Below are 57,671 nucleotides of genomic sequence, written 5' to 3'. Positions count from 1 at the left end.
TTAGCGGCCAGATCCTTGGTGCCGGCAACGTGTCGATCACCGGCCAGAGCCTGTCGGCCCAGACCCTCATCGCTGGTATCGATTTCGACGCTACCAATGCCGCTAGTGGCAATATCGTGCTTGGCCAAACCGGCGACCTGACCATTTCGGTCAGCGGCGACGCCGCGGCGTCGACCATTCAGGCCGCCGGGGCCATCGACATCACTGCAACGTCCTTTGTCGCGGATGCTGTCACTGGCCGCAAAGACGTCACGCTTGCGGGCGCGACCGGCACGACCGCAAGTGGTCGCGTAGACATCAGCGGCCAAGTCCTCGGTGGCGGCAACATCGACATCTCCGGTTCCAGTATCACGGCCAGCGCGCTCGTCTCCGGCGTCGATTTCGCCGCAACGGCGGCCGCCGGCGGCAACATCGTGCTCGCCAGCAGCGGTGATCTGACGCTGGCCTCGACCGGCAATATCGATGCCGGCACCTTGCTGTCGGCCGGTGATCTCAGCGCGGCCGGCACCACCGTCACCGCGGATTCCGTCACGGCCCATGGCGACATGACGCTTGGCGGTGCCATCGTCGTCAACGGCCAGATCTTGGGCGCCGGCAATGTGCTGATCACCGGCCCGAGCCTGTCGGCGCAGACCCTTGTCGCCGGTATCGACTTTGATGCCACCAATGCTGTCGGCGGTGATATCGTGCTTGGCCAGACCGGCGATCTGACGGTTGCGGTCAGTGGCAGTGCCGCGGCCTCGACCATGGAGGCCGCCGGCACGACCGATGTCAGCGCGGCCACTGTCACCGCCGACGCAATCACCGCCCATAAGGACATTACACTTTCCGGCGCGACCAATATTAATGGTCAGGTCCTCGGCGGCGGCGATATCACCATCTCCGGTTCCAGCATCACCGCCGGCGCCGTTGTCTCCGGTGCCGATTTCGCAAGCACCGCGGCTGCCAGCGGCAATATCGTTCAGACATCCGTCGGTGACGTCTCACTAACCTCGACGGGCGATCTTGCCATCGGCACGCTGTTGTCGGCCGGTGATCTCACAGCACAAGCGCTCGACCTGACGGCGGGGAGCATCACCGGTCATGGTGCCGTCGATCTGAAGGCCAGCGGCACGACGACCGGAACCGGTCGCGTCGATGTCAGCGGCCAAGTGCTGTCGGCCGGCAATCTCACCATCGACGGCAGCAGCCTCAGTGTCGGTCTTCTGGTGTCCGGCGTCGATTTTGCCGCGACCGATGCGGCCGGCGGCAATATCGTGCTCGGATCATCGGGCGCTATGAACCTCACAGCCTCCGGCAATGCCACGGCCGGCACCATCCTCTCCGCCGGCGACTTCACGGCGACGGCTGCCGATCTTCAGGCCGGCAGTGTTACCAGCCATGGTAAGGTCGGGATCAACGGCGATGTCGATGTCACCAGCCAGATCCTGGCAGCCGGTGATCTCACCATCAACGGCGGCAGCATCAGCGCGCCGGTGCTGATCTCCGGCATCGACTTTGCCGCCACCACCGCGGCCGGCGGGAATATCGTGCTCGGATCATCGGGTGCCATGAACCTCACCGCGACAGGCGATATCGTCTCGCAAACCATGTTGTCGGCCGGCGACTTTACGGCACAGGCGGCCAATCTTCAGGCCGACAGCATTACCAGCCACGGTAAGGTCGGTATTCTCGGCAATGTCGATGTCGGCAACCAGGTGCTTGCCGCCGGCAACCTCACCATCAATGGCGGCAGCATCAGCGCCCCCACCCTGATCTCCGGCATCGATTTTGCCGCGACCAATGCCGCCGGCGGAAGTATCGTGCTGGCATCGTCCGGCGCCATGGATCTTGACGCCTCCGCCGGTATCGCAACCTCGACCATGCTGTCGGCCGGCGATATCGACGCCAGTGCCGCCACCATCACCGCCGGCGCTGTCACCGCCCATGGCGATGTCACCCTTGCCGGCAGCAGCAGTGTCATTGTCACCGGCCAGCTTCTGAGCGCTGATGATATCTCGCTCTCCGGCCAGACCGTCCAGGTCAGTCAGGCCGTCACCGGCGTCGATTTTGCCGCGACCGCGCAATCGTCAAACGGCGCCATCGCTCTCGGATCGGGCGGTGCTCTCGATATCGTTGCGACAAGCGTCACGGCCGGCACGTTGATCGTTGCCGGCAGTCTCGATGTGGCGGCCAGCGCCTTTACCGGCGGCAACATTACCAGCCACGGCACGGTGGCGATCGGTGCGTCCACCAGTCCCGGCGCGGTTGCCATCAACGGCCAGCTTCTCGGCGCCAGCGACGTGTCGATCACCGGATCTGCTATCAGCGGCAATGTCATCGTCGCCGGCGTCGATTTTACCGCCACCAGCCAATCGGCCAGCGGCAATATTGTTCTCGGCAATGCGGGTGATCTGACGCTCAAGGCGACGTCCGGCGACATTGCCGTCAACAGCCTGATGGCCGCTGGCAGCATCACCACCAATGCGGCGGGCAATGTCAGCACCAATGCCGTTGCCCATGGCGACCTGACGGTAAATGCCGGCAACGCCATCACGCTTAGCGGCCAGTCGCTGGCCGCGCGCAACGCCAATCTTGCTGCCCGCTCGATGACGATCAACAGCCTGGTGTCCGGCGTCGACTTTGCCGCCACCAGTGCGGCCTCAGGCGGCAGCCTGATGCTGCAGCACACCGGCGCGATGACACTTGCCGCCTCCAGCGGTAGCATCAACGCCAACGTACTGCTCTCCGGCGGCAGTCTTGCCGCAACCGCAACGCAGAACATCGGCTATGCCAGCCTGCAGAGCCTCGGCAATGCCACGCTTACCGCACCCGGTTCGATCAGCTATACCAGCACCACCCGCGTCGGCGGCAATCTCACGCTCAACACCGGCGCCCTCGATCTCTCCGGCAGCCGCGGCAGCGCCATTGCCGGCGCCGGCACGCTGATCGTCAACGCCTCTTCCGCCAACCTCTCCGGCAGCAATCTCGTCTTCGGCGGCCTGACACTCAATCTTTCCGGCAATGCCGACCTCTCCAACGCCGACGTCAGCGCCGTCACCAACGGTGGAGGCTCAGGCGACATCACCGTTTCCGCCGCAGGCCTTACCACGACGGCCGGCACCTCGCTGCTTGCCGCGCACGACCTGACGCTCAATCTGCCGTCGCTCGGTAATGCCGGTCAGCTCGCCGCCGCCAACGATCTCACCTTCAACATATCAGGGGATTTCTACAACAGCCCCTCCGGCCTCGTCTTTGCTGGCAACAACGCCAACTTCTTTGTCGGCGGTGTGCTGACCAACGACCAGGGGGCTCTGCTGTCCGGTAATGGTCTTGCCATTGCAGGGCCAGGCGGTGGTCGCAATGGCGCCGTCGTCAACTCCGCCGGCCTCATTCAGTCCGGCGGCAGCATGTCGATCCTGACCAACGGTCTGACCAACACCACGACCTCCGGACCGGTGATCCAGCGCAATGTCCAGATCTCCAACACCATCCTCAGCGCTTATGATCTGATCACCGAGACCTACAAGTGCGAGACGCGGTGCGGCACCGGCTCGGGACAGCATGAGCCGACCTATGCCTGGACGGAGACCGTCGACCATCTGGTGAGCCAGATCGTCTCGCAGGATCAACTGATCTCCGGCGCCGGCGCTTCGGCCAAGATCCGTGCCGGTGGTCCCCTGACCATCAATGCGATCAATCTGACCAACGCCTATAGCTCGATCGAGTCCGACAGCAACATGCTGCTGACCGTCGCCGGCACGCTGACCAACGACGGCACGACGCTGAACCGCACCACCACGACCACCTGCGACAGCTCCACCCCCTGCCAATATTATCCCGATGTCATCAAATCCGACACGACGCAGGGCGGTCCGGATTGCAGCGGCCCCAACAATCCCTGCATCGGCAGCAACGATCCGTCGCTCACCTATTCAAATAATCCCAACGGTCATCGTGACGCTTCCAAGGACCTTGCCGCCGGCTCCACGGTGAGCCTACAGGCGATCGGCGCGATCTCGGGCGTCATCGAGGCGCGGGGCGCGCTCGTCATCAATGGCGGCGGCACGGTCAACAACGTCGCCGCCAATGGCTCGATCAACGGCGGGGTGGCTATCGATGCTGCGGCGACGGCGAGCAATCCGCTCGGCGCCTTGAACAGCATGACGGCCGGCGGCGCCCTGTTCAACGTCAACGCTTCGCTCGCCAGCGTCGCCGCCAATGGGGGTGCCAGCCTCAGTAGCGGCCCGTCGCTTGCAAGCACTAGCACAACGATTGCCAGCGGTCCGACGGTCAATGGCAGCAGCCTGACTGCAGGCAGTACCTCGATCAGTAGCGGTAGCCTGACGGCGAATGGCAGCGCCTCAGTGGACGGGAACAGCGTGGCTGTCGCTAACGGCGTTTCGATTAGCGGCGGCAGCCTGACAGCGAATGGTAGCGCCTCGCTGAGCGGCAACGGCGTGACCGCCGCCGGCGGACCTTCGATCAATTCGACTGCCTTGACCACCGGTGGCGCCTCGGTCAATCCCAACAGCTTGATGGGCAAGCTCACCGCCGCCATCGGCAACAGCGGCAATCTTGCCCAGATGCTGCAGGTGAATGGCGCTCAGCTCGCTTCGCTTGCCAAGCCGCAGTCCGGCGGCGTCGGCGGCACGGTGCCGGGCCAGGTCTTCCTGTTCGAAACGCGGGCAGCCTTCCTCGATGTATCGAAGTTCTACGGTTCGGCCTATTTTATCGACCGGATCGGCTATACGCCGGAGACGCAGGTTCCCTTCCTCGGCGACGCCTATTTCGACAACCAGCTCGTCGACGAGCAGATGCGGCAACTGGTCGGCGATGGCCTCGGCGCCGGCTCCTTCATCCCCGGCAACAATGCCACCGACCAGATGAAGACGCTGCTCGACAATGGTGTCGCCTATGCCGAGGCCAACGGCCTTGCCCTCGGCCAGGAGCTGACGCCCGAGCAGGCGGCCTCGCTCAGCCAGTCGATCGTGATCTACCAGGCCGAGATCGTCGACGGGGCACAGGTGCTGGTGCCGGTCGTCTACCTCTCGGCCGCCGACCGCGCCAAGGTCAACAACAGCGCCGCCGTCATCGCCGGCAACACGGTCAGCATCGATGCCGGCTCCGTCGACAATTCCGGCGCCATTGCTGCCGCCGACGGCATGACCATCAATGCCACCGACATCAAGGCCAATGGCGGCGTCTTCCTCGCCGGCGGCAACATGAACCTCAATGCCAGCAACGGCATTACGCTCGCCGCCCAGACGATGAACATTGGCGGCCAGACCGTCGTCGCATCCAATGGCGGGGTGACCGCCGGTGGCAATCTGAAGATGGATGCCGGCTCCGGCAGCCTGACGCTCACCGGCACCAAAGTCGCCGCCGGCGGCTCGGCCGAGCTTTCCGGCAAGACCGTGACGCTTGGCGCCGTCAAGCAGGACAATGGCGGCACGCAGGCGCTCATCGGCACCACCGTGACGACCGGCGGCAACCTTTCCATCGCCGGCACGAACAGCGTCAACATCATCGCAAGTTCCGCCAAGGTCGGCGGCGACCTCTCCGTTCTCTCCTCGAACGGTTCGGTCAACGTCATCTCCGCCGGTGTGGAGAACACCGTCCTCACCAAGGACCGCCTAAGCCTTGCCCAAGGCGGCACCATCACCACGACCACCAGCCAGATCCAGCAGGGCTCGTCGCTAATCGCCGGCGGCGCCATGACCGTGTCCGGCAATCAGGGCGTCTTGATCGCCGGCTCGACGCTCGATGCCAAGGGCAATCTCGGCATCGTCTCGACGAACGGCAATATCGCGATCACGGCCACGCAAGATCAGACCACAAGCCAGTCGAAGACGATCGCCGGTGTAGCCACCGGCTACAAGGGCGGCAGCGCGTCCTCGACTTCGGTCACCAGCAATGGCTCCTCGATCACTTCAGGCAACGGCAGTGCGACGGTTCAAGCCGACAACGGGGCGATCAGCGTCATCGGCTCCGATATCGCCGCCAAGGGCGGTACGGCCAATCTCACCGCCAAGGGTGACATCACCATTGGCGAAGCAACCGATAGTGCTTCTTCCTCCAGCAAGTCCGGAAACACCAAGAGCAGCGAGACGACGACCACGGCTGAGGGCTCGTCGATCTCCGGTCAGACCGGCGTCACCATCGCTTCCACCGGCGGCAACGTCACCATCTCGGCCTCCGACGTCACCGCAGGCGATGCCACCCATACGGCGAATGCCGATATCAAGGCCGCCGGCAACATCGTCATCGCCTCCGGCAAGGATACCGACGAGACCACCTCCGACAGCAAGTCCAGCGGTTTCTTGTCGTCGTCGAAGACCCACACCCACACCTATGACGAGGACACTGTCGGCTCGTCGATCTCGGCATCCGGCAACGTCAACGTCGCCGCTGGCGGCGAGGCCGTCATCTCCGGATCGAGCGTCACCGCCGGCAATGATCTCAGCCTCTCCGGCTCGACCGTCACCGTCATGGCGGCAGAGGAAGAGCACGAGAGCGACAAGCAGACGAAGAAGTCCGGCATCGGCGTCGGTTCCGGTGGCGGATTTATCTCGATCTATGGCAGCCACGATAAGACGATCAGCGAAAGCTCGACGGATAACGTCGGGTCGACGCTGACTGCCGCCAATGGCAACATCACCCTCAATGCCACCAAGGGTGATTTGAACATTATCGGCTCCTCGATCGCGGCAACCAACGGTGATGTCACGGGCACTGCGGCCGGCGACATCAACATCCTGCCCGGGCATGAAAGCGACGACACGTCGAAGAGCGACAAGCGCTCTGGCTTCGGCATCCAGGTCTCGACCAGCGGTGGCGGCGCCTCGATCGGCATCGGCGTCGGCCGCTTCACCGACCAGGTCAACCAAAGCGCCGACACCAATGCGGTGTCGACGATCAACGCGGGTGGCGACATCACGCTTAAGGCGGGCGATACCTTCAACGACCAGGCCGGCCAGATTACCGCCGGCGGCGGCGTCAACATCACCGGCGCGAATGGCGTCAACATCCTCTCGGGCAACGACGTCACCAATTTCGACGAAGTGGCCACCAGCTTCTTTGCCGGCGTCAGCGTCGGTGTCTCCTCGAGCTTCGTCGGCGCCGGCCAGAGCATAGAGAACCTTGCCTCCAAGCTCGGCAACGTCACCGACGGCTATTCGGCGGCCAACGTCGCTTTTGCCGGCATGAAGGCCTATGAGGCGCTCTCCAATCTCCAGGACAGCGTCGCGGCCGGTAATCTCGCCTCCGTCTCATTGACGGCCGGCTTTACCTATTCGAAGAACGAGACATCGGTCTCGAGCTCGACGCCGGTGCTGCCGACGATCTCGGGCAGCTCGGTCGACATTTCGACCAACGGCGATTTTGTGAGCCGCGGCCTGCAAATCTCGGCGCAAGCAAACCCCGATCGATCCGACGACATGAACGGCAGCTTGCTGATCTCGGCCAACAATATCGACATGGCCGGTGCGCAGGCGACGACCGACGCCTCCTCACGCAGCGAGTCCGCCGGCGCCAGCATCGGCGTCTCCGTCGGCGTCGGCATCGGCGGCGCGACCGGCATCACGCCGACGGCCAGTGTCTCGGCCGGCCAATCGAAATCGTCCAGCTCGTCGACGACGCAGGTGATCTCCACCGTCAGTGCCTCGAACAACATCAAATTCGTCTCGAAGGGCGACACGACGCTTAACAACACCGTCTTCTCCGCCGACGCGATCGACGGCGAGGTCGGCGGCAATCTTTCGATCGTCTCGATGCCGAATACCGGCACCCAGTCGAACAGCTCGACTTCTCTCGGCTTTTCCTTCACCGGAGGCACAATCGGCAAGACGGATGGGCAGGACCTGCTGACGGCAAGCAATGTCGGCACGGCGCTTGGCGGTCTCACCCTCGGCGGCGTGCAACCGGGCTTCGGCTCCGGCAAGGGCTCCACCAACTGGATCGACACGCCGGCCGGGCTCTATTCCACCGGCGACCAGAACATCACCGTCGGCAAAAATACCAACCTGGCGGCCGCCGGCCTGATCTCCACCGATGGCCAGGTGAATCTCGATACTGGCACGTTGACCTGGTCCGACTTCGTCGGTTCGCAAAAATACCAGGGCTATCAGGTCGACGCCAATATCGACCTGTATGGCGGCGCCGATGCAAACGGCAAGACGCAAAACAACAGTAGCGCCGAGGGCAAGTACCAGCTCGATGATGTCGAGCAGTCGGTCAAGGCAACGATCAGCGGTAGCGGTGGTGCAGGTAACATCACCATCCGCAATCCCGATCAGCAGGCCGCGCTGGAACAGAGTGGGCAGACGGGAGCGGTCGACCAGATCAATACCGATCCTACCCAGCAGAATGTCGTCACCAAGGACAAGCATATCGATCTGGAGCCGTATGTCTCGGTGCAGAGTGTTACCGCGGCGATCGATGCGGGCAAGACGATCATGCAGGCGCTAGGTGACGCACTCGATAAGATGTCGGCCGACGGGAAACTGTCGCCTCAAGACAATCAAACTATTCATGCGATTGCCCAAAATCCAAGTAGGGAGAACTTGAAGGCTATCGGCGAGTGCGCGAAGCAACGTTCGGGAAGCAGTTGTTCAGTTAACTATACGACCGTAACGGGCAGCGTGGAAACCGCCACGATGACAGCTGATGGCGCCCAAACATTCGTCGATGGATTCGTAAACAGCGTTAAGGCTGGTCTCAAGGAGACGGCGGGTAACGTTGCGTGGGCAATTAACCCCACCAGTGGTCCTCTTGGGATGGGGCCCGGAGGCGGATTGGGCTGGCTCCCTGCTCTTGGAGCGCTCGGAGTGCCGGAGGGAGTTGTTGCCCAGGATTTGGAGTATTTGGCGGAAGCTGGCGAAGCAGCAACTGCGCTGGAAGGACCAGCTGCAGGGACCCAAGCCGCCTGGAGTGGCGCAATCACGGCCGGCACGGTTCCCGAAGGCGGAATGGTGGCTTACCGTATATGGGGTGGGGGAAGTAGCCAGCTGGGTGGATGGCTTTCGCCGATTTTGCCGGAATCGTCGGCAGCGGCCAGAAGCTTATTAGCATTGCCACCAGCTAATTCAGCACAGTTTGTCTCTAAGGTCTTCATTCCCGCAGGAACTCAAATCCAGTATGGTGTAGCGGCGAGCGCTTTTGGGCAAACTGGTGGTGGGATCCAAATCCTACTCTTGGACCGAATTCCAATGTCGAACTTTGGTCCAGGCCTTCCCTATTAGGGATGGTTCGCTTTGGAATTATGCCTTGTCGCTGAAGAAAGGAATAACTGTGGCGATAGACCCAGAACATTTGCGCGTTTCTGCCAGAGACTTTGATGGCTCACGGATAAAACACGCGTCTCCACTAGAAAATGGAGAACGTTGCATCATTCTTCTTGATCCAGACTCGAATCGTGATTCAATTTTTCGAAATCTCATATGTATAGACCAAAATCGCTCAGTTATCTGGAAAGCACAATTGCCGTCCAGTCCAGATGTTTTTTTAGACTTCCAATTGACACGAGAGGGCGTTCTTGCCAGGACATGGAGTGGATTTAACCTGCTATTGGATCAAGAAAATGGGCGGGAACTGAGTCGGATCTTCGCTAAGTAGAAACTATACTGTGTGTCTAATGTTTGCGGCTAGCGATGGCGAAGACGTGACTTGCGTCGATCATCTCGGCCGATCGTGATTTCCTCAGCCGGGGCCTGCTCATCTCGGCCAACAATATCGATATGGCCGGTGCGCAGGCGACGACCGACGCCTTCTCACGCAGCGAGTCCGCCGGCGCCAGCATCGGCGGCGCGACCGGCATCACGCCGACAGCCAGTGTGTCGGCCGGTCAATCGAAATCGTCCAGCGCCTCGACGACGCAGGTGATCTCGGCCGTCAGTGCCTCGAACAACATCAAATTCGTCTCGAAGGGCGACACAACACTCAACAACACCGTCTTCTCGGCCGACGCGATCGACGGCGATGTCGGCGGCAATCTTTCGATCATCTCGACGCCGAATACCGGCACGCAGTCGAACAGTTCGTCCTCGCTTGGCTTCTCCTTCACCGGAGGCACGATTGGCAAGACGGATGGTCAGGACCTGCTGACGGCAAGCAATGTCGGCACGGCGCTTGGCGGCCTCACCCTCGGCGGCGTGCAGCCAGCTTTCGGCTCCGGCAAGGGCTCTACCAACTGGATCGACACGCCGGCCGGGCTTTATTCCACCGGCGACCAGAACATCACCGTCGGCAAGAACACCAACCTGACGGCGGCAGGCATGATCTCCACCGATGGCCAGGTGAACCTCGACACCGGCACCTTGACCTGGTCTGACTTTGTCGGCTCGCAAAAATACCAGGGTTATCAAGTCAATGCCGATATCGACCTCTATGGCGGCAAGGACGCCAACGGCATAACGCAAAACAACTCCAGCGCCGAGGGCAAATACCAACTCGACGATGTCGAGCAATCGGTTAAGGCGACGATCAGCGGCAGCGGTGGTGCCGGCAACATCACCATCCGCAATCCCGATCAGCAGGCCGCGCTCGAGCAGAGCGGGCAGACGGGCACTCCCGCTCAGATCAACACCGATCCCACCCAGCAGAACGTGGTCACTAAAGAAAAGCATATCGATCTAGAGCCGTATGTCTCAGTTCAGAGCCTGCAGGCTGCTGTAAATGCCGGCCAGACGCTCATCGAGGCGATTGGCAGTGCGTTCGACAAGATGCTCGCCGATGGCAAAATATCTCCCGAGGAGAACACATCAGCGCACAAGATCCTTCTGAATCTGAAGGATCCCAATGTTCGCGAAGCGATCGCCAACTGTGCAAAGCAGGCCAGCGGTACTGCTTGCTCGGGCACCGGTGGTCTCACCTCAGACATGGCGCAAGACATCCTTGGCACGACGCGTAATGCCGGCAAGGTCACCGTCGTCACCTCGGAGGATCAGGTGACCATCACCGAATTGACGGGCATGGAAGAAGAGAGGGACTTTCCGGAAACCCCTGAGGAAAGGAAAGCGGAAAATGAGCTGGAAAATGGCCCAAGGCTAGATCCCGAAATAACATCTCCCAGCCAGGTCAGACTGCCGCAAGGCCTTAACTGGCTGGATAAAACTGCCGGCACTACAATGGACGCCTCCGGCAATCTGCTTCGTAGTGCAGGCACGATCACGACTGAAAATGGCTATGAACCGGTTTATGAGGCCCTTGGCTCCAGTGGCCAACCGACCGGAAGCTACGTAACGCTCGACAGCGGCGGAAATTCCATGGCAGTGGGCGGGAATACATTGATCGACCTGTTCTCGACGCCCGGTGCTGACACCGATCTTCCAGAATTGAACGTACCGTTTGCTTTTTCAATCGATGACAATCAAATAGGTCGTAAGCTCGCCAAGCATGTTTCAGATTTCGGCGGTAACCCGGCCAACCCAGATGATAGAAGCATGGTGCTAACGATCATCCAATCAATCGTGGATGCGCCGGACGCCGAGGTGAGTGGTACATTTATGGGGCAAGGACCAGACGGCAGCCGCGGAGCTGTAAAGTTCTTCATTAAGGGCAATGACGTTGTAGTAACAAAGCCGAACGGCGAATTTGTCACCGTCTTGAAAGATGGCGTCAATAACACGTCCGTTAAGAACGCAATAGCAAACGGGATCAAATAGATGCTGAGTCAGTATTCCTCAATTGCTTTGTCTGCCGTAGATCAAACGATCGACGCGGTGTTGGCAGCAGTCCATAGTCGTGGTCGTTTGCAAAATCTTGTATCACCTCTGTCTCTATCATTTGCATTTCGAAACCAAGAACATATTCGAATTTCTTGCAGCTCTGATGGCGAAACCATACGGATTGATGAGGAAGTATTAAATGAGTTTACATTAGGTGAGTATGGAACTATTGAAGCAATAGATATATCTACTGCCCCTGAATTTTCAAAAATTGTTGGAAATACTATAAACGATATCAATTTTTTGATATCAGAGATTGGCGATCGATTTGTAGGGTTGTCGATTATATTCTCAAATGGGACTGCCGTTTTTATTGCCAATATTGGCGATGATCTTAGGTATTTCGACGCTCCCCCGGAAACTTTCATGGAGGAGGAGAAAATCAGAAGCGTTAGCGTTAAAAACTTTGATCTTCTCTGACGGGCGGTTCGGTGGCTCTGTTGCAAAGAATCCGTTCATGCTGAAAAGAGGGCTGTTGATTTTCAGTGAGATTTTTGATGAGCGATTTCAAGTGGCGGCATTTTCAGGGCGAAGTGATCTTGTGGGCGGTCCGCTGGTATTGTCGTTATGGGGTAAGTTATCGCGATCTCGAACAGATGATGGGCGAACGGGGTGTTGCGGTTGACCATTCCACGATCTATCGCTGGGTTCAGCAATATGCGCCAGAGATTGAAAAGCGGCTGCGCTGGCATTGGCGTCGCCCGCAATCGACGAGCTGGCGGGTCGATGAGACCTATGTGAAGGTTCGCGGCAAGTGGACATATCTGTACCGGGCCGTCGACAAGTTCGGCAACACGATCGATTTCTATCTGTCACCGACGCGCAATGCCAAAGCAGCCAGGCGATTTCTCGGCAAGGCCCTGAATGGCCTGAAGGATTGGGAGAAGCCAACCGTCATCAACACCGACAAGGCACCGACCTACGGTATCGCGATCTCAGAGCTGAAAGCCGAAGGCAAATGCCCAAAGGAACTGATGCACCGGCAGGTCAAATACCTGAACAATGTCGTTGAGGCCGATCACGGCAAGCTGAAACAGCTGATCAAGCCGGTCAGAGGGTTCAAGACGTTGAAGACAGCCTACGCAACGATCAAGGGTTTCGAGGTGATGCGGGCTCTACGCAAGGGCCAGGCCGCGATCTTCAACTTGACCTGCGACGTCCGTGGCGAAGCTCGCATCGTTGAACGGGCTTTTAGCATCGGACCGAGCGCGCTGACGGAGGCTGTAGCACTGCTCGCTCAGAGTCTAGAAAATCGTGAAGCTGCCAGGTAACCGACGTCCCGACCAACGGTCATTTTTGGCCAAAACCGAATAAACCTGGTCGGCGACCACGACCTTGATGCTTTGGGGGATCATAGCTTCTATTCGCCCTGGCTCGCTACGACGGGACGGCAACATCTTCCACGGCTCGTCGGCATGTTTGTCATCGACCGACATCCGGACGCCCAAGACCCGCCCCGCCAGTTCAGCTTCGTCAGCGATCCTGAAGACTTTGTCTGCCGATAGCCTGTTTAATGACGACAGGTACGCCCACTGGTCATCGTAGGGTCGCAAATCGCCATCGACAAAAACGCTGTTGCCATTTTCACGGGCTTTCCTTTGCAGGGGAAGCGCGATCAGATTGCCGAAGCCGCCAAGTGGCATCGTGTCCTGGTTGGGAAAGAAACGGTCGTAAGACGTGAAGCCGATCTCGGGACGGTTCTCCATCGTCTCTGTTATCAGCGCGGCACCAAGTTGTCGGGCGATCTTGGCGGGAACGGGTTCGGAGAAGAATATCCAGACATGGCCTCCGTTTCCCGACCTCGACCGTTCGAGGGCTGCGGCAATTCCTTTTGCACGACAAGTTGCCATCAAAGCTCTGGTATCATCCGCCCAGCTTTCCTTGTCGAAGTCAGCAGCAAGGAACCAGCATGTTTCGTCTTGCAGCAATGGATATACGCCGGCAACAAAGTCGCTTGAACGGGCATCACCGCCACGAAGGTGCTTTTCGATGATATCCTCGGAATATGGGATGAAAGCCTGGTGCGGGCAGTCCCCGCATTTCACCTTCGGCTTGCCGCAGATTCCTTTCGCCCATTCATTGGAACAGGCCGGCGAATAGCCGGAGCGTCCATCCTTTCTATTTTCCCATCGAACCGGAAACATATCGGGACGCCCGGCAAACAGACGCCGGAACAATTCGACTTTCTCCATCGACGGCGAGTTGTTGCTAACAGGGGCATCGCCGAAGGCTGGCTTCTCCACGTCGGCCTGGCCATCGGAAATTAGCTGTTGCTCAAACGCTTCCAGTTCACGCTCGAGCGCCATCCGCTCATCGTTCAGATCGGCTAACCGCCGTCGAATGCGCGCCATGTTGTCCCAAGAACCACACTTTTCCGCCAACGTTGTCGCTTTCGCCTAAATGATCATGCGGATCAGCATAGGCCAAAGACGCTCGCATTTTAAGATGGACGGTATCCATCTCAGCAGTCCGAAGGCTCCGAGACTATGCGGGTAGAATCTACCGCAAAGGCCGGCAAACCCCGACTTCAGCGACCATCACTCCGCATAATCACGTTCTCGGCATGATCCGCGTTCGCAACAGCTTTCTAGCGCGTCCGGCGAGGATCACATGCCCGCCGATCTCCACGATCATCCACAGCGAGGATGACGGCCGCCAACGTCGCCTTTGCCGGCATGAAGGCCTATCAAGCGCTCTCCAATCTCAAGGACAGCATCGCCGCCGGCAATCTCGCCTCTGTCTCACTGACGGCCGGCTTTACCTATTCGAAGAACGAGACCTCGGTTTCGAGCTCGACGCCGGTACTGCCGACAATCTCGGGCAATTCGGTCGACATCTCGACCAACGGCGATTTTGTCAGCCGTGGCCTGCAGATCTCGGCGCAAGCAAGCCCGGATCACGCCGCCGACCCGATGAACGGCAGCGTGTTGATCTCGGCCAACAATATCGACATGGCCGGTGCGCGCAAGCGACAAGCGATGATTTCGGAGCATCCCGCCACAGACCTCACCCCCCATCCGCTACAGCCGCACTTCCGCCAAATGCACTGGCCAGCTTCGCAGTCAGCCGTCGCGCAGGCGAGGCCGATGGCTTAGACACCGCGCTGGCAACCGAAACACTCGCTGGTCTATTGGGAGCGAACGTCGTTTGAGCGCCTATTCTGAACTGCGATAGCAGTTGGAAGAGAGCCTCGGCTTCGGATGCCAGGCTGTGAGCCGCGGCTGTGGCCTGTTCGACCATGGCGGCGTTCTGCTGCGTGCCTTGGTCCATCGTGTTCACCGAGGTGTTGATTTCCTTGAGGCCCGTTGCCTGCTCCTTTGAAGCTTCAACGATAGCCCCGACGTTGCCGTCGACCTGTTGGACTTGAGCGACGATCTCTTCCAGGGCTTTGCCGGTTTCGCCGACCAAGGATACGCCGCTTCTGACATGGTTGTTGGAGGTATTGATCAGATCCTTGATCTCTTTTGCGGCCTTCGCAGACCGCTGCGCTAGCTCACGCACTTCCTGGGCGACGACGGCGAAGCCTTTTCCGGCCTCGCCGGCGCGTGCGGCTTCAACCCCTGCATTCAATGCGAGGAGATTGGTCTGAAAGGCGATCTCGTCGATGACGCCGATGATATTGCCGATTTCGGTCGCAGAAGCTTCGATCTTGTCCATGGCTTCGACGGCATTGCGCACGACACGGCCTGAGTGCTCGGCACTCTCCTTTGTCTTGCGAACCAGGTGACCTGCTTCCTGCGCGCGGTTGCTGGAGCCTGACACGGTTATGGTGATCTCTTCCAGCGCTGCGGCGGTTTCTTCGACAGAGGCCGCCTGCTGTTCAGTCCTCTTGGCGAGATCGTCGGAGGCAGATCGAATTTCCTGTGCGCCCGATGCAATGGCGCTCGCATTCTCGGCGACCTTCTGCATCGCCAGCCGCAGTTTCTCCACTGCTTGGTTGAAATCGACCCGCAATTGGTCGAGCGAGGGAATGAACGGGCCGGCGATCTGGCGCGTAAGGTCGCCGTTCGCCAATCCCTGAAGGGCGTCCGCGAGCTGGTTCACCGCTGTATTGGTTTGTTCGGCAAGAGCTTCGCGTTCCGCCGCTTCCCTTTCCAGCCGTTTGCGCTCTTCGCCAGCACGCTTTGCATCCGCATCCGCGTCGCGTTCCGCTTTTGCCGAGATTGCGTCCCGGAGGGCCGCGACCGCGCGGGCCAGCATGCCGATCTCATCGCCGCGTTTTTCGAGCTTGCGATCGCCTTCCATATTGCCTTGTGCCATCGATACAAGCGAGGTCTGGAGCTTCGCCAGCGGTCCGACGATGGAGCGGGCGGTAAAGGCTGCCGCCACGCTTGCGAGCAAAATAGCAATCGCAAGTGCCGTGAGCGCGAGTGAGTTAAACCCTCCGGCGGCGCTTCGAACTTCGTTGCCGGTCGATTTGTTCAGGGCTTCCTGATAATCGATGAATTTGTTGATCGCCTTCAGCCAGGCAACGAACTGAGGCCTTGCCTGTTCCAGAAGGATCTTGCGGGCCGCTTCGCCATCGCCTTTTTCCTGACGGGCTATAATCTCGGCAACGAGCGGATTGGTCTTGGCCTGAACCGCCGCAATTTCATCGAGGATGGCTTTCTCCTCAGCCGTCGCACCGGCCGGTGAGGCAATCATATCCGCCATCTTCTTTTCATTGTCTGCATAGGTGGAGGCAAGTGTCTCGATAAGCTTGACCGCGACTTGCCGTTCTTCCGCGGAAGTCACGAGGGTCACGTCCCTGATTGCAATTGCTCGGTCATGAACACTGCCTCGGTAATTGATGGCAAAGCGCTGTTTCACGCTGTTGATGTCGTTGATGACGCCAAGATTGCGGTCGATCGTTTTGACCTGTCCGATCGAGTAGAGCGTCAAACCGATCATCAGAATGAGCAGGAAGCCAAATCCCACTGCTAGACGCGCGACAATGCCGAATGTTTTCCAATTTACCATATGCAGGTCCCCACCCCAGATTTGGAATGCTGCTGCCAGCGCTAAGCATCCGCGGCCGGCAGGAGCGAGGGAAGGTTGCGTCGGTTAGGATCTGCTATCGATCCCTCATCCCGAAAGTTTTTCTGGGCGCCGGATCATTCGCCCGCACTACGATTCCCATCTAGGGTTATTTTTTATGCGGCAACATAGTTGATATTGTGTAAATCAGTTCAATAGAATTTCGCGGGGCGCGAATACAACTCCAAGCGATGAGCATTTGACCTGAATTTGCTTGGAAATTTACTTCCAGAAAGTAGAGGTATACAGCTCAATCGGCACCTTATGCCGATGTTTTAATTTCACTTATTTCGAAACGGTATGAGGTTGCTTTTTGGTGTGAATTCCGGTCCGGCAAGCTGTGACCGGGATAGCTTCAAGCGACCTGTCAGCGGGATTTTTACAGGAGCTGTCTCACAGCTATTGGGTCTTTGGCTACTCAAGCCTACGGCGGAACAGCCACGAGGCGGCGCTGAGGGTTACCGCTGCGATCACTAGGAGCGGCCATGTCTGATTGAGGACCTCGCTGGGCGGAATATTCTTGAGGAAGACGCCTTTGACGATGACTAGGAAATAGCGCAGCGGATTGATCACGGTCAGCGGCTGCAGCCAGTCGGGCATGTTCTCGATCGGCGTGGCGAAGCCTGAAAGCAGCATGGCGGGAACGAGAAAGAGGAAAGCGCCGAGAATTGCTTGCTGCTGGGTCGCCGAAAGCGCCGAAATGAAGAGGCCGAGACCAGCGACGGAAGCGAGATAGAAGAGGGAACTGCCGTAGAGCAGGAGCAGCGAGCCTCGCAACGGCACGCCGAAGATGAAGATCGCCGCAAGGATGTAGACCGTCATGTGAAAGAGGCCGATCATCATCGGCGGGATGAACTTGCCGATCAGGATTTCATGGGTGCGCAAGGGCGACACCATGAGCTGGTCGAACGTACCGAGTTCGCGCTCGCGTGCAATGGAAAGAGCAGTGACGATGAGGCCGATGAGCATTGCAATGCTGGCAATCAGGTTCGGCACCATGAACCATTGAAAGATCAGGTTGGGATTGAACCAGTTGCGCGGCACGACGGCTACGGATCGCGCCGACGCGCGTGTTCCCGCCGGCGTTTCGGCGGAAAGGCTTGCAACGATCTGGTTGAGATAGCCGGCGACGATCTGCGAGGCGTTCGAACGTCGACCGTCGAGAATAATCTGCAGGTCGGCTGGCCTGCCAGCCTCGATATTCCGCGAGAAATCCGGGCCGACGACGAGGGCGGCGGTGACGCGCTGTCGGTCGACCGCATCGCGCATTTCGGCGAGGTCTTGGACCGATGAGATGCTGCGGAAAGTCGGTGAGCCTTCGATGCGCTGGACAAGTTCCTGGCCCCAGTGGCCGCTGTCGTGGTTCAGCAGCGCAATGTCGACGTTGCGTACCTCCAGGGTCGCCGCATAGGAAAAGACCAGAAGCTGTACGATCGGCGGCCCGATCAAGATCAAGCGGCTCTTTGGATCGCGCAGGACCGCCAGCAGCTCTTTGACGATGAGGGCCTTCAGCCTTGACCACCACATCTTAGGCGATCCTCTTTTTTGTGCTGCGCGCAGCAAGCAGGAAGAAGACGCAGCCGATGCCAAACATAACGGCGATCGCCCGTAGGAACATCGGCCAGATGTCGCCGGCGAGAAAGACCGTCTGCAGGCTGGGAATGAGGTAACGGGCCGGCACGATGAAGGTGATCCACTGGATGACGGTCGGCATTGAGTTGATCTCGAAAAGAAAACCGGAAAGCAGGAAGGCCGGCAGGAATGCGGAGATCAACGCAAGCTGCGAGGCGAGAAACTGGTTCTTGGTCGCAGCCGAGATCAACAGGCCCTGGCCCAGCGCCGGCATCAGGAAAACCGCCGACAAGGAATAAAGTGCCAGGACGGAGCCGCGGAACGGCACGCCGAAGAGGAAGACGGCGAGCAGGACGCAGATCGTCATCGAGGTCAGGCCAAGCACGAAATAGGGCAATAGCTTGCCGGCGAGCAGCTCAGTAGCCGTCACCGGTGTCGCCATCATCGCTTCCATCGTGCCGCGTTCCCATTCGCGCGCGACCACCAGCGATGTCAGCAATGTCCCCACCAGCGTCATGACGATCGCAATGGAACCCGGCACGAGAAAGGAACGGCTGGTAAGCTCGGGGTTGAACCAGAAGCGTTGTTCGACGGTGATGGCTGGGTTGCCTCCAACCGTTTGCGCCTGCCGTTGAAGCTGCCAGTTGGCGACGGCGCCCTGGGCATAGTTCTGCACGAAATTGGCGGTGTTGGGATCGGAGCCATCGACGATGACCTGAATTTGCGGGCGATTGCCCGCCATGTAGGTCGCCGTGAAGTCCGCTGGTACGACGATGATGCCGCGGATGCGTGAAAGGACCAGGTCTTCCTCGAACTGTCGGCGGTCATGACCGCTGACCACCGAAAAATATCGGGATGCCCGGAAGCTTGCGGCGAGATCGCCGGTAAGCGGCGTCGTCTCCTCCGTGACCACGCCGACCCGCGTCAACTTGGTATCAAGCGAAACGCCATAGCCGAATAGGAAGAGCAGGATTATCGGAAGCACGAAAGCGATCAGGATACTGCTTGGATCGCGCATGACCTGGAAGCTCTCCTTGCGCACCAACGCAGCGAAGCGGCGGACGCGATCGCGCCGTGAGGAAGCCGTTGCTGTTGGGGAAGGGGACGTCATGCCGCCATCTTCTCCTCTGAAGCCTGGACGAGGGCGATGAAGGCATCTTCCATGGTCGGATCGGGGTTTTCTGAATTGGCAACCCCGGCCTTCAATTCGTCAGGCGAGCCTAGCGCGATGGAGCGTCCGCGGTAGATTAGCGAAATGCGATCGCAATATTCGGCCTCGTCCATGAAGTGCGTCGTAACGAGGACTGTGACACCCTTTTCGACGAGCGCGTTGATATGGGTCCAGAATTCCCGCCGTGTGATGGGATCGACGCCGGAGGTGGGCTCGTCGAGGAACAGCACCTCGGGTTCGTGCATAACCGCGCAGGCAAGCGCTAGCCTCTGCTTCAGTCCAAGCGGCAGGTCCTTGGCCGACATGGATAGCCGCGAGCGAAAATCGAAGATCGATGTCATGAGGTCGACCCGCTCGCGCTTGTGCGTGCCACGCAGCCCATAGACCCCGGCGAAGAATTGCAGGTTCTGCGAAACGCTGAGATCGCCGTAGAGCGAGAATTTCTGCGCCATGTAACCGAGACGATTGCGTGCCTCCGCGGTGTCGCGGCGCAAGTCGAAACCCGCAATCCGGCCTTCGCCGTTCGTCGGCTTCAACAGGCCACAGAGCATCTTGAACGTTGTGGATTTGCCGGCGCCGTTCGGGCCGAGCAGTCCGAAGATCTGACCGCGCGGGATGTCGAAGGTGATGTTGTCGGCCGCGGTGAAATCGCCGAAACGCTTGGTCAAGGCATGCGCCTCGATCACCGGTTTGTCGCCTTCAACGGTAAAGCTGCGCTGCGTCTCGGCCAGTTGCGAGCGTCCACCCGGTCCGCCGCCAAGCATGTCGATGAATGCGTCCTCGAAACGCGGCTCTGCAGGCACGATTTCGGCATCGCCGGCCGCCGAAAATCGGCTTTGTCTGTCCTTGACCGTAACAAGCCTTATTGCCTCTCCTTGAATGACGCCGTCGACCACGCCGTCTTCGTCAAGGAGTTTCGTCAGCATCTGGCGACGCCTGCCCGCAATGCCGCTGATGCGAAAAACGCGGCCGGCGACCCGTGCGGTCAGTTCCTTCGGCTCGCCGGCAAAAAGCAACTTGCCTTCGCTGAGCAGGAACACGCGATCGCAGGCCTCGGCTTCGTCGAGATAGGCGGTCGACCAGACGACGCCGACACCTTCTTCCGTCAGGTTTTCGACCATCTTCCAGAGATCGCGCCGCGAAATGGGATCGACGCCGACGCCGGGCTCGTCAAGCAGCAGCAGCTTTGGTTTCTTAAGAAGCGCGCAGGCAAGGCCGAGCTTCTGCTTCATGCCGCCGGAAAGCTTGCCGGCGAGGCGCCCGGTAAAGCGTTTGAGGTCGGTAAAGGTAAGCAGCTCGTCGAAAGTTGCAGTTCTTTCCTGCCTCGGAAGCCCGCGCAGATCGGCATAGAGATCGAGATTTTCCTGAACTGACAGGTCCTCATAGAGGCCGAAGCGCTGCGGCATATAGCCGATCCCTGCCTGGATCGCAGCGGCATCCTTGCGCGTGTCGAAGCCAAGAACCTGCACTGTGCCACTTTCCGGCAGCATAAGCCCCGTCATCAGGCGGATGAGCGTCGTCTTGCCGGCGCCATCCGGGCCGACGAGGCCGGTTATCTCGCCGCCGCGGACCGCGCCGGTAATGGCATCCAGCGCCGGTTTTGCCGCGTCAAACCGTTTTGTGACCTCATCGAGCCGGACAAGGTCGCCGCTACCGCCGCTGTCGACCGCCTCGCTCATTTTTCCGCCGTTTGCAATGTCGGGAAGTGAAGGGTTACCGGCATGCCCTGGCGCAGGTCGGGTCCGGGCTTGTCGATGGTGACACGCAGCCGATAGACGAGATCCGTGCGCAATTCGGGCGTCTCTACGGATTTCGGCGTAAATTCGGCAACAGGCGAAATGAATCCGATGGTGCCATCATAAGCTTCGTCCGGCTTCGTGTCGGAGGTCACTTTGACTTTCATGCCGGGGTGAATCCGGCCGAGATCCGGCTCGGCGACATAGCCGCGGACCCAGACAGGCTCGGTCAGCGATAGCACGAAGACTGGATCGGTCGGCGCGACGATCGCCCCTGGCTCCTGCACACGCGAGAGGATCACACCGTCATTCGGTGCACGCAACTCGGTATCGCCGAGCGATGTGCGTGCCGTCGCGAGCGTAGCTTCTGCTGCTTTTAGCTGCGCATCCGCGGCGGCGATATCTTCGGCGCGGCTTCCCTCTTCCAGTAACTTCAGCGCCTGATTGGCCGAATCCACCCGTGCTGCCGCCATCGCCCGCGCTGCCGTCGCTTGATCCAGGGTGGCTTCGGATATGTTTCCCGAGGGCCGCAACTGCTTGGCGCGATCATAGGCCAGATTGGCGTTTTCCAAATCGGCAAGCTGTTCTTGATAAGAGGCACGCGCCTGCGCGATTTCAGTCGGCCGCGCCCCGGCCTTGAGCTTGTCGAGCGTGGCGCGCAATGCTGCAGCATTGGCCTCCGCCGAGCGGACGGCATAGTCATAGGGCTCCGCGTCGAGCCGGGCGAGCACCGTGCCGCGTTTTACGACGTCGCCCTCATCGACAAGAGCCTCACTCAGCTTGCCATTGACGCGAAATGCAAGCGAGACCTGGCGAATGTCGACATTGCCATAGAGTACGAACTCCTTTTGCTCCTGCCATTTCCAGCCGAGTTTTGCCGGCGCGTCCGACCACCAGGCGGCTGCGCCCGCGGCTATGACGACAACGATGGCAATCGGAATGATCCTGTTCACGATATTTCTCCTTTCGCCGGCCCGAGGGCGGCGACAAGCCTGCGCGCATGCTGCTGCAATCTGACGATCTCCTTCTCACCGATCGCATCCCATTCCATCTGAGCGAGCACGGCCGCATTGGCCATTCTGAAAACCATGAGACTGCCAACGAAAGATAGGCAACGTAGGCGCACATTTTCCGACGCGGGATCATCGGCGATGACCGCCCCGATCAGTCGTCGCCCAAGGGCAATCATTGGTCCCATGATGCCGGAATAGACCCGTTCGAATGCCGCAGTCGGCTCCATCTGCTCGCGAATGATGAAACGCGCCCAGGCTTCGGATTTCTTGCTGACGAACAGGACGACCATCGTCTCGACGATCTCATTCAGAAAGAGCCGCGCTTGCGCTTCGCCGAGCGGCATACCCGTTCTGTCGAGTGCTGCGATTTGCTCGGCAATTCGTTGCCGCATGCCGCCGACATGCTGACTGATCATGTCGGCGAGATATTCCGCAGTGGCGATATACAGCCCTTCCTTACTCCCGAAATAATAGGGGATCGCCTGAAGGTTCACGCCAGCCGCGTTGGTGATCTTGCGCGTCGAGGCACCGTCGAAGCCGTATCGACCGAAGACATCGAGGGCATTTTCAAGCAGTTTCTCACGCGTGATGTCGCTGCGCGCAGCCTCGGATCTTGTATCTTTCCTTTGTCTCATATTCCCATAATGAACCAATTTTGAAATAAGTCAATCGATTGACTGAATTTGCAGCAAGCTTCTTGGCTCGGCTGCTTTCGGTTCGCAGCATCAGCAGTCTCCATGTTGAGTCGGATCGTTGCTACGCAGTGGGTCTGTCGGCAGACCCGTTGCGCATGCCCATGAGTCCAAAGGCAGAAATATTGGATTAGCAATTGCAGAAATGGACGCTGCGGCAAATTTCGGGATGCGTGGCTAACGACACGTCCCGGTTAATCTTTTAGAAAATAAGCATAATCGCAGTGCAGTTAAGACAGAAATGCAGGACAAATCTACAACTAGTCAACCTTCAGGGGGACGTCTCATGGAACCTAACCGACCCACAACAATACAGATCAGCGCCCCTCAACATGCCGCGAATAATCCATATCGCGTCATTGAGCGCGAAGAGGTGCTTGCCGAAGCATTCCGCGAATTCGTGCTGACGGCAGTCGCTGCAGGTTGGAAGGAATCGGAGGTCGCTTTGACCTTGGCCGATATCGCAGATGACTACGTTATGGCGCTCGCTCGAAGAGTTGCAGCAAATTAGTATTGAGTTCCATCTGCGTTCGTCCGTGGTATCCGCAAGATGGCTGCTAACAACTCTTCATCCAGCCGGCCGGCAAGTCGATTAAGATGAGATGGCTTGCCGGCCGTGCACATGGCGCAGTAAAAATCGGATTCCGTCGCGTCATCATCCATCGAGTTCGCAGGAAAAGCCCTGCGCACTTGCCGATAGGGTAAACTCCACCGAGCGCGAAAATCGACATTTCCGTAGTGACGGTCGCCCTTACCTGCTAACCTTTGCTCATGGCCATCAAAGGTGATTTATCCCGCTCTCCGATTGCGATCCCTGAGAGTTTTTGGCATGTCGCCCACAATGCCGATCACTACCCGGGCGCTCCTGGGATGATGGGTGTGGACGGTGGGGCGAACTGCCAACGATATGCCTACTCGATCCTCAGGCATTTCGGGTTCAGCATCCCAGATTTTCGATCAAGTGACCTGTGGGCCGATCAAACATTCACACGCGTTTCGCCTGTGATGGTGCCTCTCGGGCTGATACTTGTTCACAGCAAGCCATCAAGCTTTGGAGCGCATGTCGGCCTTTGCCTCGGGGGAGGGCTGATCCTTCATCTTTCTCGCCGCATCGGTGTGCCCGCCATCGAAAGACTGGCAGAGCTTCGGGATCGGGACGAATACCGCCATCTGATCGGAATTAAGGTTCTGTTTGATCGACGGCAGGGAGCCTGATTTCCTGGGCTGAAGCGAAGAACTATGCGGATGAAGCTATTGTACGAACCTCGATTTGATCAAATTGTCGAACGTCTTCCGGTTGATTTCGAGGTCTTGCGCCGTGACGCCGCTTCCGAAGGCCGGCGATTTATTGAACGACTGCATGATGAATGGCAAAGCGGCGAGCAGCGCTTCAATCAGGCACACGAGGTTCTACTGGCCGTCAGGGTAGACCGCGACTTGGCGGGAGTTGGAGGCATGACGGTCGATCCTGATTTGCCATCCGCCATGCGCATGCGGCGCTTCTTCATACGTCCGGCTTATCGTCGTTGTGGCCTGGGACGCCAACTGGCAGCGGCGATCCTGAACCGGACAATCCCGAAGGGCACTATTGTTACGGTGAATACGGACAATGCCGACGCGGCAGCGTTTTGGGAGGCTCTGGGTTTTCGACGCGACCCCAAGCTTGGCCACTCCCATTGGCTCCCCGGAGAGCGTGGCTCTCATGTGCTCCTGACCTGAGCTAAGTCAGCAAAGCTTGGATTATGATCGCCACAAAGAACGCGAGGATAACGGCTGCAGCCATCATGGTGACTTGGCGATTGGCTCGTTGAAGGACGCGTGATTGTCGCCCCTGTTTCATGCGAAGGCGACGCCCTCGGACAGGGGCCGTATTCGAACGGATTTGCTCTTTTTTCCCGGACATATCTGCCTCCCTGCAGATGCGAGCTGTTTGAATATAGCAGCCGACATTGAGGGGGACAAAGTTTCGCGCACTCAGCCGGAAGAACGGTGCCAGCTTATCGCGCCCCGGCCGAGGAGGGGTATTTTTCCATCTACTTGTGTTTGCCGCCACCGTGTCCTTTGGCGGAGGAGGCGCTAGATCGATTGCCTGTGATGGTTGCGTCCGCCGGTGCAGAATTGTCCTCTATCAATGAGTTCGCTTGATACCCCTGCACATTCGCTTTCTGGAGGCCAGGATTACCTTCGACAGCGGCGCAGCTATAGGAGGTGGAAACGCCGTGCCTGATGAGAGTGTCGCTGCCGGCGCCGTTGTGGACGAAGACCATGTCGTGTCCGACGAGTCGCGCCGTCTTCTTGGTGAGTTTCTCCTTTTTCATTTGAAAGAAAGTGCCGTCGACTTCAATGATTTGCTTCTGCCACATCACGCGAACGTGGGGGTTTCCATTGCACTCCTGAAAGGCGTAGGCAGTGTCGCAGGCGAGGCCGGTAATAACAAACAAAGTTGCTACGAGGCGCACTTTCGGTCCCTCCGTATTTTTTACTTCAAGGACAATAAATTATGCTTGACGTTTATTAAATTATGAAGCTAACGCGCGGTAAAGTAACCTACGGTGATTAGTCCAAAGAGGCTCCATAAGGACTGCTGCTCAAGGGCTAAGACGTTGTGTTTCAGACGCTCCGCTTGCGGGAAGTTATCGACGAATTCAAAGCGAAACTGGGCGCTATCGACCCTCCTCGCAGGATTTGTCTAATACGAAGAAATTTGGCGGGAAGGGCAGGGGATGCGCCGGCTTGCAGTGGGCAGTGACCCGTTATTCGGGTCGACCCAACCGGTTCTCATCATCGATCAGGGTCAGCCGCGCCGAAGCACTCGCGCCCCAAGTCCAAAGGACGAGGTTCATGTCGTCCGCCGTTGCACCGGGGGCAAAGCTCCTGATGAGCAGACCTTGATAGCCAGCGGCGGCTAGCCGCCGGGCAAAGCGCTGAGTTCTCGCCTCGCCGGTCGCCTTCATCTGGTCGCGCCACGTTGGGTCGGCAATTGCATCTGCATCCATCAATTCCGCCTGCAGGGCATCTTCGTCGCGACTATTGAAGACCTTCTCTAACGCGGCGTCGTATGAGACGAGTGTCGTCGGTTGCAAATTGCCGACCTGATTGGCTTCGCGTAGCGCCGTCAGGACCGACAGCGATGTATAGAGCGCAGGCATCCCTTTCGGATTGAACCGACCGCCATAGAGTTCAGCTCCGCGGCCCGAGAGCGGTTGGCGCGCATAGATCGGGTTCAGCGCCCGGTAGAGCTTTCCTTCATAGCGCATCGAGCGGGATTATGCGTGAACGCCGGCGTCGACTGCGTCGATATAGTCGAGCACTTCGTCGCCACGTCCGTCGCGCACCAACTGCATGGCCGTCTGGCCAGAAAATCCGGGCAGTGGCTCGGAGCGATACCAGGCATAGGCCATCAGGGCCGAGCCGAAACGCGGTTCGACCTTGTTGACGACCTCGATCATTTCGCGCAAGCGCCGCTGCGTCTTATCAGAGCGGATCCGGTCCTTGCGCTGGATCGCATCCTTGCCGAGGCCGGCTGTACGAGCGATTTCCTCGCTGGTCGTGCGGAAGGCCTCCGCGATCTTCCGTGGTGCGAACAACCCGTCATCCGCATATTGGGCGAGACCCATTTCTCTCACCTCCAATTCGAAATGCCAATTATTATGACGTTATATAGCGTCATAATTGCCGGCATTCAAGCCGATGGAGTGACGCGGCGCATATTCAGGCGAGTTTTGCCTCGCATGACACTCGGGCGCGGCTGGAGCTCAGCCGCGCCCGAGTGGCTTTCTGTCCGGATCAGGCGATATCGAAACGATCCGCGTCCATCACCTTCGTCCAGGCCGCCACGAAGTCGCGCACGAACTTCTCTTGCGTGTCGCTCTGGCCATAGACCTCTGCAAGTGCCCGAAGCTGGGAGTTCGAACCGAATACGAGGTCGACGCGGGTGCCGGTCCACTTGATATCGTCCGTTCCGCGGTCGCGTCCCTCGAAGACATATTTCGAGTCCGCCGAAGCCTTCCATACCGTGCTCATGTCGAGCAGGTTGACGAAGAAATCGTTGGTGAGCGTTTCAGGACGCTTGGTGAAAACACCGTGCTGGGATTGTCCAGCATTGGCGTTCAACACGCGCAGGCCACCGACCAGGACGGTCATCTCCGGCGCGGTCAGCGTCAGAAGCTGCGCCTTGTCGATCAGCAACTCCTCGGGCGAAATGGAGTATTCGCCCTTCTGATAGTTGCGGAATCCGTCGGCGATCGGTTCCAGAACGGCAAAGGAGCTTACATCGGTCTGCTCCTGCGTCGCGTCGGTGCGGCCCGGCGTGAAGGCAACTTCGATGTCATGACCGGCATTCTTGGCGGCCTTTTCGACGGCGGCTGCGCCACCAAGGACGATCAGGTCCGCGAGCGATACCTTCTTGCCACCCGACTGGCCGTCGTTAAACGCCTTCTGAATGCCTTCGAGCGTATCGAGGACGGTCGCGAGCTGGGCCGGCTGGTTAACCTCCCAATCCTTCTGCGGCGAAAGACGAATGCGCGCGCCATTCGCTCCACCGCGCTTGTCGGAGCCGCGGAAGGTTGCGGCCGAAGCCCAGGCGGTCGTAACCAGTTGCGAGATGGAAAGGCCCGATGCGAGGATCTTGTCTTTGAGGCCGGCGATGTCCTTCGCGTCGATCAGGGGATGATCGACGGCAGGAATGGGATCTTGCCAGATCAGCTCCTCGGCCGGAACTTCCGGACCGAGATAACGCACACGAGGGCCCATGTCCCGGTGGGTCAGCTTGAACCACGCGCGGGCAAAGGCATCCGCGAACTGATCCGGATTTTCAAAGAAGCGGCGCGAGATCTTTTCGTAGGCCGGGTCGAAGCGCAAGGCGAGGTCAGTGGTCAGCATGGCGGGTGCATGACGCTTGGACTTATCGTGCGCGTCCGGGATGGTACCGGCACCAGCACCGTGCTTCGGGGTCCACTGGTGTGCACCAGCCGGACTCTTCGTCAGTTCCCATTCATAGCCGAACAGGTTCCAGAAGAAGTTGTTGCTCCATTTCGTCGGTGTCGTGGTCCAGGTAACTTCCAGGCCGCTGCTGATCGTATGACCGCCCTTGCCCGTTTCGAAGCTGCTCTTCCAGCCGAAGCCCTGTTCTTCGATGCCGGCACCTTCCGGCTCTGCACCGACGTGAGCGGCATCGCCGGCGCCGTGGGTCTTGCCGAAGGTATGTCCGCCTGCAATGAGGGCGACCGTCTCTTCGTCGTTCATGGCCATGCGCGCGAAAGTCTCACGGATGTCCTTGGCAGCGGCAAGCGGATCGGGATTGCCGTTCGGGCCTTCCGGATTAACGTAGATCAGGCCCATCTGCACGGCGGCAAGCGGGGTTTCGAGGTCGCGTTCACCGGAGTAGCGCTTGTCGGCAAGCCATGTGTCCTCGGCGCCCCAGTAGACGTCTTCCTCGGGCTCCCAGACGTCCGGACGACCGCCGGCAAATCCGAATGTTTTGAAGCCCATCGATTCCAGGGCAACGTTGCCGGTGAGGATCATCAGGTCGGCCCAGGAGATGCTGTTGCCGTATTTCTGCTTGATCGGCCAAAGCAGCCGGCGCGCCTTGTCGAGGTTGACGTTATCGGGCCAACTGTTGAGCGGCGCGAAACGCTGCTGACCGGCTCCCGCGCCGCCGCGGCCGTCGCCGGTGCGGTAAGTGCCGGCACTGTGCCAGGCCATGCGGATGAAAAGCGGACCGTAATGACCAAAGTCGGCGGGCCACCAATCCTGCGAATCCGTCATCAGGGCATGGAGGTCCTGTTTGACGGCGTTAAGGTCGAGCTTCTTGAATTCCTCGGCATAATTAAATGCCAGGCCCAGAGGATTCGACAGCGCAGAGTTCTGGTGGAGAATCTTCAGGTTCAACTGGTTCGGCCACCAGTCCCGGTTTGATCTGCCGCCATGGGCCGTGTGGGTGTGCACCACCGGACATTTGCCGGCTGTATCGGCTTTCGTATCCATATTTCTCTCCCTCGTGATTACTTGAATTGAGCCATCCAGAAGAGTTCATCGCGAATCCTCTGAAAAGCGGTCCGGTTTCATGGTCGGCACGGTGACGAAGTACCAGACGCATGAAATGTCCTTGTTTGTTTGCAAGCAGACCGTCGCGACAACGAGCTTGGGAGGCACCGGTGTTTCCGGACAGTCTGGACGTCAACGAGCTGCACATCGTCCGTGGCCATTTTATGAGCCAGGCGTGATAATGGCTACACCTCATCGGCGCTTTACGAACTATAGCCAAGCAGTTCCATTAATTTAAGTTGGATTTACTGATTGCGGCGATAAGGTAGGGTTATGACGAATTTGACACTCAAACAGCTTCGCTATTTCGAGGCGCTGGCACGACAAGGTCACTTCGGGCGCGCGGCAGATGTCTGCGCGATCTCCCAGCCTGCCTTGTCGATGCAGATCAAGGAACTGGAAGAATCGCTGGGCACAGAGCTCTTCGAAAGAGGCGCACGCCAGGTTCGGTTGACCAGTTTCGGGGAAGCGTTTGTACTTCGCGTCCGCGATATCCTTCGCTCTGTCGATGAGCTCGCAGATATGGCGCGTGCCTCGCAGAACCGGCTCGTTGGGCGGTTGCGCCTGGGGATCATTCCGACGATCGCACCCTATCTGCTGCCGGCCATCATCGGCAATCTAACACGCATGCACGACGGGCTCGACATTCACGTCCGCGAGACGCAGACCTCGAAGCTGGTGCAGGAGCTTGCGGAGGGCCGGCTTGATGCGGCAATCGTTGCGTTGCCCGTATCCGAACCCTCGTTGACCGAGATCACGCTGTTTTCGGAAAATTTCGTGTTGGTTCGGCCGAGCGAGGATGAAGGCAAGCCGGTACCCAATCGCGAAGCGCTGCGCGAGATGAGGCTGCTTCTGCTGGAAGAGGGCCATTGTTTTCGCGATCAGGCCTTATCGTTCTGTAATCTGTCTTCGGCAGTGCCGCGGGAGCTGATGGATGGCAGCTCTCTGTCCACGCTGGTCCAAATGGTCAGCGCCGGCATTGGTGTCACCCTGATCCCGGAAATGGCAGTAGCGGTGGAGACGCGTTCGGCGCCCGTGTCCATCGCCCATTTTCATAATGTTGAACCATCGCGAACGATCGGCATGATCTGGCGAAAGACCAGCCCCCTGACCAAACAGTTCCTCGAGATATCCGAAGTCGTTCGCCAATCAGCCGAGGCGATGCGCGAGCGGCACAAGTCGCTTTCGCGGCCGCACGATCCAGGATTGAGCACTCGCATGCCGGCCGTTGACAGCCGTACAGCCAATGACGCATCGCCAATCGGTTCATCCCGGTGATGACTGAGCGCATGAAGCTTTGCTTTGGCTCATATCAAACTTGAATTGTGATGTTCAGGGATCATCGCTACGCGTCGACATTGCGATGAAGCACGCGACGGTATCAGCAGCGTGCCGATGAGCCGAGCGGGGTCTGCGCAGCGGCCATGCCGCCAGAAAAAATTGACGCCGGTAAAAGCATTCGAGAACGATATTGCCGAACGCTCTCTATTGTTTGCAACAAATGCGTGTGAAAATTTATGGTAGTATTTACAAAGCCTTGGCAGTTGAAGACAACCCTAAATCCATGTAGAATTTAATGTCTTAAAAATAGAGAAAGCGGTCCAATGAGCGGCCGATTTGTCAAATTCGCGGAAGTCCTCGGTATTTCTGCAGGATTATCTGTAACCTTTTCAGATCTGGCCTCGGCTGGCTGTTGGTCAGCTTTGAAAAGCCCGGAATGGCAGCAAGTCAGTTCAATAATTGCGAGTGCGAAGCTATGCGAGCAGATGCCTTCGGGACCAAATCGCACCCGGAGGCTTGAGGTAACGGCCGTTGATTTCTGTACAGCTCCAAGTGGTGTTTCTGTCACCGCAAACGTGTCTCTCACTTGCGGATCGAGTTCAGATTCCTTTCTCCAGTTATCACCACTGGACGGCAAGGTTGTGGCGACGGTGACACTGGATATTGGTGCATGCAAAGTAACGGATTCGACCATAAATATTAGTGGTCAAGCTGGCGAAATCTTATCCAAACTGCCTCAGACGCAGGAATTCCTGCGCACGTGGGCGCAAATACGCCTTTCGAACTTGTGCGGAATGCAATGATCCGCCCCGTCCTATTCGCTCTGGCGGAAGTTGCGGATACGGTCGAATAAGACAGCAAGCACGATCGAGCCGCCGATGAAGGTGCCCTGCCAGAAGGCATTGATGCCAAGCAGGCCGAGACTATTGCGGATCACTTCGATCAAGGCCGCACCGATCAGTGCGCCGAACGCCGTGCCGACGCCTCCGGCAAGATTGGCGCCGCCGATAACAGTTGCGGCAATGACCTGCAGTTCCATCCCTGCGCCTATATTCGTGGTGACGGCACCGAGCCAGCCGGTTTGAATAATGCCAGCGACGCCGGCAGACAGAGCCGAAAGGATATAGACCGCAACCTTGATCTTTCGCACCGGAACGCCGGTCAGCGTTGCGGCATGCTCGTTGCCGCCGATGGCAAAGACGTAGCGGCCAAATCTGGTCCATCGCAACACAAAGCCGGTCAGAAGCGCTAGCGCGATCATGTAAAGCACCGGATTTGCAATGCCGAACAGCCAGGCGCCACCGCCAAGTGCAAGGAGCTTGTCGTGATCCGGTCCGAATTGAAAGACGACTGTGTTATTGGACGCGACCATCGCCAGGCTGCGGGCGATCGACAACATACCGAGCGTGACGACGAACGGTGGAAAACCGAGATAGGCGATCAGGACTCCGTTGAAGGCGCCCACGATGAGGGCTGTGCCGATCGAAGCGGCAATGCCCGTGCCGATCCCGTAACCGGCATGCATGACGACTGCGAGCACCATGCTGCAAAGGCAAAGCACGGAGCCGACGGATAAGTCGATACCACCGGTGATGATGACGAGCGTCATTCCAAGCGCGATGATCGCCACGAAGGTGACATTGCGGGTGATATTGTAGAGGTTGGTGGATGTTGCGAACGAACTCGTGGCGAATGAGAGGAAAATACAGGCAAGGATGACGGCAATCAGCACCCAGAATGTCTGGCTGCCGAATATTGCAGCGAGCCAACTCCGCTGCTTGCGTGCGATCGTTTGATCAAGAGTAATTGCCATGCGACCTCGCTTGCTTTCGATACCGGCACGGCCTTCGATTATACTTGTTCGATCGCGCCGGTGATGAGCCCTGTGACTTCTTCGGGGGAACTTGCCCCGATCTGCTTGTCGGCAACTTTCCGTCCGCGCCGCATCACAATCACCCGGTCGGCCACGGAAAAGACATCCGGCATGCGATGACTGATCAGGATGACGGCAATGCCACGATCTCGAAGTTGGCGGATCAAAGCCAGCACTTCGGCCACTTGGCGAACGGAAATCGCGGCGGTTGGTTCATCCATGAGCACGAGCTTTGCTTCCGCCAGCATCGTGCGGGCGATCGCGACGGCCTGCCGCTGGCCGCCTGACATCTGTTTCACGAGGTCACGCGGACGCGTCTCGGACTTCAGCTCCTTGAAAATCTCGCCGGCGCGCTTGTACATCGCCTTATAGTCGAGGATCCGCAAGGGGCCGAGGCCGAGGCGAAGCTCGCGCCCCAGGAAGACGTTTGCTGCAGCCGTCAGATTGTTGCAGAGAGCCAGATCCTGATGGACGATCTCGATGCCGCGCTGGCGTGCTTCTACCGGCCGATGCAAGACGAGATCCTCCCCATCGAGGCTCATCGTGCCGTGGCTCGGCCGAAAGTTGCCGGCAATCATCTTGACCAGCGTTGATTTGCCCGCGCCGTTGTCGCCCATCAACCCGACGACCTCTCCCGCTTCCAACGAGAACGAAACATCGTTTACCGCCTGGATGGCGCCGAAATGTTTTGAGATGTTGGCGAGCTCAAGAACTGCCACCGGCCCTCTAGCCTCCCAAAGCCGCAGGCTCGCCCTTTCCGAATATATTCGTTTCGATTTGAGCTGCGATTTTGCCCGCCGGTCTCCTCCCTGCGAGCATCAACAATATTTACTCAGAACCGCGCGAAATCGTCAATCGAATGTCACTAATTTACCGTCTTCCCTACAATTATTCGTTTGTAGTACAATTCCGTTGACGCGCGAAGGTATCCTTACATTAGCTGTTGCCGGAGGAGAGCATGTTAATCCTTGTCACCGGCGCAACGGGCAAGGTTGGGCAGCATTTTATTGCCGGAGTGCTTGGCGATCCACGATTTTCAAAGGCGCGCATACGCGCGCTTTGCCATAATCGGTTGTGTCCTGAGACAGAGCGGGTCGAGGTCACACAAGGCTCGATTGCCGACCGGGAAACCGTCGCCAGGACGCTTACGGGTGTCACCCATGTAGTGCATCTCGCCACATGCAAGGAAACGCCTGCCGATGTGATGGACGTGACGGTAAAGGGACTTTTCTGGCTGCTCGAGGCTTTCCGCACCAGTCCCACGGCACGACAGTTCATCCTTATCGGCGGCGACGCCGGTATTGGTCATTTCTATTATCGTCACGAGACACCCATTACCGAAGCCACACCGCATCGGGCTTATCCGGGATGCTATGCGCTTTCGAAGGTCTTGGAAGAAGTGATGCTGGAGCAATTCGGCATTCAATACGGGCTCAACGGCTGCTGCCTGCGAGCGCCTTGGATCATGGAAAAAGACGATTTCAGATTCTCGCTTTCATTCGGCGATGACGTCTTCGGCGGACCCGACTGGAAGACGCTTGTTCCGCAGGCCGACGCTGAGCGCTACGCAAGGGACGGCACAGTGCCGCTGCTACGCGACGCGGATGGGCGCCCGCTGAAGCGCAATTTTGTCCATGTCGAAGACCTTGTCTCAGCCATGCTTTCGGCCATCGACAATCCGCGCGCTAAGGGACAGCTTTTCAACATCTGCATGGATCGTCCGGTCGACTATGGCGAGGTCGCCGCCTATCTCGCGCGTACCCGGGGTCTCGGTTCCATCGATATAGGCAGCCAGTTCCATTCGAACTGGATGGACAACAGCAAGGCTAAGTACCTGCTCAATTGGAGCCCCATCTACGATCTGGAAATGCTTATCGACTCGGCCTGGGGATACGAGCGTTCGGAAGGGGAAGCTCGCATCATCTGGTATCCGGGTTGATCACGGGGCGGGCAGTGGTGCCCGCCTTCTTCAAAGGGGAGGAAGCTATGAGGAAGGCATTGTTGCTTACAGTCGCGGTATTGGCGCTAACGGCCGGACAAGCCTTGGCGGCCAAGAAACAGCTTGTCATCGTCGTGAAGGGCTTGGACAACCCGTTCTTCGAAGCAATCAACCAGGGTTGCCAGAAGTGGAACAAGGAGAATGCGAACTCCGAATATGAGTGCTTCTACACTGGTCCGGCCTCGACATCGGATGAAGCCGGCGAAGCGCAGATCGTGCAGGACGTGCTCGGCAAGGCCGAAACCGCGGCGATCGCTATTTCGCCCTCGAACGCCAAATTGATTGCCCAGACCCTGAAGACGGCCAGCCCTAAGGTGCCGGTCATGACGCTCGATGCCGACCTTGCGGCCGAGGACGCAGCGCTGCGCAAAACCTATCTTGGGACAGACAACTACCTGATGGGTGCGCGCATTGGCGAATACATCAAGAAGGCCAAACCCAACGGCGGCAAGATCTGCACGATCGAAGGCAACCCCGGCGCCGACAACATTCTTCGTCGTGCTCAGGGGATGCGCGATACATTGACAGGCAAGAAAGGCCTTACTGCGCTGAAGGGTGAGGGCGGCTGGACGGAAGTCGCAGGTTGCCCCGTCTTCACCAATGACGACGGCGCCAAGGGCGTGCAGGCGATGACCGATATCCTGGCTGCAAATCCAAGCCTCGACGCTTTTGGCATTATGGGAGGCTGGCCGCTGTTCGGCGCTCCGCAACCGTATCGTGACCTGTTCAAGCCGATGGCCGACAAAATCGGCAAGAACGAGTTCGTGATCGGCGCTGCGGATACGATCGGTGACGAAGTGGCCATTGCAAAAGAAGGTTTGGTAACAGCGCTCGTCGGCCAACGGCCGTTCGAGATGGGCTACAAGGCGCCGTCCGTGATGATGGACCTGATCGCCGGGAAGACGGTCGAAGATCCGGTCTTCACCGGGCTCGACGAATGCACAAAAGATACCGTCGACACCTGCATTCAGAAGTAAAAACTGCAACCGGAGCATGCCTTCTTAGCATGCTTCGGTTGACATCGCGTCGCGTAGCGATCGTGACAGTCAGCTACGGCGAGGCTTAAACGTTTATGTGCCAGCTTCGGCACGCTTATGAGCATCGACCCAAGCCACGATGTCGAGTGGGATTGCCCGCATCGCATCGGTGCCGGGCAAGATGTTTGGAGCATAGGGGCGGCTTCGAAAGGGGAGCCGCCGGATGTCAGGGGAACCACGTTAAATGCCGCTGCATGTTTGCTTTTCAGCGGAAGCGATGGCCGCCTCCTTGGCGCAATATCCATCGTCGTCGCAGCGTGAAAGGGGACTGTGAGGCATCCTTGACCATTACTAATGACTTTTGAATTTTAGCACAAACTGATACTATCGCGACCCGGGTCCTATACTACGAGGCTCAACATGCGGCGTGGCCTGATATCTGGTGTCTGTTTGGCATGCGCCGCGACCTTTCTTTTGGCGGGCTTTGTTCTTGCCGACGAAGATGACATGAGAACGGGTGAACGGCTTGCCGCGTTGTTGCGCGCCGGCCGGACTGTCATTTCGGGTTATCAAAAACTTATCAACGACGAATCCCTCGGAGAAAAGGACCTCACGGGTCAACGCGTCGTCAACGAAGCGCTACAGATCTTTGCCCAGCGCAAGGGCGATTCCATATCGGATCAAAATTACAATCCTTTCGACAAGCAATTGTTCGACGCGCAGGTCGCAGCGATAAAGGAAGTTGTCGACGAGCATCAAAGCATGATCGACATGAAGGGTGTGGGTTTCAAGGGATTCATTCCCTCGACTTTCGCTCGGTTGGTCAATGAACGTTTCGGGGAAAAGGTCGGCGACAAGGCGAAGATGAAGGTGACTGCGCCGGAGGAACTCATCCGCAATCGCAAGGCGCGCCCGGATGAGTGGGAACAGCATGTCATAGAGAGCAATTTTCTATCTCCCGATTGGCCGAAGGGCAAACCCTTTACCGAGGAGGTAGAGGTAAACGGCCGTCAATCTTTTCGCATGCTAATCCCTGAATACTATTCGGCATCCTGCCTGACCTGTCACGGCGGACCTAAAGGCGAGGTTGATGTAACAGGCTACCCGAAGGAGGGTAAAGCTGAAGGCGAGTTAGCCGGTGCGATCAGCATTACGCTGTTTAAATGAGCGCCTTTGTTACCATTCCAACGCGGATCGGCCGCTTGACCGATCGAAAGATACCGCTTCGCCTCATCTGTCTTTCGGCTGCGCTTTTGGTCGCGTTGCTCCTCAGCGTCGCCTTCATGGCGCATGACCTGCGTGAAAATCAGCGGCGCGTTGAGGAGGCGAATGCGCGCTTCCATATGTTCGACGATGCTGCCAAGGCGCATCGCCATTTTGGCGAGGTTCGCTATTGGTTAACGGATCTATCCGTCAGCCTTTTGACGCTTTCAGAGCGGCGCGCACAAGAAGCCCGCAAAGCGCTCGAACAAGACCTCGTTCGCATCAAGGTCTTCGCACCCGATGAAGCAAACACGATCCAAAAGGGTTCGGATGCTTACTTTGAAAAAGCAATGCAGGCCGTTGATGCCTACACAAACGACAACAGGGTCATAGGAAACACGCGACTGGCGGCTGCCAGAAGCTATAGCGACCAAATCGATTCCGTGCTCATGTCCCTTGAGCAGCGTCTCGAGAACGAAGCTGATCTGGCGCGTGACGCAGCCGACGCAACGGCGCGCAACACCTATTTGCGTGCTCTGATCGCAGCCAGCGTGACGACGCTGGCCTGCATTCTGATGACCTGGCTGGTGCTCCGCTCTATCCTTGTGCCGCTTGGCCGGATCGACAGGGCGATGACCCAACTGACGAGGGGAGAGGAGGACGTCGAACTGCCGCCAGAAGGCAACGATGAATTCGGGAAACTTTCAAAGACGCTGCGGTTGCTGCGTGACAGCCAGGCAGAGCGTCGCGAGCTTGAAGCCGCCGCCGAGCGCCAGCGCAACACCGTGATGACGGCGATCGAAACCATCCCCGATGGCTTCGCATTCTTTGACGCGAACGATCGGCTGGTTCTGGTCAACCAACGCTATCTTCAACTGTTTCCCGGCACTGCCGACCTAATGACGCCGGGAAGAGCCTTTGAAGATATCGTTCGAGCGCAGGCAGAACGCGGCACGACTGATATTGGAAGCGGCGGCATAGAAAACTGGATCGCCGAGGCCATGCAGCGTCACCGCGAGCCCCGCGGCATGATCGAGCGGCAATTCGCCAATGGAACATGGCTGCGCATTGCCAAGCGAAAGACGCCGGAGGGCGGCACCGTGGCGGTCTACACGGATATATCGGATCTGAAGAACCGACAGGGGGAGCTGGAGGAGGCAAAGCGTGGCGCGGAGGTCGCCAGTGAAGAGAAGAGCCGTTTCCTGGCTTCCATGAGCCACGAGCTGCGCACTCCTCTGAATGCGATCATCGGATATAGCGAAATGCTCATCGAGGATGCCAGCGATCTCGGGCAAACCGAGTTTATCGCGGATCTCAATAAAATCATGGGCTCGGGACGCCACCTCCTGGCGCTTATCAATGACGTTCTTGATCTCTCTAAGATCGAGGCGGGCAAGATGGAGCTTTACGTTGAGCGCCTCAGTCTAAGACAGCTCCTTGCCGATGTTCAAAATACCGTCGCGCCGCTGATCGCCAAAAAGGGCAACCGTCTGCTGGTGAGTGCCTCCGTGGAGCAGGACCAGATCGAGACCGATAAGACCAAGTTGCGGCAAAACCTGTTCAATCTTCTCTCGAATGCCGCCAAATTTACGGAGAACGGCGAGATCAAGCTTTCGGTGCGGCGTTATGAGGACGAAGTGGGCGAATGGCTCGAATTTGCCGTCAGTGACAGCGGAATCGGTATGACGAAGGAACAGCAGAAAAAGCTATTTCATGCATTCGTACAGGTGGATTCGTCGACGACGCGGAATTACGGCGGGACCGGCCTTGGTCTGACCATCACGCAGCATTTCGTGAAGATGATGGGCGGCACTATTACGGTCGACAGTGAGTTCGGAAAGGGTTCGACCTTTCGTTTCACAATTCCTGCGATCATCAGAACAGATATTGTTGAGGAAAATGCATCGGAAGGCGAAGCCCTTGAAGATGCGGGCGCGCGTCCAACAGTTCTCGTGGTCGATGATGAGGCGCGGGCTCGCAAATTCGTCTCCGACGCTGTTCGCGGCGCAGGTTTTGCCGTGATCGAGGCGAGGGGTGGGGAAGAGGGCTTGGCAAAAATCCGCAAATTGCATCCGGACGCCATCGTTCTTGACGTGATCATGCCTGGCCAAGACGGTTGGTCCGTCCTGCGCGAAATCAAGTCGGACGAGGCAATCTGCGATATTCCCGTCATCCTCGCGACAGTCGTGGCCGATCGCGAGATGGGCCTGGCGTTCGGTGCTGTTGACCATTTGATCAAGCCGATTGATCCCCAACAACTCGTCGATACTCTGAACGCAGTTGCCGGTGAAGCACGTCATGATGTGCTGATCGTCGACGATGATCCTGCGACGCGCGATCTTTTTCGCCGGGTCCTCGTCCGCGAGGGTTGGAGGGTTCGGGAGGCGGCTGACGGTCATCATGGTCTTAAGCAACTTGAGGCCGGACGGCCGACGATTATGGTTCTCGACCTGATGATGCCGAACATGGATGGCTTCACGCTTCTTCAGGTGGTTGGGGACAGGCACGACCTCGCAGATATTCCGGTCGTTATCGTCACGTCGAAAGACTTGACCCGCGAAGAGCTGGATTGGTTGGGTGTTCGGGCCAAGGAAGTGGTCAGAAAGGGAACCAAAGGCCGCACGGATCTGATTGCAGCTTTAAAGCGGCATCTTCCGCAAAAGGAAGAGGCTTGAGGAGAGAGGTTGGCATGGTCAAAATTCTTCTCGTCGAGGACAATGAGATGAACCGTGATATGCTCTCCCGCCGCTTGGAGAAACGCGGTTACGAAGTTGTCAGCGCAAGCGACGGGCTCGCCGGTGTCGAGGCTGCCATGACCGAGCGACCGGACTTGGTTTTGATGGATATGAGCCTTCCTGTCATTGACGGCTGGGAAGCGACAAAGCGGATCAAAAAAAATCCTCTCACCGCTGCCATACCTGTGATCGCACTTACTGCCCATGCCATGGCCGGCGATCGGGAAAAGGCAATCGAGGCCGGTTGTGACGACTACGATACCAAACCGATCGAACTGCCGGGTCTGCTCGACAAGATCGCGCGTCTGACCGGAGGGTAGCGATAATGGCTCAATCTCGCGACATCGGGCATCGCATGTATATCGCCAAAATCGCCCAAAACATCGTGGATCCGGCCCAGGCCATTCTGGGTTATCAGGAACTGATCACGGAGGAGGTGCGTGAAGCGGGACCCCGTGATGCTTTGCCCGACCTTGAAAGGATATTGAGCGCCGCGCGGGAGCTGAATGCATTGATCAAGCGACTTCTCGACATTGAAACGCCTGAGAGTGGGAATGCCCCCTCGGTCGATAAACTTTTGCGGCACGATCTCAGAACGCCCATGAATGCCATTCTCGGTTATTCCGAGATGTTGATCGAGGACTTCACCGACACCTTGCCGAAGCGGTTGCTGGAGGATGTGTCGAAGGTCATTCGCGAAAGCCGCAATTTGCTTGCGCAGATTGACGAAACACTTGATGGATCGTCCCTCGATACGGATCACGAATTTCAGCCGACATTCGACGGAACGATCGCCGCCGATCTGGCCAGGACAATGGCGACCCTCCCTTCGGCCGTTACTGAACGCGCAGGACGTATCCTCATCGTCGACGACACCGCGTCAAATCGCGATCTCCTGTCCAGACGCCTCTGCCGCGATGGACACACCGTCGTTGCGGCAAGCTCCGGCGACGAGGCGCTTCGTATCTTCGGTCAGCAGGAATTCGATCTCGTGCTAGCCGATGTCCTGATGCCCGACATGAACGGCATAGAGCTTTTAGGCCAGCTTAAAGCGAACCGCCAGTTTCGCGAGATCCCGGTCGTGATGATTTCTGGCCTGAAGGATGATGACGCCGTTGCCCGGTGCATTGAAGCTGGGGCGGAGGACTATCTTCGCAAACCGATCAATTCCGTCCTGCTTAAAGCGCGCATTGCCGCCTGTCTTGAGCGTCGTCGTTGGCGAACGCGCGAGAAGGAATATTTGGCACGGATAGAGTTCGAGAAGGAGCGGGCAAACACTTTACTTCATGCAATTCTTCCGGCGCAGGTCGTGCAGCGGCTTGCGGACGGAGAGGAAGTGATCGCCGATCGCATCGATATGGCGACTATTATTTTCGCCGACATCGTCAACTTCACGGAATTTGCAGCACGAACGCCTGCGGCAGCATTGGTCCGAAGACTAGGAGACTTGTTTAGTCGTTTCGACGCACTTGCGGATCAATATGGTATCGAAAAAATCAAGACGATTGGTGATGCGTATATGGCGGCGTCAGGATTACCGGACGCTCGCGTGGATCACGCTGAGGCGGGCGTTGGGTTCGCCAAGGCAATGCTGGCTGAAATGCCTAGAGACACGGATGATGGATCAGCACTGACTTTGCGGATCGGCATCCATAGCGGCCCGGTCATCGCGGGACTAATTGGTCGGAAGCGCTTTGTCTATGATGTTTGGGGACATACGGTCAACGTTGCCAGTCGAATGGAATCTTGCGGCGTACCGGGTCAAATTCAGATATCGCAAACGACCTACGATGCACTTGGCGAAGGGCGCCCGCCCGCGCGGCGGGAAATCATGCATATTCGCGGGATCGGGAGATACACAACCTACCTCTTGGAATAACCTGTGAGGCGCGGAAGCGGGCTCCGCTGCGGCTCGCATCGTATGGGTGGAGATGGTCTTTCCACCTGAAGAGTCCTTTCAGCCTTCCTTCGTTGGCGATGCATGGAAGACTTCTCGTTTTGCCATGAAGCTCACATCCTTTTTATATTTTATCACGCTAAAGTACAATGTTGACCATCGTCGATCAGGACGTGACAGAAAAGAGCGAATCTGCTCCTTCCTAATCAGAATATTTCGGAAGGTGCTAATATGGATCGAGCAGAAAACGACCTGCGTTTGATCGCCGTAATGCGGCGCTATTTCGCTGTGAAGGATGAGCTTGCAGGTTTGAAGTCCACGCTTGAGGACAAACGAAAAGCAGCCGGAATTGCGGTCGGCGAATTTTATCACGTCCGCGCCGAAACCGAACATGCCGACGATGTCAGTCGGACCGTCACGCTCAGACGGGAGATGGAGTTTCTGATGAGCCTCGCCGAAGGCTGGTCGAGGGGAGACATCATTCTTCTCGGCTTATCGACCGATTGACCCCGCAATCGCCAAGTACCAGAAGGCAAAACCGGTCCGGAGCAAGAAGCGCTGCCCTGATGCTGGAAGGGCCGAGCACGGATCAAAGCAAGGATGCGGACAGCGAGATTAATGCGGTCGGCCAATGGGAGATGTGAGAGGAAGAGGAGGGAAGGGGAGTTGTGACGGATTGACAGGTTTGGAGAGAGTTTTCGGCCGGTCCGTTACGGAGAAACGACATGGCACAGGGCATCCAGAAACTTACCCTCAGTGCAGCCCGCGACATTCCCTTCAATAAGCTGGTGCTCAGCCAGCAGAACGTCCGCAAGATCAAGGCGGGCGTGTCGATCGAGGATCTTGCGGAAGATATTGCCCACCGCGGTCTGTTGACAAGCCTTAGTGTCCGTCCCGAACTCGATGCCGACGGCAAGGAAACGGGCATTTACCGCATCCCTGCCGGCGGGCGCCGCTATCGTGCCCTTGAGCGGCTCGTGTCGCAGAAGCGGCTCACTAAGACCGCTGGCGTTCCGTGCATCGTCAGCCGCGGTGACACACTTGAGGTCGAGGATTCGCTTGCCAAAAACGTCCAACGCGTCAGCCTTCATCCGCTCGATCAGTTCCGCGCCTTCCAGGCGCTGCGGGCGCAGGGGCTCGGAGAGGAAGAGATCGCCGCCCGCTTCTTCATTTCGCTTGCCACGGTGAAACAGCGCCTACGGCTCGCATCCGTCTCGCCGCGGCTTCTTGATGTCTATGCCGAAGACGAAATCACGCTTGAGCAGGTGATGGCGTTTTCGATCACCAACGATCATGTCCGCCAGGAGCAGGTCTGGGATACGATCTCCTGGTCCCACAGCCGCGAGCCATACTACATCCGCCGCTTGCTAACCGAAACCGCCATCCGCGCCAGCGACCGTCGTGCTGTCTATGTCGGCGTCGACATTTACGAGGCTGCCGGCGGCGTGGTGATGCGCGATCTGTTCGAGCAGGATCAGGGCGGATGGCTGCAGGATCCGGCGTTGCTGGAGCAACTCGCGCTCGAAAAACTGAAGGCCGCCGCCGATGCGATCCGTGGGGCCGAGGGCTGGAAATGGATCGATGTCGCTTTCGATTTTCCCTATGGCCATACGTCCATGTTGCGCCGCTCCTGCGGCAAGCAGGCCGAAATGACCGAGGAGGAACTCGCTCGCTACGATGCGACACGGGTCGAGTACGACAAGCTCGATGCTGACTATGCCGCGGCGAGCGAATATTCGGAGGCGGCGGAACAGAAGCTCGAGGAGCTCGGTGCCGAGCTCGACCGGCTCAATGACCGGCCGTATGTCTTTGACCCCGAAGAGGTTGCTCGTGGAGGCGTGTTTATCTCGATCGGCGCCGGCGGCGAACTCAAAATCGAACGGGGATTCCTGCGGCCCGAAGATGAGCGACAGCCGGAGGTCGGCGCCTCCGATGCTGACGGTGATCGTGACCAGGGAAGTGTCGCTTTCGACGACAGTTCCCTGGTCACGATCGGATCGAGCGTTGGCAGCGATCAGCCGGAAGACGAGGATGAGACGATCAAGCCGCTGCCCGATCGCCTGATCGTCGATCTGACGGCAGCGCGGACTATCGCGCGTCGCAATGCGCTTGCCAACGATCCGGTCATGGCCTTCATTGCCATGCTGCATGCGTTTGTGCTCAAGATCTTCTATCATTACGGTTCACACTCGTGCCTGGAAGTGAGCCTGCAGAGCGCGAAATTCAGCCAAACTGACGGGCTTGGCGACACGGTTTGGGCAAAGGAGATCGAACAGCGGCAGGAAGGTTGGGGCCAGGATCTTCCCAAGGATCCGAACGATCTCTGGGCGTTCCTGATCGCGCTCGATGAGGTTAGCCGCCAGACGCTGTTTGCGCATTGCGCTTCGCTATCGGTCAACGCGGTGATTGAGCCCTGGAACAACCGGACCCGGGCGGTCGCACATGCCGATCAACTGGCCCGATCGATCGGTTTCGGGATGGTCCAAGCTGGCTGGACACCGACCACTGACAACTACCTTGGCCGCGTCACGAAGGCCCGCATCCTGCAAGCGGTCCTCGAGGCGAAAGGCGACCAGTCAGCGGAACTGATCGGCCATCACAAGAAGGCCGACATGGCTCGCGAAGCCGAACGGTTGATGATCGGTACCGGCTGGCTGCCTGAGCCGCTTCGGCTCATCACGGATGGCGCCTCGACCGATGAGACGATTGTCGAAGCCGTTGAGCTTGCCGACGGCAAGACACACGAGGCAATGGCTCCCGATCTACCGGCTTTCCTGGCCGAAGATGCCGATGATGCCTCCAGGCCTGCCGATGAGAACCAGCATCTCGATGCAGCAGCATAGTCCCGTTTTGTCAGTCCTGGCCGACGGCCGGCTTCGATAAAGACACCGGGCCGCATCCGCCATAGGCGAGTGCAGTGCCCGATTTTACGATCGAAACGATCCGTCACTAACGTTTCTTGTAGCATGTACCTATTCCGCCGAGACGTTGGACGCGGCCTGCCGCACAGCTATCGACGATGAAAACTGGGAGGCCGGCGCCTCCATCGAGGGTGATCCATTCAGCCCTTGATTTCCCTCAACCAGCCCGGCCGTCGCGCCGGGCTCTTGCTTTTAAGGAGATAGTCCTATGAACACCGCCACCAACACCCGGCCCATAGCTGCCGGCTTCAAAGTCGATATTTCCCGCGGCGAGCGGATCGGCCGAGTTTCATCGGAATGGTTTTCTCGCCCGGACGACGAACGGTTCCTGTCGCTGACGGATCTCTACGATACTGTCCGCTCCCGAGCCGACCGGGCTCAGGCGCGAACAATCGAGAGTGCGGCAATCCGCGTCGAGGCCACGCGCGACAACGCTGACCGGCTCGAGCTCCTTGTTCCCGGCCAGCGCCAGGCGTTCGCGCCGACCCATTGGAGCTATGGCCAGCTCTGCAGCCTGGTCGGCGCGCCCGCTACCTATATGCGCCAGCTGCCGGCGCCACTTGCCGCCATCAACCTCCAGCACGGCCTGCTCAATCATCGTGCCGAGCTGGTGAAGACGCTCGAGATGGATGATGGACGGCTCGAACTTAGGGCCGTCACCGGACCTGAATACGGCCGCATCTGGGACCATGAACTTGTCTCGGCGGTAATGAAGATTGCCGGTAATGGCACCGGCGATACGATGTGGAAGGTGCCTGGCGTGCTCGATTGGGCGACCATGACACACAATCCCTTCGTCGACATCACCAAAGACACGACGACGCTCTATGCCTCGGATCGTGACGTTTTCCTGTTTCTGGTCGACGACACCCACCCGATCGAAGCCGGGCGGCTGCCAAACGGAGAGCCGGATCTTTATTTCCGCGGCTTTTATGCCTGGAACTCGGAAGTCGGGTCGAAAACGCTCGGCATAGCCTCCTTCTACCTGCGCGCCGTTTGCGCCAATCGCAATCTTTGGGGCGCGGAAAACTTTGAGGAGATCACCATTCGACATTCGAAGTTCGCCGCTGAGCGTTTCGCGCACGAAGCAGCGCCTGCATTGACCAGCTTTGCCAATTCCTCGCCGGCGCCGTTCGTGGCCGGCATCAAGGCGGCGCGCGAGCGGATCGTCGCCCGCAAGGACGAAGATCGCGAAACTTTCCTGCGTCGCAGCGGCTTCTCGAAAGGTGAAACCGGCAAGGTGATCGAGATGGTCTTGTCCGAAGAGGGGCGACCGCCGGAATCGGTCTTCGATTTCGTCCAGGGCATCACCGCCCTGGCACGCACTAAGACCAACCAGGATACGCGCCTGGAGTTCGAAGGCAAGGCGAAGAAGCTGCTGGAAAGCGCCTCCTGACTGAATGCAGCCGTCGAATTGTGTCTCCCAAACTCCCATCCCGTTATCCCACTGCGCCCAGTTGGGGCAAGGGCATTGTCAAACCGTTTGGCTATAATGGCGGCTGTTCGATCTGCGCTGGCAGCCAAATCTGAGGGTGGGTCCAGCGTGATATAGCTGTGGCCCGCCTTGTCCATCTCCGGCATCAGCGTGATCTTGTCAGCACGGCGCGGCCAACGATCGGAACCATTGGCGTATCCGAAAGGGCGTGCCCAAAGTTCCAAGAACCGCTTGTACAATGCTCGTCCGGGTTTCCCAGAAAATTGGCACCATCGATCATGACAATTGGAAGTCCAAGATTTGTTGATTGGAACTGAGTGGCGTGAACTTCGAGAGCCGAGAACCGCTTCGATGTGCGCTGCCGGCTGCTGACGTGGTCGGCCCGCGCCCGGCCTCGAAGACTATCGGAGGGTGAGAGAGGGGCTGGAAAGGTTGATTTGACCGACTTTGAGGGCGCCCGGTCAGGCTGGAGCTTTCCTCGCTCTCGAACAATGTTATCCATGACGCGGCGACCCGCTCGATTGTTTTCACCCGGGCCAGCCGAGGGGACCGCGTCCTCGATGCCGCCAATACGCCGCTTCCTTTTCTTGACTATCGCAGGCCCGTCCGCTCAGGCACGGGGATCGCCACCCACTCCAGAGCGCCGCACTCGCCCCTCGCGATGCTGGCGAACTGGCAAGGCTCATGCCGACCCGCAGCCGGCGGTCGGACGAGAACCAGGCGCTGCAGCACCTTTCTACCCTGCTCCGCGACTGGCTGAAAACCATCGGACTTTTCTCCGAAATCATTGCCAGGAAAAACGGCTCGTTTTGCCAATGTCGCAGGAGGGGCCGGCGATACTCGAGAGGCTGACGCTGCGTCATCGTTTGCTCGAGCTTTCAAGCCCAGATTGAAGGAGGTCTAACATGTCAGCATCCGAACTGGCTGCCCGTCTCGCGCGCCATGCCGAGGCGGTGTGCCGCCACTATCTTTCGGCCGGGCGGCGATATGGCAACTACTGGATCGTCGGCGATACGGCAAACAGCAAAGGCCGTTCGCTCTATGTTCATCTGGCCGGCCCACGGGCTGGCCGCTGGACCGATGCGGCAACCGGTCAATACGGCGATCTCCTTGATCTTGTCCGTGAGAGCTGCGGCCTGATCGATTTTTGTGATGTCGCGAGGGAGGCCCGGCAGTTCCTGACCCTACCGAAAACCGGGAGCGCATCGGAATATCGATCAATCGGAGCCCCAGGCCGCTCGAATCGCCCGGCAGCTGAACGGGCACGACGGCTGTTTGCGATGGGCCAGCCGCTGAGCGACACACTCGCTGACAAATATCTGCGACGACGCGGGATACTGCGCGGGTCGGACCACGCCGCACTCCGCTTTCACCCGTCCTGCTACTACCGCGATCTGCTGACGGGCGATACTAGACGCTATCCCGCGCTGATTGCCGCTGTCACAGATCCGAGCGGCGCGATCACCGGAGTGCATCGGACCTGGCTCGATCCGAGCGGTGACGGCAAAGCAAAGGTCGAGACTCCGAGGCGGGCATTGGGCAGCCTGCTCGGCAATGCGGTGCGCTTCAATGTGCCGGTCGATGCGCCGGTGAAGGTGATGGCAGCGGGTGAGGGGCTCGAGACCATGCTATCTCTATCGTATGTCATCCCAGGAATGCCGATTGCCGCTGCGCTCACCGCCAACCACCTTGCCGCCTTTAAAGCGCCGGTAAGCTGCTTACGCCTCTATATCGCTGCGGACGCGGATGATGCTGGTCGCCACGGAAGCGAGAGATTAAGTCAGGCGGCTCGATCACTCGGCATTCTGCCGCTTTTGCTGACCCCTGAACTGGGCGATTTCAACGACGATCTTCGATCTCTAGAACTGGACCGAGTGACTGTAAATCTTCGTCGGCAGCTTTGTCCGGAAGACGTCGCCGCGTTCCTGCCCGCTGCGTGAAGCGGCGGGCCGGCGCTGCGAAGTGGCGCTTAGGGCAGGTCTGGAGCGAACGGGCCTTCTCGATCTCCATGTTTGTCCGCGCCTGCAGGCCTGCCGGGAGGCGACCCATACCACGCGGTGCCCGACCTTCAGCGGCTCGGTTGGGTTTCTTCCCCGCAGCGGCTTTGCCGCTGCTCCTCGCGGACCAAGAAACCCGCCCTCCGCCGCCCGGCGCTTTGCTGGGCCGCGGCGCGATCCGCCGCGGTTCCGGTCCGCTCCCCGCGTGGACGGGGATCGCCGTCAGGCCGCGAAAGGCGCGGCTCACAAAACCGATGGAGATCCTAATGGACCTGTTTTCGACCCTCGACGAAAGCCCCGAGCCGCAGTACGCATCCTCACCAACCGACCGCTTCATCTACGAGATGCAGATCTACGGGCATCGTCCTTTCCAGGACGAGCCAGATCCTCGGCCGCTCCCCGAAGAGCCGGTCGTCCAGGCCTCGTTGACCGCGATCTTCGACGCCCTGTTCGAGATGCTCGGCGACACGCGGCTCGAACCCGATCTCGAGGACCTCCTCTGGTCGACTGTTAATCTCTTCCATCGTGCCGGCGAGCGCATCCAGCGCGAGCTCGACCGCAATGAGGAGGCACAGCGTACCGGCCAGCGCGAACAGGACGGCTCCGAAGTCAAAAGCGTCGAACTCGAGCGTCTGATTGCCGAAGGCATCACGATGCTGGAACGCCGCAACAGTTTCGAGTTCATGCGCGACTTCGCCGCCGATCTCTTCGAAGCGCAAACCGGTTCTACCTGGTGACCGCGTACCGGCTCAAAAGTCAGCCACGTGAATATGACCGCGGCGATAATCGATAGTCGCGACTTCCTCTCTGCTCGGCGGCGCGCCGAGACCGAAGTGCTGATCCCCGCAGGCACCAAGATCGCTTTTGCAGGTGGGATGGATTACAACGATCACGATCGTATCTGGGCGAAGCTCGATCAAGCGCATGCCAAGCATCCCGACATGGTCCTGCTTCACGGTGGCTCGCCGAAGGGCGCCGAGCGCATCGCCGCCTGCTGGGCAGAGGCCCGAAAGGTGACACAGATCTCCTTCAAGCCGAATTGGACCAAACATGCCAAGGCTGCTCCGTTCCGCCGCAACGACGAGATGCTGTCTGTCGTACCGGCCGGTCTGATCGCCTTCCCGGGCAATGGCATTACCGGCAATCTCGCCGACAAGGCGCGCCGGCTCGGCATCCCGGTCTGGCAGGCAGGCGGCGACTAGGCCGCCTTGTTCCGAACGATCCTATGAACCGGCCGCCGCGCAGTGGACCGGTTTTTCATTTCACCTTGAGAGTGGCACAATTCGTGCGATGTCGACTATATTGGCAGCATGACTCAGGAACACGACATTTCGAGCAAGGTGGAACAGACGGTCGAAAGGCTTCTCCGCGACCGTCTGGAAACGAGCGGCTTTGAAGGCGCGGATATCCGATCCGACCGCGATCTCGAGGGCGATCCGATTCTGGTTGTTGACGTAAAGTACCGCTTTGTCGACCGGCCAATTAGCTCGAAAGTGACCTTCGGCTTGACGACCGAGCTCCGGAAAGCCTTGATGGCTCTCGGGGAAAGTCGATTTCCGCAGGTTCGTCATCACTTCAACGAACAACAAAAGATCGCAAGCTGATCCGTGTCGAACGATTTAATCGCCACGGCACGCCGGCTTGCGAAAGCCAGCCCCAAGCGTCCACGCCAATCCGACCTGAAGCGCGGTGTCAGCACCGCTTATTATGCGCTTTTTCACTGCCTGGCGCGTGAGTGCGCAGATCTTCTGGTTGGAGCCGGTGACAGCCGCAGTGATGCTGCCTGGGTTCAAATGTATCGCGCGCTCGAGCACGGTATCTCCAGAAATGCCTGCAAGGTTGCCGCAACGAAGAGTTCCCGAACGGCATTCTGTCCTTCGCTGACACCTTCGTTGCCATGCAGGAAGAGCGTCATCGGGCGGACTACGATCCGCTCGCCCGGTTCGCGCGGCCCGATGTCCTCGTCCTGATCGACAACTGCGAACAAGCCATCAAGGACCTGCTGGCGGCGCCCCGATCCGATCGGAAGGCCTTTGCGGTCTGGGTACTGTTTCAGAGGAAGCGGTAAGCTCCAGCCCGAACCGACTCCGGACAATCGCCTTATAGTGCTCTTTGATGCGGCTTTGTCTTCGGCTGACGTTCTGCCTTTCGCCGATCGCCGCAGACGGGTGTTCACGGTTGACCTGCTAAAACAGTCTCAGGACGGCGAGCGCCATTGAGGCGATCGGGCTTCGGAGCAAGCCGTTTACACAGGGGAACCGCGCAAGCCGTCGGTTGTCCGGATGCCTCAAGAGACGGTGACGGCTCCCGGTGGCTGCATCAGCGTGCGGTCAAGCCTCAAGGCCTTTCTCCGTCGGTCGCTTCAAAACCATTCCCGTTCTCTATGTCGCCTTTCTAAGGGACCGGCCGCAATCAGCGTCAACCCGCAAGGGGTTCCCCTGCGCTGACGCTCCGGTGACGCCTGCGGCTCGGCCCCTTCTCCGGGCGCCATCGGGAATGGTCCCGAGCAACCGAAGGAGAATTACCATGGCTACCACGATCGCAACCCTGACGCAGAAGACCGACGGCAGTCTCGAAGGCGTCTTCGCCACCATCCGGGTCAATGCCCCGATCGCCATCATCCCCAATGCCAACAAGGCAAGCGAAGAAGCACCGGATTACCGCATCATCCACCGCAAGACCGGCTTCGAAATCGGCGCGGCGTGGGCCCGCATCGCCCGCCAGACCGGCGAAGAATATCTCTCCGTCAAGCTCGAAGCGCCCGAGATCGGCGTCATCTTCGGCAATCTCGCACCGGCTCCCGGCGGGGAAGCCAATCGCAAGGTCATCCTGTGGAACAACCCGGCCTGAGCGAGATGGCCGGTCCCGAAAGGGATCGGCCTCTCCCATCCACATAATCCGAGGAGATGGCGATGAGCCGCTATACGATCACTGTCACCAGAACCGCATCCCGCCATGCCGATCCCGATGCTGTCATCGGATACGACCGCCCGCTGCAGACGTTCATTCTCCAGGCCTTCGCGGATAGCGAGGGTGAGAACCTGGCGCTCTGGCTCGGTACTGATATCCGGGCGTTCGAAACCCTGTCCGATCTCCGCGCAACCGCGATCGCTCTGGGTTATGACTTCGTTCCGATCGCATCTGGCATCCTATGCCGGCTGCTCAATGACTATGGCCGAGAGGCGATCTGCCCGGTGCCTGATAGCATTATCCAGGATTTGCAGCCTCAAACGCTGTGACCGGCGCTTGTTGAACAAAACACGAAAGCCCGACCTCTGCTGGAGGCCGGGCTTTCCTTTTGTTCGTCCCGTTGGACTTACTTGTTCAGTGCATCCTTCAGTGCCTTAGCCGGCGTGAAGGCCAGCTTCTTCGCCGCGGCGACCTTGATCGTTGCGCCGGTCGCGGGATTGCGCGCTTCCCGCTCCGGCGTGTCCTTGACCTTGAACTTGCCGAAGCCGGGCAGCGAGGTTTCGTTTCCGGCGACGGCAGCCTCGGTGATCGAGGCGATCACAGCCTCGACGATTGCCTTACCTTGCGCCTTGGTCAGGCTGTGCTCAGTAGCGATCTTGTCGGCGATTTCATTGGTGGTGGTCATGTTAGTCTCCGCATTATGATGGATACGGAATCCGTGACAGGCGATTTTCGTCCTGTCATCGGTTGAAGAGCGAGTTGAGCGCCCAAAACGCGGGATTTCCACAGCTTCTCGTCGGCTAAGGCGCCCCCGGCGAAACGAGGGCTGAAGACTCTCGGCGAACTCATCGTGCGGCGTAGAACAGATCGGCCACTGATGTCAGCGGTTTTCTTCGACCTCGAGTTCCTTGTAGCCTCTTCGACGCTTGACGCGCTCCAGCCGCCCATATGCCGCTTCCGCTACCTGAGGCTCATCACAGGTCTCGATCTTTTCCTGCCCGTTCGTGCCGATCCGGCCCCAATGGCGTACCACCCCCGCCGAATAAGTTCGGCTGGATCGCGAGCGTGTAGAAGCGCCGCATGTTCTGAGCGGGATCGCTTCGGCGAAGGTGAAGCTCACCTATTTCTTCGTGTGACATGGAACGGATTCTCACCTCCATGCGAGGCGCCGTCCAACGACGGTTTTGAATCAATTGGCATTTGCGGATTCATGACGGTGATGGATCATGTGCGGATTGCTGATATGGGTGCGTCGCGCTTATCACTGCGGCCAAAAGCAACTGGAACTCCGCGCTAGCAACTAGATGGAATGGCAATGCAAAAAACAATGGAAATCGATAGCCGAGGCGACTTCGGGCTCTGGGCTATCGAAGCGGCGAAGCAGATCGTCAGCGAGCAGGGCTTCGATTTGGCGAAGGCCGCCCGCGATGGTAGTGAGCAGGATCTTCGATCGGCGGGCAACGCGCTCGGACAAGCCATCACCAACGTGCTGTTGGAAGTCTATGACGGTTTGCTCGAAGGCGTCGCTGAAGCGTAGGCTGACTTAGACGGTCAACGGCGGCATCTCCGCTTCACCGGTGCGCCATATCCAGGCAGACATATCCGGCCGCGCGTCGATCATCTCCCGCAAGGCGGCCTCGAAACTCTCATCGGCGCCTTGCGGCACGATATAGAGTACCCGGGCCAATGGCCGATGTTCCGGCAGGATCACGTTCGCAAGCGGCTGCGTCCGCAAAAGCTCGAAGCGCAGACCTTTCACCATTTTTTCGCGCATCCGCGTCAATCGATCCAGCAGCCGCTCCTCGTAGGCATTTTCGATCGGCAGCCATTGTTCCGTCACCGTCATCAGCGCGATCTCGTTGATGGTGACGACGCCGGAAGGGCTTCCGGCGATCGTCGCGATGGCAATGAGATGGGAGGTTTCGTTGCTTCCCCAGAGGGTCAGTTCGGTATCGAAGCGGCGCTGCAAGCGCCGCCATGCCGGTTCCTCGAGATAGAGACGAAACCCCGGCATGTGTTTGATGATGACGAGTTGACCATTTCGCGCTGACGAGAACTCCTTCACCTCTCCCACCAGAAGCATCAACGTCTTTGGACCGGTAGAGGCGTGAAACAAAGGCGATAAGGCCTGCGCCCGTCGTTGCTCGATGGCTGCCTTCTCCTCGGCCCGAAACGGCTCGGGGACAAAGAGGCGCTCCGCGAGACTTTGCTGCCGAACCGACATGGTTCGAGCCGCTTCCTGAAGATGATGATAGACCTGCCACCAATGCCGCTTGCCCGCAAAATGCGCAGTCCATTCCGTCAGGCCGCTTTCATGCCAGAGGAAATGCAGCAGGCCGCGGAGCGAGAGCTTCTTGCTGTCGTTCTTGACGCTGTCGGCCGTCTCGGAACCCACAGCACCAGCACCGGAAGAATGGCGCTTCGATAGCGAGAAGTCCAGTTTGAGCGCTGCCGTCCCCGCCGCTGGATCGAGCTTGATGGCGCCTCCCATCAGGGGGCCGAGACCCGACAGCTCATAGGGAGGCTCGTAGGACGGGCATGCGGCGTCATGGTCTGCGCCGGTGAGCGGCATCCTCTTGATCACCAGTTGGTCGCCGATCTTGGCGACGTACATCGGCACGCCTTCGTCCTTGCAGAGACAAAGCGGGCGGGCCTTATCGCGATAGGCCAGAGTCAGCAGATGCTGGAAATCATCTGCATCATCACTGCTGACTTCCCCATTGATCAGGAACCGCCTCATTGCTCTGGCCACCTTCGAGCAAGTCGCACGCTCGCAATGGAGTGCCCCGAGAGAGGAAAACCTGTCTGCTCAGACCGGCCGATTGTGCCGGACGGGCAAAGCCAGCTCAAGGCCGCGCGGCCCCTCCAATTTTCTCGTCCCTTCGTTTCACTCCGCTCCGACAAAATCGGTTCCTCCGCGCGCCGGCTCCGCCGGTCGTGTCCCACGAGCCTTGACCTAACTTTCCCCGCCCTGCGTGCCGCCGTCATCTCTCACATCTCTCAAGGAGACGACGATGACCAACGAACAGCACATCGAAGAACTGCGCGCCGAGGCCCGGGCTGCCGCGACGCTCGAAGAACGCCGCCAGATCGAAGCCGAACTCGAGCTGGCAATCGCCGAGCGCGAGGTGATCTGGGCCGAGCAGGACGGTCGCATCAGCGCCAAGCCGCCCTTCTGAGGCGGTAGTCGCGTTGGCAGCAGTCGCACAAGCCAATCGGATAAAGTGGCTGCATGTTGCCTCCTATCTTTTTCAGCCTCGATTCCGCGGTCTTTGCTTGGCTTCACCGCGTGAGCTTCAATAGCCATTGTCTTTCAGATAGGTGTCGATCGCTGTCTGCATGATGATCGTCATGTTGATATCGTTCTCATGGGCGGCCTTTTTCAGTCGCGCCTTGGTATCGTAGTCCAAGGCGACGTTCACGTAGAACTTGGCTTCGCGCTCCTTCGTGCGCTTGAGGTTCTTCAGTGCAAGGCGGGCATCTTCCCGCACGATCGCGCGCGTTGTCGCCTTCTCACGGCGAGCCTGCTCTGAAAGCCCTGGCAGGATTTTTGTTTCGCCCATCTCTGCCGCAGGTATCGTCGCCGGCGAGGTCGTTGGTTTCTGCTCCATCGGCTCCTGGCGGCCACGCTCCGTTTGCTCTGTCCGCGGCGCGATGATGAAGTCGCCGAGCCCCAAGCCCACCTCGCTCATGCAGCAATCCCCCGATCATACGCGGACCGCTTTTCCTCGATCTCGGAAACGAGGGCCTGCACCTCCGAGCGCGCCTTGCGGACACTGTCGGTCAATTCCTGCATCTGCAGGGTTCCAAGACCATTCTGGATCTCGCGATAGATGTTGCGCTCGAAGAGCTCGGTTTCGAGAAGCGCGGTCCGATAGTCCGCTTCCCGCAGGCCGGCGACGAAGGGCCTGATATAGCGATAGGCCTCCAGATTACGGCCGGGTATTGTCACCCGCGTGCGAACATTGAGATGCTGAATTCTCGATCCGACCTCGTCGTTGATCTGGCTGACCATTGCCACGGCCTGGCCGGCAGCTTCGATCTCTTTGATTGCGGGCTGGATCGGAGAGATGACGAGCTCGGCTGCGCGAATGATGCTGGTCTGCAACGAGCTGTCTACGCCCGGCGCATCAATGATGATGAGATCGAACGCGCTTGCAAATCGCTCCACGGCCGAGCCAAGGGTCCGTGACGCTGAGGCGGTGGTCACTACGACATTCGCGGGGATGTTCTTCTTGTTGTGGCAGAGACGCCACCATCCCGAAAGGTTCTGGCGGCTGTCGGCGTCGATCAAAAGCACGCGCTCGCCACGCAAGGCGTACTCGCCAGCCATCAAGGTAACGAGCGTCGTTTTGCCGGCGCCGCCCTTGTTGCTCACTGCCGCGTATATCCGCCCCATGCTCCAGAACCTCGTGCTGCCAAATCCGTCGATGATGTCGAAATATAACTTAATAAGTTTAGCATATGTCAACCAGAAATGTTGGCAATCGGAAACATTCTATGGGTGGTCGGCCGTAGAATGCAGGTCCGGTCTTTGGGTATTGCGAGGGACCCACCAGTATCGCTGCATCACGCATTTATATTGAAATATTGTGGAAATAATCAGTAGACCCGCGGTCTGCGTCTCAACGGCGATGCAATAGCGATCCCGGTTCAGTCGGCAATCTTATGAAGGTTCAGTTTCGTACCAAGTCAGCTTGAAAATGTAACTTAATTAGTATAGTTATGGTTTGGCAGGATACGCAAATTTGTGATACAAATTTGCTGACGATCGACGGACGGGCCGTCGATGGCGCCTGCGGCGGGTCTTCTGGCGGAGGATGCAATGGCAGTGATCGGCGGCAGGTCGCAAAACTTGGTGTCGGTGAAGGCGCGTAAGGAGCGTGTCGTTCATGTCCGGTTCGCTGTCTGGGAACACGTTGCCGTCGAGCATGCGGCCGCCGCGGCTGACATGACGGTTTCTGGCTTCATGCGCTCGCTGGCGCTGGAAGGAGCGGGCATTCAGCCGTTCCTGACGGAGGACGACAGGACCATTCTCGATATCCTTGCTTCAGAGATGCGTGCCATCGGCGTGAACCTCAATCAGCTTGCCCGCGCGGCCAACAGGGCAGGGCAGATCGACGCGGCTGGGGTGTCCTCCGCTTTGATCAACATCCAAAAAATCGTCGTAGCGGTCGCCATGGAGTTGCGCAGTTACGGCGTCCGTGCGGCTCGTCGACGCGGAGCGGCGTGATGGAGTTCTTTCTCGGTGCCTTTGAGAAGGAATGGGAGAGCCGACGGGCGGCGTTGTTACACGAGCGGTCGCTTGGACGCGGAAAGGCCGACGCCGAAGAAGAGCGCAGGCGCCGCCGCGGCGGTGGCGCGAGTGCACTATCGCCGGTGCGCGGCTTTCGAGGCAATTCCGATCGACGCACAGGAACGCTGGCGCGCGCAACTGAACGCGACGACGAGCCGTCCATGCGGAGCCGCTTTGCCGCCCTCGCGTCAGGCAGCCAACCGGCAGTGGTCAAGATGGCATCGTTTGGCGGTGGCGGCCGGCTCGGCGCAATGATCACCTATGTGTCGCGCAATGGAGGAGTGGTCGTCGAAAACGAGCGCGGCGAGCAACTTCGCGGTCGCGATGAACTCTCTGGTGTCAGGGGCGAATGGGACCACCTGATGAAGAACCGGGCCGAGAGCCGCGACATCGCCACCTTCACTGTGGAGGTGAACGGGGCATTCCGCGAAGGGGGCAACGATCACGAGCATTCACTGGCGTTGTTGAAGCGCGGTCTTGGGGATCGAAGTCTTGCCTATGCAGTCAGACCGGGGCGGGAAGGGACCAGTCACACGATCGAAGGCGTCGCGGTGTTGCGGGACAGCAATGGTGAGCGGCTCACAGCGGACAAGAAGGCGTCGGAGATCGTTCAGGATCGGTTTGATGGCGGCGCCGAGCGTGGTGAGACGGCAGCGTTCCGATTTACCGGCTACGGCAATGGGACAGACTACGGGACGAGCCGTCTGCGCGATCTCGTCGAACGGCATGATGGCGCGGTTTACGATGAAACGGGCAGGGCAATCTCCGACGAAAAGCAAGCTGGAGAGCTTGTACAGCAGGAGTGGCGAGACCAGTTCCATAGCCGCAAGCCGCGCGATGTCATGCATCTTGTCCTGTCTGCGCGGGCGGGCACGGATAGCGAGGCCTTCCATGCCGCCGCCCGGGATTTTCTGGCTGAGGAATTTACCAGTTATCGCTACGTCTTTTCTCTGCATGATCCGTCCAGGGATCCAAAAGCGGAGGAGGCTGGCGGCAAGCGGCCGCATGTCCATGTGCATGCCATCATTGCGATGCGGTCAGACATGGGAGACCGGATCGAAACGACGATCCCGACATTCCGCCGTTGGCGGGCGACGATAGCCGCGAAGGCGCGCGCCCACGGTATCAACATGGAAATGACGGACCGGCGTGAACGCGCCAGCGCTGCGGCCTATGGAAGGAATCAGGTGCGTCCGACAAGCCGGCTTGGGCGCACCGAGCATGAGGGCACAAGCGAGTCAGCGCAGCGCCGGTACGACGCCAAGCGCTCGGATCACCGTAGTTTTGCGCGAACGGAGATCAGCCGGAACTATACTGATATTGCTAAGCGTGAATGGGAAGTGTTAGCCTCGCAGGATAGCGATGAGCGCTCGGCAAGCTTCGCAAAAGAGCAGGTTTCGCGGCTGGAATTGGCGCGAAGCGAGGATTCGCCAAACGTGATTGTCGCGAGCGAAGCGGAAAAATCACTCTCGCAATTTGAAACGTATCTGGTAACATTACAGAAGATCGTTTTTCCGGATGAGCGGATATCGCAGATGAACCGATCCGAGTTTGAAGCCTATGAAAAGCGCGTGGAAATGGCGTTGTTTCAGGCAGAACGCGTAATGCCTCCGGAGCAGAAGACGAGTTTCGAGGAAATCGCCGCAGCTGCCCGCGAGCATGTTGATGTCCGTCGTGAACTGATGGAGCAGGCCGAGCAGAGCGAAGCAAGATCCGAGCGAGTCGACGAAGATCGAGGTCCAGCGGGCGATGAAGCGAACCAAAGATGGGACGAGGCGGTAGCGCGGCACGGGATTCGGACTGTTGAAGCTGCAAACGAGCTCATGCTCGAAGTAGAGCGTTACCGTGAAGCGATCGAACTTGCTGACGTCGGCGAAATCAATAACGATAAGGAAACTCTGCAGGCGAGTCTCAACTTGGAGCTGGCGAGAGCCGGTGAGCTTGGCGCTGCCGGCAATAGTCTGATCCGCGAAATCGCCGAAGTCGATGAAGAGCTGCGGACCGCGATCGAAACTGCCGAGCGGGCGCGCCAGCAGCGTGGCGAAAAGGGTAAGGACGCTGAAGGCGCCGCGGCGGGAGTTCAGGTGCGCGCCGACAATGAAGATCGTTCAGGCCGCGAAGAGGCGCCAGATCGCGATGACGGCGATCAGCCTCAGGAGCACTCTGCCAGCCCTGCTTCCCAGCGGCGGGTTGAGGG

Annotated in this window: 47 protein-coding genes and 1 pseudogene (2 of these 48 running past the window's edge); 28 read left to right on the top strand and 20 right to left on the bottom strand. The window is 58.8% G+C overall.

The genetic code is table 11. From position 1 onward, the window contains the following. The 5 genes from PH547_RS21140 to PH547_RS21125 all read left to right on the top strand — a co-directional run. Positions 1–9,221, top strand: the 3' portion of a protein-coding gene (locus PH547_RS21140) for a two-partner secretion domain-containing protein (protein ID WP_483315571.1). It extends 4,753 nt beyond the left edge of the window; only the last 9,221 of its 13,974 coding nucleotides appear in the window; the start codon falls outside the window, past its left edge; the stop codon is at positions 9,219–9,221. Then, complete coding sequence (locus PH547_RS33965; RefSeq protein ID WP_483315570.1) at positions 9,151–9,594, top strand: DUF7957 family protein; 444 nt, start codon at positions 9,151–9,153, stop codon at positions 9,592–9,594. The genes PH547_RS21140 and PH547_RS33965 overlap by 71 nt, the downstream gene beginning before the upstream one ends. Positions 9,595–9,653: 59 nt before the next feature. Next, positions 9,654–11,642 carry a hemagglutinin repeat-containing protein gene (locus PH547_RS21135; RefSeq protein ID WP_350223750.1) on the top strand — a complete coding sequence of 663 codons (1,989 nt, stop codon included), beginning with the start codon at positions 9,654–9,656 and terminating at the stop codon, positions 11,640–11,642. Next, positions 11,643–12,125, top strand: a complete 483-nt coding sequence (locus tag PH547_RS21130) for a hypothetical protein (RefSeq protein WP_285169367.1) — start codon at positions 11,643–11,645, stop codon at positions 12,123–12,125. It abuts the gene before it with no gap. Positions 12,126–12,202: 77 nt separating this feature from the next. Then, entirely contained in the window at positions 12,203–12,976 is a 774-nt protein-coding gene (locus PH547_RS21125; protein WP_285169366.1) for an IS6 family transposase, read from the top strand. Here PH547_RS21125 and PH547_RS21120 read toward each other — a convergent pair. Continuing rightward, positions 12,950–14,056, bottom strand: coding sequence for a TOTE conflict system archaeo-eukaryotic primase domain-containing protein (locus PH547_RS21120; RefSeq protein ID WP_285169365.1), 1,107 nt, complete (start codon positions 14,054–14,056; stop codon positions 12,950–12,952). The genes PH547_RS21125 and PH547_RS21120 overlap by 27 nt on opposite strands. Positions 14,057–14,350: 294 nt before the next feature. Between PH547_RS21120 and PH547_RS21115 the strand changes: the two genes are divergently transcribed. After that, positions 14,351–14,800, top strand: coding sequence for a hypothetical protein (locus PH547_RS21115; protein WP_285169364.1), 450 nt, complete (start codon positions 14,351–14,353; stop codon positions 14,798–14,800). Here PH547_RS21115 and PH547_RS21110 read toward each other — a convergent pair. From PH547_RS21110 to PH547_RS21085, 6 genes are all read right to left on the bottom strand, one after another. Continuing rightward, the gene (locus PH547_RS21110) at positions 14,712–16,664 is read right to left on the bottom strand and encodes a methyl-accepting chemotaxis protein (protein ID WP_285169363.1); all 1,953 of its coding nucleotides are present in this window, start codon (positions 16,662–16,664) and stop codon (positions 14,712–14,714) included. The two genes, PH547_RS21115 and PH547_RS21110, sit on opposite strands and share 89 nt — an antisense overlap. A 471-nt stretch (positions 16,665–17,135) precedes the next feature. Next, on the bottom strand, positions 17,136–18,248 hold the full coding sequence (locus PH547_RS21105; protein WP_260304120.1) for an ABC transporter permease: 1,113 nt from the start codon (positions 18,246–18,248) through the stop codon (positions 17,136–17,138). Between the two features lies 1 nt (position 18,249). Beyond that, a complete protein-coding gene (locus PH547_RS21100; protein ID WP_285169362.1) occupies positions 18,250–19,404 on the bottom strand; it encodes an ABC transporter permease in 1,155 nt (384 codons plus the stop codon). Beyond that, entirely contained in the window at positions 19,401–21,143 is a 1,743-nt protein-coding gene (locus PH547_RS21095; RefSeq protein ID WP_285169361.1) for an ATP-binding cassette domain-containing protein, read from the bottom strand. Before PH547_RS21095 ends, PH547_RS21100 begins: the two co-directional genes overlap by 4 nt. Next, entirely contained in the window at positions 21,140–22,153 is a 1,014-nt protein-coding gene (gene hlyD, locus PH547_RS21090; RefSeq protein ID WP_285169360.1) for a secretion protein HlyD, read from the bottom strand. Before hlyD ends, PH547_RS21095 begins: the two co-directional genes overlap by 4 nt. Continuing rightward, positions 22,150–22,848, bottom strand: coding sequence for a CerR family C-terminal domain-containing protein (locus PH547_RS21085; protein ID WP_285169359.1), 699 nt, complete (start codon positions 22,846–22,848; stop codon positions 22,150–22,152). Before PH547_RS21085 ends, hlyD begins: the two co-directional genes overlap by 4 nt. Positions 22,849–23,191: 343 nt before the next feature. Here PH547_RS21085 and PH547_RS21080 point away from each other — a divergent pair, with 343 nt between their 5' ends. From PH547_RS21080 to PH547_RS21070, 3 genes are all read left to right on the top strand, one after another. Next, positions 23,192–23,416, top strand: a complete 225-nt coding sequence (locus PH547_RS21080; protein WP_104827142.1) for a hypothetical protein — start codon at positions 23,192–23,194, stop codon at positions 23,414–23,416. 260 nt (positions 23,417–23,676) lie between these two features. Continuing rightward, a complete protein-coding gene (locus tag PH547_RS21075) occupies positions 23,677–24,120 on the top strand; it encodes a hypothetical protein (RefSeq protein WP_285169358.1) in 444 nt (147 codons plus the stop codon). A gap of 30 nt (positions 24,121–24,150) precedes the next feature. After that, positions 24,151–24,624: a GNAT family N-acetyltransferase gene (locus tag PH547_RS21070; protein ID WP_285169357.1), complete on the top strand. Its 474-nt coding sequence runs from the start codon at positions 24,151–24,153 to the stop codon at positions 24,622–24,624. Between the two features lie 314 nt (positions 24,625–24,938). Here the strand turns inward: PH547_RS21070 and PH547_RS21065 are convergent, their stop codons facing one another. The 4 genes from PH547_RS21065 to katG all read right to left on the bottom strand — a co-directional run bounded on the left by PH547_RS21065 (position 24,939) and on the right by katG (position 28,890). Continuing rightward, entirely contained in the window at positions 24,939–25,364 is a 426-nt protein-coding gene (locus PH547_RS21065; RefSeq protein ID WP_285169356.1) for a hypothetical protein, read from the bottom strand. A gap of 294 nt (positions 25,365–25,658) precedes the next feature. Next, a complete protein-coding gene (locus PH547_RS21060) occupies positions 25,659–26,162 on the bottom strand; it encodes an RES family NAD+ phosphorylase (RefSeq protein ID WP_285169355.1) in 504 nt (167 codons plus the stop codon). A 9-nt stretch (positions 26,163–26,171) separates the two neighbouring features. Continuing rightward, positions 26,172–26,522 carry an MbcA/ParS/Xre antitoxin family protein gene (locus PH547_RS21055; protein WP_285169354.1) on the bottom strand — a complete coding sequence of 117 codons (351 nt, stop codon included), beginning with the start codon at positions 26,520–26,522 and terminating at the stop codon, positions 26,172–26,174. Positions 26,523–26,691: 169 nt separating this feature from the next. After that, positions 26,692–28,890 (bottom strand): catalase/peroxidase HPI, encoded by a 2,199-nt coding sequence (gene katG / locus PH547_RS21050; protein ID WP_260304110.1) that lies wholly within the window; start codon positions 28,888–28,890, stop codon positions 26,692–26,694. 333 nt (positions 28,891–29,223) lie between these two features. Between katG and PH547_RS21045 the strand changes: the two genes are divergently transcribed. Together PH547_RS21045 and PH547_RS21040 are read left to right on the top strand one after the other, a co-directional pair. After that, the gene (locus PH547_RS21045; RefSeq protein ID WP_283053700.1) at positions 29,224–30,228 is read left to right on the top strand and encodes a hydrogen peroxide-inducible genes activator; all 1,005 of its coding nucleotides are present in this window, start codon (positions 29,224–29,226) and stop codon (positions 30,226–30,228) included. A 326-nt stretch (positions 30,229–30,554) separates the two neighbouring features. Further along, complete coding sequence (locus PH547_RS21040) at positions 30,555–31,034, top strand: hypothetical protein (RefSeq protein WP_283053701.1); 480 nt, start codon at positions 30,555–30,557, stop codon at positions 31,032–31,034. Positions 31,035–31,045: 11 nt separating this feature from the next. Here the strand turns inward: PH547_RS21040 and PH547_RS21035 are convergent, their stop codons facing one another. Together PH547_RS21035 and PH547_RS21030 are read right to left on the bottom strand one after the other, a co-directional pair. Continuing rightward, positions 31,046–32,044 carry an ABC transporter permease gene (locus tag PH547_RS21035; RefSeq protein WP_260304108.1) on the bottom strand — a complete coding sequence of 333 codons (999 nt, stop codon included), beginning with the start codon at positions 32,042–32,044 and terminating at the stop codon, positions 31,046–31,048. 38 nt (positions 32,045–32,082) lie between these two features. Further along, the gene (locus PH547_RS21030) at positions 32,083–32,850 is read right to left on the bottom strand and encodes an ATP-binding cassette domain-containing protein (protein WP_483315569.1); all 768 of its coding nucleotides are present in this window, start codon (positions 32,848–32,850) and stop codon (positions 32,083–32,085) included. Between the two features lie 212 nt (positions 32,851–33,062). On the opposite strand from PH547_RS21030, the gene PH547_RS21025 reads away from it, so the two are divergent. From PH547_RS21025 to PH547_RS20975, 11 genes and pseudogenes are all read left to right on the top strand, one after another. Beyond that, the gene (locus PH547_RS21025) at positions 33,063–34,043 is read left to right on the top strand and encodes an NAD-dependent epimerase/dehydratase family protein (protein ID WP_285169353.1); all 981 of its coding nucleotides are present in this window, start codon (positions 33,063–33,065) and stop codon (positions 34,041–34,043) included. Positions 34,044–34,090: 47 nt separating this feature from the next. Further along, positions 34,091–35,080 carry a substrate-binding domain-containing protein gene (locus tag PH547_RS21020; RefSeq protein ID WP_283053702.1) on the top strand — a complete coding sequence of 330 codons (990 nt, stop codon included), beginning with the start codon at positions 34,091–34,093 and terminating at the stop codon, positions 35,078–35,080. 420 nt (positions 35,081–35,500) lie between these two features. Beyond that, positions 35,501–36,247, top strand: coding sequence for a Tll0287-like domain-containing protein (locus PH547_RS21015; RefSeq protein ID WP_104827128.1), 747 nt, complete (start codon positions 35,501–35,503; stop codon positions 36,245–36,247). Positions 36,248–36,282: 35 nt separating this feature from the next. Beyond that, positions 36,283–38,958, top strand: coding sequence for a response regulator (locus PH547_RS21010; protein ID WP_285169352.1), 2,676 nt, complete (start codon positions 36,283–36,285; stop codon positions 38,956–38,958). Positions 38,959–38,972: 14 nt separating this feature from the next. Further along, a complete protein-coding gene (locus tag PH547_RS21005) occupies positions 38,973–39,338 on the top strand; it encodes a response regulator (RefSeq protein ID WP_285169351.1) in 366 nt (121 codons plus the stop codon). Between the two features lie 5 nt (positions 39,339–39,343). Next, entirely contained in the window at positions 39,344–40,897 is a 1,554-nt protein-coding gene (locus tag PH547_RS21000) for an adenylate/guanylate cyclase domain-containing protein (RefSeq protein ID WP_285169350.1), read from the top strand. Positions 40,898–41,146: 249 nt separating this feature from the next. Beyond that, positions 41,147–41,422, top strand: a complete 276-nt coding sequence (locus PH547_RS20995; RefSeq protein ID WP_285169349.1) for a hypothetical protein — start codon at positions 41,147–41,149, stop codon at positions 41,420–41,422. Between the two features lie 218 nt (positions 41,423–41,640). Continuing rightward, on the top strand, positions 41,641–43,758 hold the full coding sequence (locus tag PH547_RS20990) for a ParB/RepB/Spo0J family partition protein (protein WP_285169348.1): 2,118 nt from the start codon (positions 41,641–41,643) through the stop codon (positions 43,756–43,758). Positions 43,759–44,044: 286 nt separating this feature from the next. Beyond that, positions 44,045–45,232, top strand: a complete 1,188-nt coding sequence (locus PH547_RS20985) for a DUF932 domain-containing protein (protein ID WP_283053708.1) — start codon at positions 44,045–44,047, stop codon at positions 45,230–45,232. Positions 45,233–46,176: 944 nt separating this feature from the next. Continuing rightward, the gene (locus PH547_RS20980; protein ID WP_285169347.1) at positions 46,177–47,211 is read left to right on the top strand and encodes a DUF7146 domain-containing protein; all 1,035 of its coding nucleotides are present in this window, start codon (positions 46,177–46,179) and stop codon (positions 47,209–47,211) included. A 323-nt stretch (positions 47,212–47,534) separates the two neighbouring features. Further along, positions 47,535–48,470, top strand: a pseudogene (locus tag PH547_RS20975) (DUF2493 domain-containing protein). 60 nt (positions 48,471–48,530) lie between these two features. On the opposite strand, the gene PH547_RS20970 reads toward PH547_RS20975, so the two are convergent. Beyond that, positions 48,531–48,854 carry a hypothetical protein gene (locus PH547_RS20970; protein ID WP_285169346.1) on the bottom strand — a complete coding sequence of 108 codons (324 nt, stop codon included), beginning with the start codon at positions 48,852–48,854 and terminating at the stop codon, positions 48,531–48,533. Positions 48,855–49,057: 203 nt separating this feature from the next. Then, positions 49,058–49,255, bottom strand: a complete 198-nt coding sequence (locus PH547_RS20965; RefSeq protein ID WP_283053712.1) for a hypothetical protein — start codon at positions 49,253–49,255, stop codon at positions 49,058–49,060. A 539-nt stretch (positions 49,256–49,794) separates the two neighbouring features. On the opposite strand from PH547_RS20965, the gene PH547_RS20960 reads away from it, so the two are divergent. Then, entirely contained in the window at positions 49,795–50,118 is a 324-nt protein-coding gene (locus tag PH547_RS20960) for a DUF736 domain-containing protein (RefSeq protein ID WP_104827118.1), read from the top strand. Between the two features lie 62 nt (positions 50,119–50,180). Beyond that, positions 50,181–50,507, top strand: a complete 327-nt coding sequence (locus PH547_RS20955; protein WP_285169345.1) for a hypothetical protein — start codon at positions 50,181–50,183, stop codon at positions 50,505–50,507. A 77-nt stretch (positions 50,508–50,584) separates the two neighbouring features. Here PH547_RS20955 and PH547_RS20950 read toward each other — a convergent pair whose 3' ends face one another. Together PH547_RS20950 and PH547_RS20945 are read right to left on the bottom strand one after the other, a co-directional pair. After that, positions 50,585–50,863: an HU family DNA-binding protein gene (locus PH547_RS20950; protein WP_283053714.1), complete on the bottom strand. Its 279-nt coding sequence runs from the start codon at positions 50,861–50,863 to the stop codon at positions 50,585–50,587. A gap of 195 nt (positions 50,864–51,058) precedes the next feature. After that, entirely contained in the window at positions 51,059–51,298 is a 240-nt protein-coding gene (locus PH547_RS20945; RefSeq protein WP_350223747.1) for a WGR domain-containing protein, read from the bottom strand. Positions 51,299–51,493: 195 nt separating this feature from the next. Here PH547_RS20945 and PH547_RS20940 point away from each other — a divergent pair, with 195 nt between their 5' ends. After that, positions 51,494–51,715, top strand: coding sequence for a hypothetical protein (locus PH547_RS20940; protein ID WP_283053716.1), 222 nt, complete (start codon positions 51,494–51,496; stop codon positions 51,713–51,715). 6 nt (positions 51,716–51,721) lie between these two features. Here the strand turns inward: PH547_RS20940 and PH547_RS20935 are convergent, their stop codons facing one another. Continuing rightward, the gene (locus PH547_RS20935; protein ID WP_285169344.1) at positions 51,722–52,918 is read right to left on the bottom strand and encodes a DUF1173 domain-containing protein; all 1,197 of its coding nucleotides are present in this window, start codon (positions 52,916–52,918) and stop codon (positions 51,722–51,724) included. A gap of 274 nt (positions 52,919–53,192) precedes the next feature. On the opposite strand from PH547_RS20935, the gene PH547_RS20930 reads away from it, so the two are divergent. Continuing rightward, the gene (locus tag PH547_RS20930) at positions 53,193–53,357 is read left to right on the top strand and encodes a hypothetical protein (protein WP_199773625.1); all 165 of its coding nucleotides are present in this window, start codon (positions 53,193–53,195) and stop codon (positions 53,355–53,357) included. 117 nt (positions 53,358–53,474) lie between these two features. Here PH547_RS20930 and PH547_RS20925 read toward each other — a convergent pair whose 3' ends face one another. Together PH547_RS20925 and PH547_RS20920 are read right to left on the bottom strand one after the other, a co-directional pair. Next, entirely contained in the window at positions 53,475–53,870 is a 396-nt protein-coding gene (locus PH547_RS20925; RefSeq protein WP_285169343.1) for a hypothetical protein, read from the bottom strand. Further along, positions 53,867–54,577: a ParA family protein gene (locus PH547_RS20920; protein ID WP_283053719.1), complete on the bottom strand. Its 711-nt coding sequence runs from the start codon at positions 54,575–54,577 to the stop codon at positions 53,867–53,869. The genes PH547_RS20925 and PH547_RS20920 overlap by 4 nt, the downstream gene beginning before the upstream one ends. Positions 54,578–55,003: 426 nt before the next feature. Between PH547_RS20920 and PH547_RS20915 the strand changes: the two genes are divergently transcribed. Beyond that, positions 55,004–55,411, top strand: coding sequence for a plasmid mobilization protein (locus tag PH547_RS20915; RefSeq protein WP_285169342.1), 408 nt, complete (start codon positions 55,004–55,006; stop codon positions 55,409–55,411). After that, positions 55,411–57,671, top strand: partial view of a relaxase/mobilization nuclease domain-containing protein gene (locus tag PH547_RS20910; protein WP_285169341.1) — the 5' portion only. 130 nt of this gene lie beyond the right edge of the window; only the first 2,261 of its 2,391 coding nucleotides appear in the window; it begins with the start codon at positions 55,411–55,413; its stop codon lies beyond the right edge, outside the window. The genes PH547_RS20915 and PH547_RS20910 overlap by 1 nt, the downstream gene beginning before the upstream one ends.

Origin of the sequence: Rhizobium cerradonense, from assembly GCF_030182455.1 — a bacterium.
GTDB lineage: Bacteria > Pseudomonadota > Alphaproteobacteria > Rhizobiales > Rhizobiaceae > Rhizobium.
This window is presented reverse-complemented; position numbering and strand designations above follow the sequence as displayed.

Bases quoted from the DNA above. Each gene is read 5' to 3' on its own strand.
- PH547_RS21075 (WP_285169358.1), top strand. From the start codon at position 23,677: ATGGCCATCAAAGGTGATTTATCCCGCTCTCCGATTGCGATCCCTGAG.
- PH547_RS21100 (WP_285169362.1), bottom strand. From the start codon at position 19,404: ATGACGTCCCCTTCCCCAACAGCAACGGCTTCCTCACGGCGCGATCGC.
- PH547_RS20940 (WP_283053716.1), top strand. From the start codon at position 51,494: ATGCAAAAAACAATGGAAATCGATAGCCGAGGCGACTTCGGGCTCTGG.
- PH547_RS20930 (WP_199773625.1), top strand. From the start codon at position 53,193: ATGACCAACGAACAGCACATCGAAGAACTGCGCGCCGAGGCCCGGGCT.
- PH547_RS21110 (WP_285169363.1), bottom strand. From the start codon at position 16,664: ATGGTAAATTGGAAAACATTCGGCATTGTCGCGCGTCTAGCAGTGGGA.
- PH547_RS21095 (WP_285169361.1), bottom strand. From the start codon at position 21,143: ATGAGCGAGGCGGTCGACAGCGGCGGTAGCGGCGACCTTGTCCGGCTC.
- PH547_RS21070 (WP_285169357.1), top strand. From the start codon at position 24,151: ATGAAGCTATTGTACGAACCTCGATTTGATCAAATTGTCGAACGTCTT.
- PH547_RS21080 (WP_104827142.1), top strand. From the start codon at position 23,192: ATGGAACCTAACCGACCCACAACAATACAGATCAGCGCCCCTCAACAT.
- PH547_RS20950 (WP_283053714.1), bottom strand. From the start codon at position 50,863: ATGACCACCACCAATGAAATCGCCGACAAGATCGCTACTGAGCACAGC.
- PH547_RS21005 (WP_285169351.1), top strand. From the start codon at position 38,973: ATGGTCAAAATTCTTCTCGTCGAGGACAATGAGATGAACCGTGATATG.
- PH547_RS20920 (WP_283053719.1), bottom strand. From the start codon at position 54,577: ATGGGGCGGATATACGCGGCAGTGAGCAACAAGGGCGGCGCCGGCAAA.
- PH547_RS21085 (WP_285169359.1), bottom strand. From the start codon at position 22,848: ATGAGACAAAGGAAAGATACAAGATCCGAGGCTGCGCGCAGCGACATC.
- PH547_RS20985 (WP_283053708.1), top strand. From the start codon at position 44,045: ATGAACACCGCCACCAACACCCGGCCCATAGCTGCCGGCTTCAAAGTC.
- PH547_RS21125 (WP_285169366.1), top strand. From the start codon at position 12,203: ATGAGCGATTTCAAGTGGCGGCATTTTCAGGGCGAAGTGATCTTGTGG.
- PH547_RS21045 (WP_283053700.1), top strand. From the start codon at position 29,224: ATGACGAATTTGACACTCAAACAGCTTCGCTATTTCGAGGCGCTGGCA.
- PH547_RS21025 (WP_285169353.1), top strand. From the start codon at position 33,063: ATGTTAATCCTTGTCACCGGCGCAACGGGCAAGGTTGGGCAGCATTTT.
- PH547_RS21015 (WP_104827128.1), top strand. From the start codon at position 35,501: ATGCGGCGTGGCCTGATATCTGGTGTCTGTTTGGCATGCGCCGCGACC.
- PH547_RS20980 (WP_285169347.1), top strand. From the start codon at position 46,177: ATGTCAGCATCCGAACTGGCTGCCCGTCTCGCGCGCCATGCCGAGGCG.
- PH547_RS20960 (WP_104827118.1), top strand. From the start codon at position 49,795: ATGGCTACCACGATCGCAACCCTGACGCAGAAGACCGACGGCAGTCTC.
- PH547_RS21105 (WP_260304120.1), bottom strand. From the start codon at position 18,248: ATGTGGTGGTCAAGGCTGAAGGCCCTCATCGTCAAAGAGCTGCTGGCG.
- PH547_RS20955 (WP_285169345.1), top strand. From the start codon at position 50,181: ATGAGCCGCTATACGATCACTGTCACCAGAACCGCATCCCGCCATGCC.
- PH547_RS20925 (WP_285169343.1), bottom strand. From the start codon at position 53,870: ATGAGCGAGGTGGGCTTGGGGCTCGGCGACTTCATCATCGCGCCGCGG.
- PH547_RS21020 (WP_283053702.1), top strand. From the start codon at position 34,091: ATGAGGAAGGCATTGTTGCTTACAGTCGCGGTATTGGCGCTAACGGCC.
- PH547_RS20915 (WP_285169342.1), top strand. From the start codon at position 55,004: ATGGCAGTGATCGGCGGCAGGTCGCAAAACTTGGTGTCGGTGAAGGCG.
- PH547_RS21115 (WP_285169364.1), top strand. From the start codon at position 14,351: ATGACGGCCGCCAACGTCGCCTTTGCCGGCATGAAGGCCTATCAAGCG.
- PH547_RS21035 (WP_260304108.1), bottom strand. From the start codon at position 32,044: ATGGCAATTACTCTTGATCAAACGATCGCACGCAAGCAGCGGAGTTGG.
- PH547_RS20995 (WP_285169349.1), top strand. From the start codon at position 41,147: ATGGATCGAGCAGAAAACGACCTGCGTTTGATCGCCGTAATGCGGCGC.
- PH547_RS20935 (WP_285169344.1), bottom strand. From the start codon at position 52,918: ATGAGGCGGTTCCTGATCAATGGGGAAGTCAGCAGTGATGATGCAGAT.
- PH547_RS21000 (WP_285169350.1), top strand. From the start codon at position 39,344: ATGGCTCAATCTCGCGACATCGGGCATCGCATGTATATCGCCAAAATC.
- PH547_RS21040 (WP_283053701.1), top strand. From the start codon at position 30,555: ATGAGCGGCCGATTTGTCAAATTCGCGGAAGTCCTCGGTATTTCTGCA.
- PH547_RS20990 (WP_285169348.1), top strand. From the start codon at position 41,641: ATGGCACAGGGCATCCAGAAACTTACCCTCAGTGCAGCCCGCGACATT.
- PH547_RS21130 (WP_285169367.1), top strand. From the start codon at position 11,643: ATGCTGAGTCAGTATTCCTCAATTGCTTTGTCTGCCGTAGATCAAACG.
- katG (WP_260304110.1), bottom strand. From the start codon at position 28,890: ATGGATACGAAAGCCGATACAGCCGGCAAATGTCCGGTGGTGCACACC.
- PH547_RS21120 (WP_285169365.1), bottom strand. From the start codon at position 14,056: ATGGCGCGCATTCGACGGCGGTTAGCCGATCTGAACGATGAGCGGATG.
- PH547_RS21060 (WP_285169355.1), bottom strand. From the start codon at position 26,162: ATGCGCTATGAAGGAAAGCTCTACCGGGCGCTGAACCCGATCTATGCG.
- PH547_RS21055 (WP_285169354.1), bottom strand. From the start codon at position 26,522: ATGGGTCTCGCCCAATATGCGGATGACGGGTTGTTCGCACCACGGAAG.